This is a genomic window from Flavobacterium tagetis (assembly GCF_016735615.1).
Lineage (GTDB): Bacteria > Bacteroidota > Bacteroidia > Flavobacteriales > Flavobacteriaceae > Flavobacterium > Flavobacterium tagetis.
The window spans coordinates 576,716-634,386 of sequence record NZ_JAERSF010000003.1; the positions used below are offsets into that span (position 1 = coordinate 576,716).

General features: G+C 33.7%; 40 protein-coding genes (2 of these 40 running past the window's edge). 33 read left to right on the forward strand and 7 right to left on the reverse strand.

Features of this window, described 5'->3' with window-relative positions; all coding sequences use genetic code 11:
* Window positions 1–403, forward strand: partial view of a PepSY-associated TM helix domain-containing protein gene (locus JI750_RS16600; RefSeq protein WP_202004503.1) — the 3' end only. Its footprint begins 971 nt before the window's first position; the window shows 403 of its 1,374 coding nt (coding positions 972–1,374); the start codon falls outside the window, past its left edge; the stop codon is at window positions 401–403.
* A gap of 87 nt (window positions 404–490) precedes the next feature.
* Here JI750_RS16600 and JI750_RS16605 read toward each other — a convergent pair whose 3' ends face one another.
* Window positions 491–1,357 (reverse strand): alpha/beta hydrolase, encoded by an 867-nt coding sequence (locus JI750_RS16605; protein ID WP_236673065.1) that lies wholly within the window; start codon window positions 1,355–1,357, stop codon window positions 491–493.
* A 479-nt stretch (window positions 1,358–1,836) separates the two neighbouring features.
* Here JI750_RS16605 and JI750_RS16610 point away from each other — a divergent pair, with 479 nt between their 5' ends.
* From JI750_RS16610 to JI750_RS16650, 9 genes are all read left to right on the forward strand, one after another.
* Complete coding sequence (locus JI750_RS16610) at window positions 1,837–3,303, forward strand: MFS transporter (RefSeq protein WP_202004509.1); 1,467 nt, start codon at window positions 1,837–1,839, stop codon at window positions 3,301–3,303.
* A 47-nt stretch (window positions 3,304–3,350) separates the two neighbouring features.
* Complete coding sequence (locus JI750_RS16615; protein ID WP_202004511.1) at window positions 3,351–4,667, forward strand: MFS transporter; 1,317 nt, start codon at window positions 3,351–3,353, stop codon at window positions 4,665–4,667.
* A 98-nt stretch (window positions 4,668–4,765) separates the two neighbouring features.
* The gene (gene kduI, locus JI750_RS16620) at window positions 4,766–5,605 is read left to right on the forward strand and encodes a 5-dehydro-4-deoxy-D-glucuronate isomerase (RefSeq protein WP_202004514.1); all 840 of its coding nucleotides are present in this window, start codon (window positions 4,766–4,768) and stop codon (window positions 5,603–5,605) included.
* Between the two features lies 1 nt (window position 5,606).
* On the forward strand, window positions 5,607–6,398 hold the full coding sequence (locus tag JI750_RS16625) for a gluconate 5-dehydrogenase (protein WP_202004517.1): 792 nt from the start codon (window positions 5,607–5,609) through the stop codon (window positions 6,396–6,398).
* A 24-nt stretch (window positions 6,399–6,422) separates the two neighbouring features.
* Window positions 6,423–7,823: a glucuronate isomerase gene (gene uxaC / locus JI750_RS16630; RefSeq protein ID WP_202004520.1), complete on the forward strand. Its 1,401-nt coding sequence runs from the start codon at window positions 6,423–6,425 to the stop codon at window positions 7,821–7,823.
* Window positions 7,824–7,922: 99 nt separating this feature from the next.
* Entirely contained in the window at window positions 7,923–8,945 is a 1,023-nt protein-coding gene (locus tag JI750_RS16635) for a sugar kinase (protein ID WP_202004523.1), read from the forward strand.
* A 13-nt stretch (window positions 8,946–8,958) separates the two neighbouring features.
* Entirely contained in the window at window positions 8,959–9,627 is a 669-nt protein-coding gene (locus JI750_RS16640) for a bifunctional 4-hydroxy-2-oxoglutarate aldolase/2-dehydro-3-deoxy-phosphogluconate aldolase (RefSeq protein ID WP_202004538.1), read from the forward strand.
* Between the two features lie 221 nt (window positions 9,628–9,848).
* Window positions 9,849–11,294, forward strand: coding sequence for a tagaturonate reductase (locus JI750_RS16645; protein WP_202004541.1), 1,446 nt, complete (start codon window positions 9,849–9,851; stop codon window positions 11,292–11,294).
* A gap of 38 nt (window positions 11,295–11,332) precedes the next feature.
* The gene (locus tag JI750_RS16650) at window positions 11,333–12,955 is read left to right on the forward strand and encodes a UxaA family hydrolase (protein ID WP_202004545.1); all 1,623 of its coding nucleotides are present in this window, start codon (window positions 11,333–11,335) and stop codon (window positions 12,953–12,955) included.
* A gap of 304 nt (window positions 12,956–13,259) precedes the next feature.
* Here JI750_RS16650 and JI750_RS16655 read toward each other — a convergent pair whose 3' ends face one another.
* A complete protein-coding gene (locus JI750_RS16655; RefSeq protein ID WP_202004548.1) occupies window positions 13,260–14,288 on the reverse strand; it encodes a LacI family DNA-binding transcriptional regulator in 1,029 nt (342 codons plus the stop codon).
* 288 nt (window positions 14,289–14,576) lie between these two features.
* Between JI750_RS16655 and JI750_RS16660 the strand changes: the two genes are divergently transcribed.
* From JI750_RS16660 to JI750_RS16745, 18 genes are all read left to right on the forward strand, one after another.
* Window positions 14,577–16,013 (forward strand): glycoside hydrolase family 28 protein, encoded by a 1,437-nt coding sequence (locus tag JI750_RS16660; protein ID WP_202004552.1) that lies wholly within the window; start codon window positions 14,577–14,579, stop codon window positions 16,011–16,013.
* A gap of 30 nt (window positions 16,014–16,043) precedes the next feature.
* Entirely contained in the window at window positions 16,044–19,172 is a 3,129-nt protein-coding gene (locus tag JI750_RS16665) for a SusC/RagA family TonB-linked outer membrane protein (RefSeq protein ID WP_202004555.1), read from the forward strand.
* A 13-nt stretch (window positions 19,173–19,185) separates the two neighbouring features.
* Window positions 19,186–20,859 carry a RagB/SusD family nutrient uptake outer membrane protein gene (locus JI750_RS16670; RefSeq protein ID WP_202004558.1) on the forward strand — a complete coding sequence of 558 codons (1,674 nt, stop codon included), beginning with the start codon at window positions 19,186–19,188 and terminating at the stop codon, window positions 20,857–20,859.
* A gap of 100 nt (window positions 20,860–20,959) precedes the next feature.
* The gene (locus JI750_RS16675) at window positions 20,960–21,898 is read left to right on the forward strand and encodes an alpha/beta hydrolase (RefSeq protein WP_202004560.1); all 939 of its coding nucleotides are present in this window, start codon (window positions 20,960–20,962) and stop codon (window positions 21,896–21,898) included.
* Window positions 21,899–21,911: 13 nt separating this feature from the next.
* On the forward strand, window positions 21,912–22,877 hold the full coding sequence (locus JI750_RS16680) for a DUF4861 family protein (protein ID WP_202004563.1): 966 nt from the start codon (window positions 21,912–21,914) through the stop codon (window positions 22,875–22,877).
* A gap of 4 nt (window positions 22,878–22,881) precedes the next feature.
* Complete coding sequence (locus JI750_RS16685; protein ID WP_202004566.1) at window positions 22,882–24,102, forward strand: glycoside hydrolase family 88/105 protein; 1,221 nt, start codon at window positions 22,882–22,884, stop codon at window positions 24,100–24,102.
* A gap of 22 nt (window positions 24,103–24,124) precedes the next feature.
* Entirely contained in the window at window positions 24,125–25,348 is a 1,224-nt protein-coding gene (locus JI750_RS16690; protein WP_202004569.1) for a glycoside hydrolase family 88/105 protein, read from the forward strand.
* 148 nt (window positions 25,349–25,496) lie between these two features.
* Window positions 25,497–27,086, forward strand: a complete 1,590-nt coding sequence (locus tag JI750_RS16695) for a glycoside hydrolase family 43 protein (RefSeq protein WP_202004572.1) — start codon at window positions 25,497–25,499, stop codon at window positions 27,084–27,086.
* Window positions 27,087–27,326: 240 nt separating this feature from the next.
* Entirely contained in the window at window positions 27,327–29,333 is a 2,007-nt protein-coding gene (pelA, locus tag JI750_RS16700) for a pectate lyase (RefSeq protein ID WP_202004575.1), read from the forward strand.
* Between the two features lie 12 nt (window positions 29,334–29,345).
* Window positions 29,346–30,701 (forward strand): glycoside hydrolase family 28 protein, encoded by a 1,356-nt coding sequence (locus JI750_RS16705; RefSeq protein WP_202004578.1) that lies wholly within the window; start codon window positions 29,346–29,348, stop codon window positions 30,699–30,701.
* Between the two features lie 64 nt (window positions 30,702–30,765).
* Window positions 30,766–31,512, forward strand: a complete 747-nt coding sequence (locus JI750_RS16710) for a rhamnogalacturonan acetylesterase (protein ID WP_202004581.1) — start codon at window positions 30,766–30,768, stop codon at window positions 31,510–31,512.
* A 493-nt stretch (window positions 31,513–32,005) separates the two neighbouring features.
* Window positions 32,006–34,426, forward strand: a complete 2,421-nt coding sequence (locus JI750_RS16715) for a phage tail-like protein (protein ID WP_202004584.1) — start codon at window positions 32,006–32,008, stop codon at window positions 34,424–34,426.
* Between the two features lie 330 nt (window positions 34,427–34,756).
* The gene (locus tag JI750_RS16720) at window positions 34,757–38,050 is read left to right on the forward strand and encodes a phage tail-like protein (RefSeq protein ID WP_202004587.1); all 3,294 of its coding nucleotides are present in this window, start codon (window positions 34,757–34,759) and stop codon (window positions 38,048–38,050) included.
* A gap of 90 nt (window positions 38,051–38,140) precedes the next feature.
* The gene (locus JI750_RS16725; RefSeq protein WP_202004589.1) at window positions 38,141–40,537 is read left to right on the forward strand and encodes a phage tail-like protein; all 2,397 of its coding nucleotides are present in this window, start codon (window positions 38,141–38,143) and stop codon (window positions 40,535–40,537) included.
* A gap of 78 nt (window positions 40,538–40,615) precedes the next feature.
* Window positions 40,616–42,025, forward strand: a complete 1,410-nt coding sequence (locus JI750_RS16730) for a thioredoxin-like domain-containing protein (RefSeq protein ID WP_202004592.1) — start codon at window positions 40,616–40,618, stop codon at window positions 42,023–42,025.
* A 402-nt stretch (window positions 42,026–42,427) separates the two neighbouring features.
* Window positions 42,428–43,642, forward strand: coding sequence for a T9SS type B sorting domain-containing protein (locus JI750_RS22225; protein WP_202004595.1), 1,215 nt, complete (start codon window positions 42,428–42,430; stop codon window positions 43,640–43,642).
* A gap of 20 nt (window positions 43,643–43,662) precedes the next feature.
* On the forward strand, window positions 43,663–44,580 hold the full coding sequence (locus JI750_RS16740) for a PorP/SprF family type IX secretion system membrane protein (RefSeq protein ID WP_202004598.1): 918 nt from the start codon (window positions 43,663–43,665) through the stop codon (window positions 44,578–44,580).
* A 22-nt stretch (window positions 44,581–44,602) separates the two neighbouring features.
* On the forward strand, window positions 44,603–46,579 hold the full coding sequence (locus JI750_RS16745; RefSeq protein ID WP_202004601.1) for an OmpA family protein: 1,977 nt from the start codon (window positions 44,603–44,605) through the stop codon (window positions 46,577–46,579).
* A gap of 116 nt (window positions 46,580–46,695) precedes the next feature.
* On the opposite strand, the gene JI750_RS16750 is transcribed toward JI750_RS16745, so the two are convergent.
* The 4 genes from JI750_RS16750 to JI750_RS16765 all read right to left on the reverse strand — a co-directional run bounded on the left by JI750_RS16750 (window position 46,696) and on the right by JI750_RS16765 (window position 51,572).
* Window positions 46,696–47,706 (reverse strand): helix-turn-helix domain-containing protein, encoded by a 1,011-nt coding sequence (locus tag JI750_RS16750; protein WP_202004604.1) that lies wholly within the window; start codon window positions 47,704–47,706, stop codon window positions 46,696–46,698.
* 32 nt (window positions 47,707–47,738) lie between these two features.
* Window positions 47,739–48,719, reverse strand: coding sequence for a helix-turn-helix domain-containing protein (locus JI750_RS16755; protein ID WP_202004607.1), 981 nt, complete (start codon window positions 48,717–48,719; stop codon window positions 47,739–47,741).
* A gap of 435 nt (window positions 48,720–49,154) precedes the next feature.
* Window positions 49,155–50,474, reverse strand: coding sequence for a sigma-54-dependent transcriptional regulator (locus JI750_RS16760; RefSeq protein ID WP_202004610.1), 1,320 nt, complete (start codon window positions 50,472–50,474; stop codon window positions 49,155–49,157).
* 6 nt (window positions 50,475–50,480) lie between these two features.
* Window positions 50,481–51,572, reverse strand: a complete 1,092-nt coding sequence (locus tag JI750_RS16765; RefSeq protein WP_202004613.1) for a sensor histidine kinase — start codon at window positions 51,570–51,572, stop codon at window positions 50,481–50,483.
* A 419-nt stretch (window positions 51,573–51,991) separates the two neighbouring features.
* Here JI750_RS16765 and JI750_RS22230 point away from each other — a divergent pair, with 419 nt between their 5' ends.
* The 4 genes from JI750_RS22230 to JI750_RS16785 all read left to right on the forward strand — a co-directional run bounded on the left by JI750_RS22230 (window position 51,992) and on the right by JI750_RS16785 (window position 55,105).
* Entirely contained in the window at window positions 51,992–52,468 is a 477-nt protein-coding gene (locus JI750_RS22230; RefSeq protein WP_369410036.1) for a YcxB family protein, read from the forward strand.
* Window positions 52,469–52,569: 101 nt separating this feature from the next.
* A complete protein-coding gene (locus tag JI750_RS16775) occupies window positions 52,570–53,007 on the forward strand; it encodes a hypothetical protein (protein WP_202004619.1) in 438 nt (145 codons plus the stop codon).
* A gap of 195 nt (window positions 53,008–53,202) precedes the next feature.
* Window positions 53,203–54,492: a DUF4861 family protein gene (locus tag JI750_RS16780; RefSeq protein ID WP_202004621.1), complete on the forward strand. Its 1,290-nt coding sequence runs from the start codon at window positions 53,203–53,205 to the stop codon at window positions 54,490–54,492.
* A gap of 436 nt (window positions 54,493–54,928) precedes the next feature.
* A complete protein-coding gene (locus JI750_RS16785) occupies window positions 54,929–55,105 on the forward strand; it encodes a BF3379 family histone-like protein (protein ID WP_008467640.1) in 177 nt (58 codons plus the stop codon).
* Between the two features lie 125 nt (window positions 55,106–55,230).
* Here the strand turns inward: JI750_RS16785 and JI750_RS16790 are convergent, their stop codons facing one another.
* Window positions 55,231–56,271, reverse strand: coding sequence for a GntR family transcriptional regulator (locus JI750_RS16790; protein WP_202005221.1), 1,041 nt, complete (start codon window positions 56,269–56,271; stop codon window positions 55,231–55,233).
* Between the two features lie 387 nt (window positions 56,272–56,658).
* Between JI750_RS16790 and rhaT the strand changes: the two genes are divergently transcribed.
* On the forward strand, window positions 56,659–57,671 hold the 5' portion of the coding sequence (rhaT, locus tag JI750_RS16795; RefSeq protein ID WP_202004625.1) for an L-rhamnose/proton symporter RhaT. The gene runs 37 nt beyond the window's last position; 1,013 of the gene's 1,050 nt are visible here — the first part of the coding sequence; it begins with the start codon at window positions 56,659–56,661; the stop codon falls past the right edge of the window.

A 57,671-nucleotide genomic window follows, 5' to 3' on the forward strand; every position in this document is an offset into this window, starting at 1 on the left:
AATCAGTATTCCAGCGAAACCTGCAGATCCGATTGGTGCTTTTGTTTACAAGCAAAGACACACCTTTTACAATATGGACCGCTATAGTTTTGATCAGCAGAGTTTAAAAGAAATCTCGATTAAAACACCATTTTCAGGAAAATATGTAGAGGCAAATATTCCAGACAAGATCAGACGTATGAATTATGATATTCACGTAGGAAGTGTTCTTGGGCTTACAGGAAAAATTATTGCGTTTTTGGCGAGCTTAATTTCTGCCAGTTTGCCTATTACTGGATTTATTATTTGGTGGGGAAAACAGAAATTTGGAAAAAAGAAACCTGCTGCAAAAACTAAAGTGGCGACTAAAGCAATTCCTGTTTCTAAATTGAAAAATACAGCAGAACAAGAAGTTACTGCTTAGACATATAAAATTGGTTTTTTATAATTCCTTTTTGTTTTTTTTTTTTTTGATAAAAGGCAAAACTTGTAAAAGTTTTGCCTTTCTTTTTTAATTATAACCATTTGATTTTAGCCATTCAGCACAATCTCTTGTCCAGAATTTGCTCGTATCAGCAACACCTAATCCAAATCCGTGGCCGCCTTTTTCATAAATATGTAACTCTGCTGTAACTCCGTTTTTCTTTAGCGCTAAATAGTAATTAATACTGTTTTCTGGAATAACCACAGTATCATCTGTCGCATGAATTAAGAATGTAGGAGGTGTTTTAGAAGTTACTCTCTTTTCGTTTGAATAAGAATCTATTAACTCTTTTGAAGGATTATTTCCAAGCAAATTGGTTTGAGAGCCTTTATGTGTGATTTCGTTTTCCATTGAAATTACAGGATAGATCAACAGTGAAAAATCAGGACGTGCACTCACTTTATATGCCGATTCATAAACTTTATCGTCGTAATGTGTAGAAGCAGTTGAAGCGAGATGACCACCGGCAGAAAAGCCTAGAATTCCTATTTTATTAGGATCAATATTCCATTCCGAAGCATTTTGTCTTACGTAACGAATTGCTTCTTGAGCATCTTGCAATGGCCCAACGTTTTTGTTTTTCATTGTTAAATCGGTTGGCATTCGATATTTCAATACAAAAGCTGTAATTCCTAAACTATTAAACCATTCTGCCACTTTTGTTCCTTCTTTGTCAAATGCTAAATGGGTGTAACCTCCTCCTGGACAAATTACAACAGCGGTTTGATTTGGTTTTGATTCTTTTGGAATAAAAATACTTAATGTCGGCACAGAAACCTGACTTGTGCTTTGCATCTTCCCATCTTTTAACTCTGGTTTTTCTTTGTAATTAGATGCTTTTATTTCATCTGGAATTTTATCCCATAATGGGATTACTTGATTTTGTGCACTCATAGAAAATAGTCCTGAAAAAAGAAGAAAACTCAATGTAATTCCTCTTGAAAATTTTGTTTTTGTAGTTTTCAATTTAATTTATAATTATTTGGTTTGTAATAGTATATGTTTTTTGGTTCAAAAATACAACCGATGGCCTAAATTAATCAGAGCTGACAAAAATTACTTTTTTTAATTGTAAATTTCAGGACAATATTACCCCAAAAAAGGATGAATTTCACCCATTGGCTTTTAACAAATATATTGTTTAATGTGTAATTTTGAATTCTTTTTTTTAAGTAATATGTTTATTTAATAGGCTAAAATAATTTTTTACACAATATTATTTGGATTGTACAGATTAAAAACTATATTTGTGCAATCGATTACATTATTTTTCTTTTAAGGTGTTAATTTATTGATTTTAATATTTTTAGAAAGCAGTAAATATAGGCTTTTAAGATTACCAAAAATTACAAAAACTATAATACCCACTTACTATGAATCAAACCGAAACTGTTGCAGTAAATCAAAGTGTCAAAACCACAGGAAAATACCGTTGGAGTATTTGTGCATTGTTATTTTTTGCAACAACCATTAATTACCTGGATCGACAAGTGCTTTCCTTAACTTGGAGTGATTTTATTGCACCAGAATTTCACTGGACCAATAACGACTACGGAAATATTACCGCTTTATTTTCTATTTTCTATGCAGTGTCATTATTGTTTGCTGGACGATTTGTAGATTGGTTAGATACTAAAAAAGGATTTCTTTGGGCAATCGGAATCTGGTCTGTAGGAGCTTGTCTTCACGCTTTTTGCGGAATTGCTACTTCAGGAATTATTGCAGGTGAATGGTTTGTAAGTTTTCATGGTTCAAAAGAAATAATCAGTACAATAAGCGATACAGCATTGGTAATCAATGTCAGTGTGGCTTTATTTATTTTTGCCCGTTTCGTTTTAGCAGTTGGAGAAGCTGGAAACTTCCCGGCAGCGATTAAAACAACAGCAGAATATTTTCCTAAAAAAGACAGAGCTTTTGCAACGAGTATTTTTAACGCAGGTGCTACAGTTGGAGCTTTAGCGGCGCCAATTACAATTCCGTTTATTGCAAAATCTTTTGGATGGGAAATGTCTTTTATCATCATTGGAGCTTTAGGTTTTGTTTGGATGGGATTCTGGATGTTTATGTACGATAAGCCAGAAAAACATTCGAAAGTTACACCAGAAGAATTGGCTTATATTCAGCAAGATGATATTGAAGACAGCAAAATAGGTTTTAAGCCAGAAGCTAAAGGAAAAGTATCTTTAGCAGATTGTTTTAAATACAAACAAACTTGGGCTTTTGCATTTGGTAAATTCATGACAGATGGTGTTTGGTGGTTCTTCTTATTCTGGACTCCAGCGTATTTAAGCTCGGTTTACGGAATGGATTCTACAGAAGCGGCATTGCCATTATTTGTGCTTTACATGATTACATTATTGTCAATTATTGGAGGTTGGCTTCCAACGTATTTCGTAGAGAAAAAAGGAATGAATCCGTACGAAGGAAGAATGAGAGCAATGTTGATTTTTGCATTTTTCCCATTATTAGCCTTAATCGCACAGCCTTTAGGATATATTAGTTACTGGGTTCCGGTAATTATTATTGGAATTGCGGGTGCGGCGCACCAATCTTGGTCAGCAAATATTTTTACAACAGTAGGAGATATGTTCCCTAAAAAAGCTATTGCAACCATTACAGGAATTGGAGGTTTAGCAGGTGGAGTTGGTTCAACATTGATCAATAAAGGATCTGGAGTATTGTTTGATTATGCAAAAGATAACAATATGGCTTTTATGGGATTTAAAGGAATTGAGGCTGGATATTTTATCATATTTTCTATTTGCGCAGTTTGTTATTTAACAGGCTGGATTGTAATGAAAACATTGGTTCCAAAATACAGTCCGATTACAGATCTCTAAAGAGATTTCTCAAAAACTAACTAACCAACCTAAACCACAACCACATCATGAACCAAGCTAATGCAGCAATAGGAAAATACCGTTGGACTATTTGCAGTTTAGTTTTTTTTGCTACAACTGTCAATTATCTGGATAGAAATGTAATAAGTTACCTTAGGCCTTTTTTGGCAGAAGCGTTTCACTGGACTCCCGAACAGGAGGTTATAGATTACTCGAATATCGAACTGGCATTTAAAATTGCATATGCGCTCGGAATGCTGGTTGCTGGAGGAATTATCGATAAGTTAGGAACTAAGTTGGGTTACGCCATTGCAACAGGATTATGGAGTTTGGCCGCAATTGGACACGCATTGGCTACAGGAACAGGCGGTTTTTTAATTGCTCGAGTGTTTTTAGGAGTTACAGAAGCAGGAAACTTTCCAGCAGCAATTAAAGCGACAGCAGAATGGTTTCCGCAGAAAGAAAGAGCTCTTGCAACAGGGATTTTTAATTCTGGAAGTAATATTGGTGCTATAATCGTACCTTTAACTGTTCCTCATATTGCAGAAAAGTATGGATGGCAATGGGCATTTATCATAACAGGAATTGTAGGGTTTATTTGGCTTGCTTTATGGTTTTTGTTGTATGAAGTTCCTCAAAAGCAAAAACGTTTATCTAAAGCAGAATTAGAATACATTACTTCTGATCAAGTAGAGGAAGTAGTAGAAGAGTCAAAAGAAAAGGTTTCTTGGGTAAAACTATTATCATTTCGTCAGACTTGGGCTTTTGCAATTGGTAAATTATTGACAGATCCAGTTTGGTGGTTTTATTTGTTCTGGTTACCAGACTTTTTGATGAAGCAATATAAGCTTAATGCGACAGAAATTATCTGGCCTAGCGCATTAGTTTATATGATTGGAAGTATTGGAAGCATTGGTGGAGGATGGCTTCCTTTGAAATTGATAAATAACAATTGGCCTGCCTACAAAGCTCGTAAAACAAGTATGCTGCTTTATGCTTTTGCTGTATTGCCGGTTTTATTCGCTCAGCAATTAGGAACTATAAATATCTGGTTTGCAATTTTGGTAATCGGATTGGCTGTTTCTGCGCATCAGGCGTGGAGTGCCAATATCTTTACAACAGTATCTGATATGTTTCCTAAAAAAGCAACAGCATCTGTTACCGGATTAGGAGGAATGTTTGGAGCGCTCGGCGGAATTTTGCTGACATTGCTGGTTCAGAAAAACATGTTTGTTTACTATACTAAACTTGGAAAAGTAGAAACTGGTTATTTTATTATGTTCTGTATTTGTGGAGCTTCATATTTATTGGCTTGGCTAATAATGCATATTCTAGTTCCACGAATGAAAAAAGTCGAATTATAAAGAAAAATGAACAGAATTGAAATATTTTTTTCGTTTCAATTATGCTATTTAAATATAAAAATATAATTTTGTGCAATCGATTACATTAATTTAAAATTATGACAAAATATAGTTCAAGATACGCGTCAAGCCCCGAAGCTGTAAAAAAATATGACACACAGCAATTGAGAGAAGAATTCTTAATTGATGACTTAATGCAGGAAGATGAAGTTGTATTGGTTTATTCGCATTACGACAGATACATTGCAGGTTCTGCAGTTCCTGTAAAAAGTGATTTAGCTTTAGAAACGATCGATCCTTTAAAAGCGCCTTATTTTTTAGAGCGTAGAGAATTAGGAATCATCAATGTTGGTGGAAGCGGTTCTGTTGTCGTAGAAGGAACAACTTATGAGTTAGGTTTTAAAGATGCTTTGTACATCGGAGCTGGAAATAAAGAAGTGGTTTTTAAAAGTGATGACAAAAGCAATCCTGCTAAATTCTATTTAAACTCTGCACCAGCACATACCACTTATCCTACTAAGAAAGTAAGTTTAGCTGAAGCTAATAAATTACAATTGGGAACAATGGAAACGGCAAATCACCGTACCGTAAACCAAATGATTATTGGAAGCGTAGTAACAACTTGCCAATTGCAAATGGGAATGACAGAATTGAAACCAGGAAGTGTTTGGAATACCATGCCGGCTCACGTTCACGATCGTAGAATGGAGGTATATTTTTATTTAGATATTCCACAAGATCAGGCAGTTTGCCACTTTATGGGACAGCCACAGGAAACAAGACATATCTGGATGAACAATCATCAGGCAGTTATTTCTCCGCCTTGGTCTATTCACTCTGGTTCTGGAACCAGCAATTATACTTTTATCTGGGGAATGGCTGGCGAAAACTTAGATTACGGAGATATGGATGTTTGTAAAATCACTGATTTAAGATAAGATGACAAATTTGTTTGATATAAAAGGAAAAGTTGCCCTTATCACAGGAAGTACACACGGACTTGGAATGGCAATGGCAAAAGGATTAGGTCAGGCGGGTGCTACAATTGTGGTAAACGGAAATTCTTCTCAGGAAAAAATTGATCATGCTGTAGCAGAATTAAAAAGTGAAGGAATTAATGCAGTAGGATACAAATTTAATGTAACAGAAGAGCAAGAAGTAAAAGCTGCTGTTGCGAAAATTGAAAGCGAAGTTGGACCAATTGATATCTTGATTAATAATGCTGGAATTATTAAAAGAATTCCGCTTCTAGATATGGAAGTTTCAGATTTCAGAGAAGTGGTTGATATTGATCTTGTAAGTCCGTTTATCGTTTCTAAGCATGTTGCCAAAGGAATGATTGAAAGAAGACAAGGAAAAATAATCAACATTTGCTCTATGATGAGTGAATTGGGTAGAAATACAGTTTCTGCTTATGCTGCTGCAAAAGGTGGTTTGAAAATGCTGACTAAAAATATGGCAACAGAATGGGCAAAATACAATGTTCAGATTAACGGAATCGGTCCTGGATATTTTGCAACAGAACAAACCAAACCAATTAGAGTTGACGGGCATCCGTTTAACGATTTTATCATCAGCAGAACTCCGGCTGCAAAATGGGGAGATCCAAGCGATTTGGCTGGAGCGGCGATATTTTTATCATCAAAAGCGAGTGATTTTGTAAACGGTCACATTTTATATGTAGATGGTGGAATTTTAGCAACAATCGGAAAACCTTCAAACGAAGAATAATTTTCAAATTATATTTTAAAAGACATGAGCCAGAAATTCATACACGATAATTTTTTATTAGAAAATAAATATGCTGAAGAGTTATATCACAATTACTCTAAAAATCAGCCTATTATAGATTACCACAATCACTTAAATCCGCAGTTTATTGCAGAAGACAAAATCTTTGACAATATCACGCAAGTTTGGATTAATGGTGATCACTACAAATGGCGTGCAATGCGTACTTTGGGAATCAACGAGCAGTTTGTAACAGGAAATGGTTCAGATAAAGATAAATTCTTAAACTGGGGAAAAACGGTTCCGTACACAATGCGTAATCCGTTGTACCATTGGACACATTTAGAATTGGCTCGTTATTTTGATATATATGATTTATTGAATGAAAAGTCGGCTGAGAAAATCTATATCGAAACTTCTGAGAAAATAAATTCTCAGGCGTACAGCACACAAAATCTTCTTAAAAAAGTAAACGCTGAATTGGTTTGTACTACAGAAGATCCAATTGATTCTTTAGAATTTCACCAAAAATTCGCAAACAATTCGACTGGAATCAAGATGAGTACGGCTTTCAGACCTGATAAAGCCATCTTAATTGCTAACGATGGTTATAATGCATATCTGGACACATTAGGGGATGTGTCCGGTATTGCAATTAACACGTATGCTGATTTACAGTCTGCTTTAAGAAAAAGAATCGAATTCTTTAATGCAAACGGATGTAAATTAAGTGATCACGGATTAAATCAAATTGATTTTGAGAACTTTACAGAAAGTGAAGTAAATGCTATTTTCAAAAAGAAAAGAGAAAATGGCGAATTGTCTCCAGAAGAAGTCCTAAAATTCCATAGTGCCATTTTAGTTTTCTTATCAGAAACTTATCATGAGTTTGGATGGGTTCAGCAGTTTCACTTAGGTGCGTTGCGTAACAATAACGCACGTATGCATAGAATCTTAGGTCCAGATACAGGATGGGATTCTATTGGAGATTATCCGCAAGCGCAAAAATTATCTGCTTTCTTAAATGCTTTAGACAGTAAAGATAAATTGACTAAAACGATTATCTATAACCTAAATCCTGCTGATAACGAAGTTATGGCAACAATGATTGGAAATTTCAACGACGGAAGCGTTCGCGGAAAAGTACAATTTGGTTCTGGATGGTGGTTCTTAGATCAGAAAGATGGAATGACAAAACAATTGAATGCGCTTTCAAACATGGGCTTAATTAGCTGTTTTGTTGGAATGTTGACAGATTCTAGAAGTTTCTTATCGTTCCCTAGACACGAATATTTTAGACGTATTTTATGTAACCTTTTGGGAGACGAAATCAAACGTGGGGAACTTCCAAATGATATGGAATGGATTGGGAAATTAGTTTCAGATATTTCATACAACAATGCTAAAGAATATTTTAAGTTTTAAATAAAGTCTAACCGCAAGGTTCGCAAAGATTTACGCAAGGCTCGCTAAATGAAATCCTTTTTAATCATTGTAATCTGTGGCAAAAAAAATATATAACTAATGAGTAGAGTAGTTGCATTTGGAGAAATCATGCTGCGTTTATCGACAGAAAGACATTTGCGTTTTTCGCAATCTACGGCATTTGGCGCCACGTATGGAGGTGGAGAATTTAACGTATGTGTTTCTTTGGCAAATTATGGTGTAAATGCTGAATTTGTTACCAGATTACCTGAAAACGAAATTGGTTTTTCTGCATTAAAAGAAATCAGAAAAATGAATATCGAGTCTAAAAACATTGTTTATGGAGGGGAACGTTTAGGAATATATTTCTTAGAAACTGGAGCAGGAACTCGCGGAAGTAATGTAGTTTACGATCGTGCTCACAGTGCTATGTCAACTATAGAAAAAGGACAAGTTGATTGGGAAAAAGTTCTAGAAGGAGCCGAATGGTTTCATTGGAGCGGAATTACACCAGCTATTTCTCAAAGTGCAGCAGAAGCTTGTTTAGAAGCCATTAAAGTGGCTCATAAAAAAGGAATTAAAATCTCATGCGATTTAAACTATAGATCAAAACTTTGGCAATATGGTAAAACGCCTAGCGAAGTTATGCCTGAAATGCTAAAATACAGTAACGTAATTTTAGGAGATATTGATACAGCGTATTTTATGTTGGGAATTCCAAAAGTAAATCCAAATTATCAGGATGAGAAATCGCTTCCAGCAGTATACGATAAATTGTTTGAATTGATTCCGAATCTGCAGATTGCTGCAACAACTTTACGCTATTCTGTAAGTGCTTCACACCAAAGAATTGGTGGGATTTTATACGATGGAAAAGCAATTTACAGCGCAAAAGTAAAAGAAGTTACGCCAGTTGTGGATCGTGTAGGAAGTGGAGATGCTTTTATGGGCGGATTAATTTATGGATTATTAGAATATCAGAATAATAACCAGAGAGCATTAGATTTTGCAGTTGCAGCTTGTTGCTTAAAACATACAATTGCAGGTGATTACAACTTGGTTACATTAAAAGAAGTTGAAAATATGATTGATGGTGATGGTTCTGCATTAGTATCAAGATAATTTTAAATAAAAAATGGCAAAATATTCAAGAATAGAGGTTGCGCAAACAATGAAGGATAATGGTATGGTTCCGTTGTTTTTTCATTCTGATATCGAATTGAGTAAAAAAGTATTAAAAGCGTGTTACGACGGAGGTTCCAGATTAATGGAATTTACAAGCAGAGGTGATTTTGCACATGAAGTTTTTGGAGCTTTAAACAAATATGCTTTAGCAGAACTTCCTGGAATGATCTTAGGAGTTGGTTCTATTACAGATGCAGCTTCAGCTTCATTGTACATGAGTTTGGGAGCAAATTTTATTGTAACTCCAGTTTTTAGAGAAGATATAGCTATAGCTTGTAATCGCAGAAAAGTATTGTGGTCGCCAGGTTGCGGAACTTTGACAGAAATTGCAAGAGCTGAAGAATTAGGTTGCGAAATCGTAAAATTATTTCCAGCTGATACTTATGGACCAGAATTCATTAAAGCGATAAAAGGTCCGTGCCCGTGGACAAACATTATGCCGACAGGCGGAGTTTACCCAACGGTTGAAAGTTTGAGTTCATGGCTGAATGCTGGAGCAACTTGTGTTGGTTTAGGTTCGCAATTAATTTCAAAAGATATTTTAGATAATAAAGATTTCGACGGACTAACCACAAAAGTGAAACAAGTTCTTGACATTATAAAAGATATAAGAAAATAAGATTAAGGGGTAATCATGCCAAACTCCTTATTTTATAAGTTTTTTTTAGATTTTTAGAGATTGTAATTGAACATTACGCTTGAAAAATTTAGCTAGCCATTCCTCACAGCCGGCTTTATTTTACTCAATCGGGTGTAATGTTTCATTTACAATTTAAAAGGCAGAAATGAAGAAATAAGGTTTATAGATGGTTATTTATAACGCATTAAAGAAAATTTAAAATGAAAAAATTAAATAGAATAAATACAGGATTAGAAAAGTTACAGCCAATTAAGGTAGTTCAGTTTGGAGAAGGTAACTTTTTAAGAGCCTTTGTTGATTATGCTTTTGACAAACTGAATAAAGAAGTTGATTTTAATGCCGGTATTGCTGTAGTTCAACCTTTGAAAGACGGTATGGTAAATATGATTAACGATCAGGATGGTCTTTATACCTTGTTTATGAACGGAATTAAAAAAGGTGAAAAGATACAAGATATTGTGTTAATTAATAATATTGTAAAAACTATAAACCCATATACTGAATTTACAAATTATTTGGCTTTAGCCAAAGAAGAAGAACTTCAGTTTATTGTTTCTAATACTACAGAAGCTGGAATTGAATTTATTGAAAGTGATACTCCAGACATGCAGCCACCAGTGTCATTTCCTGCAAAATTGACGGTTTTATTATATGAAAGATTTAAACATTTTAATGGAGATGCCTCTAAAGGAGTTACAATAATTCCTTGTGAATTAATTGATTATAATTCTGAGACGCTTAAAAAATATATTTTGCAATATGTTGATTTATGGAAATTAGAGGACGCATTTAAAACCTGGGTATCAGATGCTTGTACATATCATAGTACTTTGGTTGACAGAATTGTTCCTGGATATCCAAGAGCTGAAATTGAAGAATACAATAATAAATTAGATTATCAGGACAATTTAATTGTTGCAGCTGAACCTTTTTTCCTTTGGGCTATTGAAGGTGGAGATGATCTAAAAGCAAAATTGCCTTTTCACAAAACAGATTTGAATGTAAAAATCGTTGATGATATACGTCCTTTTAAAATGATTAAAGTTCGTATTTTAAACGGTGCGCATACGGCAATGGTTCCTTTTTCACTTTTGCATGGTAATAAATTAGTAATGGAAACTGTTGACGGAGAATTTACAGGGAAATTTGTAAATAGCGTTATTAGTGAAATTAGTGAAACTCTTGATATGGACAAAAACGAAATTACGGCCTATTCTGAGGAAGTAATGGACAGATTTAAAAATCCATTTATCAAACATGCACTTGCTGATATTGCATTAAATTCTGTATCGAAATTCAAAGTAAGAGTTTTGCCTAGTTTATTAGGATACTATAATGCTAACAAAAAATTGCCTGTTAATTTGACTTTTTCATTAGCGAGCTTAATTCGTTTCTACAAAGGAACTTGGAATGGTCAAAGTTTACCGGTTAAAGATGGTGAAGATATTACTACATTCTTTAACGGACTTTGGAAATCTGATGATTACGAAAAAATTGCTCGTTTAACATTACAAAACAAAGGTTTCTGGGATCAGGATTTAACTGAAATTCCAGGGTTGACAAAAGCAATTACAATTGCATTAGAAGAAATTGATTCAAACGGAATTGAAGCTGGTTTTGCTAAGTTTCAAGAAAGAATAAAATAAAAAAACACAACAAAAAGAACAAAGAACAAAGGTTAATTATGGCAACGCAGAAAAAATTAATAAAAGTACACCCAACCGACAATGTTGCGGTTGCTTTGGTGGATCTTACTGCAGGCGAAGTGATTGATTTTGAAGGACAATCAATTACCGTAGAGTCTGATGTAAAAATGAAACATAAGATTGCAATGGTTCCTTTTAATGTAGGGGACAGAATCATTATGTATGGTGTTTTGGTTGGAAAAGCAAGCGCCAGAATCGAAAAAGGCGGATTGCTTTCTACAGCAAACGTAAAACACGAAAGTGATAAAGTTACTGGTAAAACAGAAACTATTGGCTGGAATGCGCCAAATGTTGATAAATGGAAAGACAGAACGTGGCAGGGCTATCATAGAGAAGATGGACAGGTTGGAACAGAAAATGTATGGTTATTTTTTCCATTGGTTTTTTGTGAAAACAGAAACATCGAAATCTTAAAAGATATTTTTGAGAAAGAATTGATGAAACCAAAAGAGAACGATTATCAGTTATTGTTGCGTTCTTTAGTGAAATCAGAAACGGGTGGAGCAGGAAATCAAGAAGCTTCAAACGATGCTAATTTATTCAATAATATTGAAGTAAAATTCATCACGCACCAAGGTGGTTGCGGTGGAATTCGTCAGGATTCTCATAGTTTGGCTAAGCTTTTGGCTGGTTATGTAAACAATCCAAATGTGGCTGGAGCAACGGTTTTGAGTTTAGGATGCCAGAATCTTCAAATTTCAATCTTCAAAGAAGCTTTAGATGCGATTAATCCAAACAGTAAAAAGCCTGTTTTGATTTACGATCAGCAATCTATTGGAACAATTGAAACGATGTTAAGCAGTGTGGTAAAAGACACTTTTGAAGCAATTAAAAAAGCAAACGAAATTAAGAGAGAACCAGCTCCATTATCTAAATTAAGGATTGGTTTAGAGTGCGGTGGATCTGACGGATTTTCTGGAATTTCTGCAAACCCAACATTGGGAGTGTTATCGGATCATTTAGTTGCTTTGGGAGGAACTACAATTCTTTCTGAATTCCCTGAATTATGTGGAGTAGAACAAGAATTGGTAAATCGTTGTATAGATGATAAGGATGGAAAACGTTTCTTAGACTTAATGAAATGGTACGAAAAAACAGTTGTTGATGCAGGTTCAGGATTTGATATGAATCCGTCTCCAGGAAACATCAAAGACGGTTTGATTACTGATGCTATGAAATCGGCTGGTGCTGCTAAAAAAGGTGGAACATCGCCAATTACTGGTGTTTACGATTATGGAGAATATATTAACGAACCAGGTTTTACATTGTTATGTACGCCAGGAAATGACGTAGAATGTACAACGGCTATGGTTGGTTCTGGAGCCAATATGGTATTGTTTACAACAGGTTTAGGAACTCCAACAGGAAATCCAATTGCGCCAGTTGTAAAGATTTCATCAAACACACAATTAGCAAACAAAATGTCTGATATTATCGATATTGATACTGGTGGAATTATCACTGGAGAAAAATCAATTGACGAAATGGCTGACGAAATGCTTGAGTTTATTATTGATGTTGCCAGCGGTAACATTAAAACAAAAGCAGCTATTTTAAATCAGAACGATTTTATTCCTTGGAAAAGAGGGGTTTCATTGTAGTTTTTTAGGTACAAAGTTGCAGAGATGCAAAGTGACAAAGGTTTATAGAGAAGACGCACAATATGGTGCGTCTTTTTTTTTGAGAAAGCTTCAGAGAAGCAAAATATTTATAGATAAAAATTAGTCATCGAGAATAAAGCTCCAGAGGAGCGACATATTTTTTTGCAATCTAAATATATGTCGCTCCTCTGGAGCTTTATGTTGTAACCGGTTAATCTTTTCCTATAAATATTTCGCTTCTCCGAAGCTTCCATAAAAAAAGCCCATTCTAAAATGAGCTTATATAACTTATATGGTGAAAAAATTAAAAATTAGTCCTTGTAGAAGATTTACGAATGTGTAATTCTGGCGCAAGGACAACCTTTTTTTCAATTTTAATGGTATCTGTTTTGTCTACTTGTTCTAAGAAAACGCGAGCAGACATTCTTCCCATTTCAAGCGGCGATTGATCTACAGAAGTAATAGATAATTCCATAAATTTAGTAAAAGGTTCGTTACTGAAACCAGCAACACAAAACTCACTTGGAATACTAATATTTCGCTCTTTTAACTCTTGAATTGCTCCCAATGCGGCAAAATCACTCGAAGAAAAAATAGCATCAGGTGGGGTCTGTAATTGCAAAAGTTTATCAACGGCATCTTTACCTGCATCTACGCTACTTTTGGTAAAAATAACATATTCTTCATTAAAAGGAAGTCCGTTGTCCAATAAGGCTTGTTTGTATCCTAAAAACCTGTTTTTGAAAATATCTAACGATTGGTCTCCAGAGAAATGAGCAATGTTTCTGCAACCTTCATCAATTAAATGCTTTGTGGCTAAATAACCGCCTTTAAAGTCATTAATGGTTACAGAACTTACACCATCTATGTGCTTGCTTCTATCAAAAAATATCAGCGGTACATTTTTCTCCAATACATTTCTGAAAGCACTGTCATTTTCGTCTGAAATACCAGTTACAGACATCATGATTCCGTCAACCTGCGCATCTACAAGCGTATGTAGATTTTCGTTTTCCCTTTTAATGCTTTCGTGAGTCTGACAGATAATAACCTGATAACCGTGCGGATAAAGTTCTTCTTCGATTCCTCGAATAACCGATGCGAAAAAATTACTGTCAATACGCGGCACAATAACTCCGATATTATTACTTCGGCCACTTTTTAAAGCTAGCGCCAGTTTATTTTGCTTGTAGTTCATCGCAGCAGCAGTCTTGATAACCAACTCACGCGTCGCTTCCTTTATTTTAGGATTATTGTTTAATGCTCTGGAAACTGTTGCTGCTGTGATATTTAGTTTTTCAGCAATATCGTAAATAGTTACTTTTTCACTCATTCAAAAAAAGTTTATCGAATTATTTTTAAACAAAAGTACATTTTTTTTTATTACGCAATAAATATTGTTATCGATTACCATAATTTAAAACTCAAACGTTTTAGGTTTTACAATGATAATAAATTATCTAAATTTTTGCATTAAATGTAATTAAAATTTGTAATAAAAATTAAATATATAATTTTTTTCTAAATTAATTTGGTGTCTCAGAACTATTTTTCTACTTTCGTGTAATCGATTACATAAAACTTGATGTTTTTGATAGTAAAACAAGAAAAATCTGTGCAAATGATTACAAATAAGATAGTCGCAACAAAAAAGATTCTTTTTTTAGCCTTTATAGGGCTTTTAGTGGCATCATGTGCAAGAAAATCTTCTTCTGTTTCTTCAGATCCATGGAAAACAATGGATTTGGTTATAAAAAGCATTCCGCAAGTACATTTTTCAGATAAAGTATATAACATCAACGATTTTGGAGCTGTTGCCGATGGAAAAACGTTAAACACTTTGGCGTTTCAAAAAGCTATAAAAGAATGTGCAGCAAATGGTGGAGGACAGGTTTTAGTTCCGAACGGAAAATATTTAACAGGAGCCATTCATTTAGAAAGTAATGTCAATCTGCATTTAGAGGATGACGCTGAGATTCTTTTTAGTTTAAATCCGAAAGATTATCCTATCGTTCATACTTCTTGGGAAGGTACAGAAGTGATGAATTACTCTCCGCTTATTTATGCAAAAAACAAAACAAATATTGCGGTTACAGGAAAAGGTACTTTAAATGGTCAAGCCGACAGCACAAACTGGTGGATTTGGTCTGGTGGAAAAAATTACGGATGGAAAAAAGGTATTCCGTCTCAAAATGATCCGACAAATCGTGAAGTTTTGGTCGATATGGCAGAAAAAGGAGTTCCGGTATCAGAAAGAGTTTTTGGAGAAGGGCGTTACTTAAGACCTAATTTCATCGAATTTTTCGAATGCAATACTGCTTTAGTAAAAGACATTAAAATCATCAATTCTCCATTTTGGATTTTACATCCTATAAAAACAAACAACATGATTATTGACGGTGTAACGGTTAACAGTCATGGTCCGAACAATGATGGTTGCGATCCAGAATATTCGCAAAATATCGTAATCAGAAACTGCACTTTTAATACAGGCGATGATTGTATTGCAATTAAAGCAGGTCGTGACGGAGACGGAAGAAGAGTAGCAATACCAAGTAAAAACATTATTGTGCAAAATTGTAAAATGATTGATGGCCACGGAGGTGTCGTAATTGGAAGCGAAATTTCGGCAGGAGTAAATAATGTTTTTGTAGAAAATTGTGTCATGGACAGTCCAAATTTGGATCGCGCCATTCGCATCAAAACCAATTCAAAAAGAGGCGGAATCATTGAGAATATCTATGTTCGAAACCTTGAAGTAGGAACAGTAAAAGAATGTGTTTTAAAACTAAACATGTTTTACAATGTGTACGGATCTCAAACAGGAAACTTTATTCCAGTAATCAGAAATGTAAGCTTAGAGAATGTAACTGTAAAAAACGGTGGAAAATACAGTGTTTGGGCAGAAGGTTATGCAGCATCTCCAGTGGAGAATATCACACTAAAAAATGTAAAAATCCAGAAAGTAGATTCTGTTTATTTATTAAAAAATGTAAAAAACATAAATTTTATAAATACCTATATCAATGAGAAAAAAGTAGAATCTATTACTAACTAAACACTATCAATTAACCAAACTTTAAACCACATGAGTATTAAACAATTATCTGAGAAAAAAGATAAGTACTTTGTATTTTTCTTTTTCCTGAATTTTTTACTGTGCAGCTCTATATATGCGCAGTCAACCACAATTGAAGGGAAGATTACCGACGCTACTGGTATGTCACTGCCAGGGGTAAACATTAATGAAAAGGGAACTAAAAATGGAACTTCGACAGATTTTGAAGGAAGTTTCAAAATTAATGTATCAAACAGTAAAGCAACTTTAATAATTAGCTATTTAGGATTTCAGACACAAGAAGTAAATGTTGCTGGAAAAACTAAAATCAATGTAAGTTTAGCAGAACAATCAAACGCATTAACAGAAGTTGTTGTGGTAGGATACGGATCTGTAAAAAAGACAGATCTTACAGGTTCTGTAAGTACAATTAGTGCTGCTACTATCACAGAAAGAAATACAATCAATCCTTTGGAGGCAATTCAAGGTAGTACGCCTGGGGTTCAGATTTCGTCTTCATCAGGACGTGCGGGAGATGGATTTAAAGTAGTAATTAGAGGAAATAATTCCCTAATTGCAGACTCCAATAACCCAAGTGTGGTTGGTTCTTCGCCTTTATACGTTGTAGATGGTGTACCAATGGATGGAATTGATTTCTTAAATCCGCAGGATATTGCCAGAATGGACGTTTTAAAAGATGCTTCTTCTGCTGCAATCTACGGTTCTAGAGGATCAAACGGGGTTATTATCGTTACAACAAAAAGCGGGACGAGCGCAAAAGCAGGAATCAGTGTAACTTTTGACACTTCTTATGGAAATAAAATTGCGACTAGATTGCCAAAAATGATGACTGGAGAAGAGTGGTGGAAATTCCATCAAGTTGCTTACATGAGTGCAACGCCTCTTACACAAACGCCAGCTCAATTAGCATCTTTAGCTGGAAACCAAAGTCCATTATTGGTTTCTCGTGCTAACAGCGGTTACAATTTTGACTGGTATGATGCTGTATTGAAATCAGGAATGACAGAGAATAATTATTTAAATATTTCTGGACGTTCAGATTCTGGTTTAAGTTATAACTTAGGATTCGGAATCCAAAGTGATCGTGGTCTTATTGAAAATGATGCTACAGATAAATACTCTTTTAAATTAGGGTTAAATCATAAAATAAACGACAAATTTTCTACAGGAGTAAACGTTACAATCGCAAGATTAGATAACCAATTAGGAAGTGATTTGGCAATGCAAGATGCATTTAGATTAAGTCCGCTTATGTCTCCATGGGCAGTTGATGCGCAAGGAAATGAGAAAGTGGGAACTTTATTTTTCTTGCCTGGAAAATTAACGTACCCTGATGGTTCTTGGGCAATTAACAAAACGTCTACAGTCAACCCTTTAATGGAGATTGCAAATTCTTCTCAAACAGAAAAAACATGGCAAACTGTAGGAAACGCGTATTTCCAATATCAGCCACTAAAATGGCTTTCGTTTAAAACAACATTTGCTGCAGGAATTATGGATACTCAAAATTCTAAAGCTTACACTGCACAAACAAATGCAGGGGTAACCTTAAACGGAAAAAACTCAGCAGCTTTAGAAAACATAAACAACTTCAATTATACTTGGGATAATCAAATCGATTTGAAACATACTTTCAATGAAATTCACGATGTAAGTGTTTTATTATTGCAAAGTTTGTATTCAAATACAGATGAAAACTCTTATATGTATTCTAATAATCAGCCTTTTGATGTTGGAACAGATAATATGGGTTCTGGTGCGCAAACGAGTTATGTAATAAGATCGGCTTTTGCGAAAAATACCTTAAACTCTTATGCAGTACGTTTAAACTATGCTTTTAAAGATAAATATTTGATTACTGCTTCTTCAAGATGGGATGGTTCGTCTGTTTTATCTGAAGGTAACAAATGGGAAAGTTTCCCATCATTAGCCTTAGGATGGAAACTTAGTAAAGAATCATTTTTAGCAAACAGCTCAGTTGTTTCAGATTTGAAATTACGTGCTAGTATTGGTTACACAGGAAACGATAACGTAGCTCCTTATACATCTCAAGCACTTTTAAACCAACAGACATTCTATGCGCAAGGTTCAAATGTTATTCCAGGTTGGCAGTCAGAAAATTTGGCAAATCCAAATTTGACTTGGGAGAAAACAAGAGAATACAACTTAGGTCTTGATTTTGGATTCTTAAAAAATAGAATTTCGGGTACAATTGATGTTTACGATAGATTATCAGATAATTTGATCTACAAACAGCAATTGCCATCAGAAACAGGTTGGAAAAATACGTTTGCAAATGTTGGATCTGTTAGCAATAAAGGTATAGAAGCTTTATTGACTACAAAAAACATTAAGTCTGGAAAAGTAACTTGGGAAACGACTTTTACTTTTACTAAAAACGTAAATAAATTAGAGTCAATTTACAATCAGGACAAAGTAAGTGATATTGGAAACAAATTGATACTTGGTGCTCCATTAAATCCAAATTACAATTATGTTTATGATGGAGTTTGGCAAGAGAGCGAAGCGGCTCAGGCAGCATCTTACGGAATGGCTCCTGGACAAGCAAGACCAAAAGATTTAAACGGAGATGGTAAATTTAATCAAGATGATAGAACGGTAATTGGAAATCCAAATCCAGAATGGCAAGGAAGTTTATATTCTAAATTAGTTGTCGGACAATTTGATTTTAATTTTTCTGTCTTAACAAGCCAAGGGCAAACTGTTTTAAGTACTTTCCACCAAAACTTTGCCGATGTAAGCGATAGAGGACGTCAAAAAATAGCAATGGATTACTTTATTCCAACAAATGGTACAGGAATCGAGGCTAATGCAAATAATACAAACCCAAGACCAGGACCTGTTGCAACAGGTGCAGGAGCCTATTGGTCTTCTCTTTTTGGGTATTATAGAGATGTTTCTTACGTGAAAATCAAAAATATATCTTTAGGTTACACTTTAGATTCTGAATTATTGAAAAAACTAAAAATTTCTAATTTCAGAATTTATGTGAATGTTCTAGATCCATTTGTGTTTACAGATTTTGATGGTTACGATCCAGAATGGGCAGCTTCTCCTTTTGGAGTAAACCGTCCAGCGGCAGTAACTACACAATTAGGATTAAGTGTTAAATTTTAATAAAGATATTCAAATGAAAAAAATATTAGTAATGATAGGAATAATCGCTGCAGCTGTAAGTTCTTGCAGTGATTATATTGAAGAAGATAGCCGCTCATTTGTACCGGCAGACGCAACATATAAAACAGCATCTGGATTCCAGTTATTGGTCAACACAAATTATGCTTGGCTGAAAGGAATTTATGGCGGAAACCCATGGCTTTTTGAAGCAGGAACCGATATGTATGCTGAAGGAAGAACTCCAGAACCAGCAGGATTAAGCCAGTATACACTTTTAATTCCTTCGTCAGACAACGTAGCCGATTTATATACTTCTTGTTATCAGCAGATTCAAGCGGTAAATAAGACTGTATATTACTCTACAATTACAGAACAGACACCAAATTTAAACACACTTGTTGGTGAGGCACGTTATTTAAGAGCAAATGCTTATTTCTTATTAGTGCAGACTTATGGTGGTGTGCCGATTGTTTTGGATAATATTACTACTCCAGTTTTATCTTTTACAAGAAATACTGCTGAGGAAGTGTACACACAAATTATTGCAGATTTAGATTTTGCTTTGGCGAATGTTGGAACTTCGGCTTATGGTACTACAGGAAGAGTAAATAAAAGAGCAGTAAACGATTTGTTGGCAAAAGTGTATTTAACAAGAGGATATGAAACTTTCGGAAAAGCAGATGATTTCTCTAAAGCAGCAGCTTACGCCGATGCAGCAATTGCAGGTCAAACTTTAGCAATTGCATTCGACCAGCTATTTAAACCAGGAAATGATCTAAATGCAGAAACGATTTTTTCTGTACAATACGATAAAGCCTCTACAAGTACAGATCCGACAAAATTGGGTAACAACCAGTTTTACTATTTCAGTTCTTATTTAGGAGGAGCAGAAACAGGAGCTCCATTAAGAAGTTACAATTTATGTCCTACAGATTATGCTTTAGGCTTATATGAAAAGGGGGATGCTAGATGGAATGCTACTTTCATGACCGAAATTTTAGAAGGACCAGAAACAACAAATGGGGTTACAAAAACTATTTTATACTATCCGTACTACAGAAGTTCAAATCCATCTTCTTTAAAAATTAGACATTTTTACGAGCCAAAATGGTTTACAGCGGCAGATAAAGCGGCTTATATGACAACTAATGCTTCTAGATTAGCTTCGACATTTGTATATCACCCTTGGGGAGAATATTCTGCAGCTCATACGCTAATTAAAAACTTAGACTGTTATACTATTCCAGTTAAGAAATTTGACGATCCAGATCCAACTACTCCATCAAGTACAGGGCCTGTAAGTACAAGAGATATTATTGTTTCTAGACTTGGAGAAACGTACTTAGTTGCAGCAGAAGCTTATTTAAAAGCAGGAAATCCAGGAACAGGATTAGCTCGTTTAAATGAAGTAAGAAGAAGAGCAGGCGTTGCCAATGCAACTGCAGCTCAGTTTAATATCGACTATATCTTAGACGAAAGAGGACGCGAACTATTAGGAGAATACAAACGCTGGTTCGACTTAAAACGTACAGGAACTTTAGTGGCAAGAGCTTCAGCTCATAATTATAAAATTAAAGAAGCAAATTTTGTTGGTATAGACGGAAAACTTAAAATTTTAAGACCAATTCCACAATCAGCTTTAGATTTGAATCAGAATAAAGATTTTCCTCAAAATCCTGGTTATTAGTAATTTGTTAGTTTTTTGAGAACTATGTTTTTTGAAGTAGTTAAAAAGGGGTTTGACTATAGGTCAAACTCCTTTCTTAACTAAAAAGTAAAGAGTAGAAATGCGAAAATTTAAATTAATCTTAGCGTTGTTTTTTAATGTGATTGTAATGCAAAGCCAGCAATACAAAACAGATACGTCGTATACCATTAAAAGTACTTATGCTAAATTAATTAAGAAATATCCATTTATTACAATCCCAGAAGTAAAACCAAATTCAGATGTTAAAGAAACATTCGATTTGGTTTACAATAAAGAACACGATCGCGTTTTGCATTTTGATGCTTTTATCAGTACTAAAAAGAAAAAAAATCCAGCTGTAATTATGATTCATGGCGGAGGATGGAGATCGGGCAATAAAAACCAAATGCAGTTTATAGGAAGAGAAATTGCCGCAAAAGGCTATTCTTGTTTTGCTATCGAGTATAGATTATCGCTAGAAGCAAAATATCCAACAGGAGTTATTGATGTAAAGAATGCAATAAAATTTATCAAAGAGAATGCGAACAAATTTAATGTAGATCCAAACAAAATTGCGGTTTTAGGCTGTTCTTCGGGAGGGCAAATGGCAGCTTTGATTGGTACTACAAACAATGAACCTTTTTTTGAAGATAAAAATTTTAAAAGCAGAGCATCGTCAAAAGTCAATGCTATAATTGATGTTGATGGTGTTTTGGCATTCAAACATCCAGAATCGTCAGAAGGAGATATGGCGGCATTTTGGCTAGGAGGAAAATCGGATGAGATTCCTGAAAATTGGAAAAATGCTTCGGCACTCACTCATACAGATAAAAATACACCGCCCGTGTTATATATCTGCAGCAGCATTCCGAGATTTCATGCAGGAAGAGACGATATGATTCAGATTTTAAATCAATATAAAATTTATAATGAAGTGCAGACCATTCCAGATTCGCCTCATTCATTTTGGTTTTATAACCCTTGGTTTACACAGACTATTTCGTACAGCGTACGATTTTTAGATACAATTTTTAAATAATATTAGAATACAAATGAAAGCAAAAATCACCACAGCAGTTTTATTTTTAGTAGGCTTAACAGCCGTAAATGCGCAGAAATATGATATTAAAACCAATAAAACGTATGCCGAAATATCTGCAAAAACAGACGGAAAATGGGAGGGAAGGAAGTATAAAGGCGGTACTGTGTTTAAAAATGTGGACCGATTAAAGCTGGCTCCGGAACATACGGATCATTCTTTTGATATTCGCTACGAGGGGCCAGGTTGGGAAAACAATAGAATTGGATACCGTTTGTATTTAGACTGGAGAAATGCTATTGATATCTTTGGAAAAAAGACATCAGAAAATATTCTTCCAAAAGTTGGACAGGACGGTTTCGATTCGTATCATGAAATGAGCGATTGGGGAGCAGATATTTTAAAAGCAGGAAAAGGAATCGGAATTGGTTCTATTGACCGTTATTTAAACAACGAAAAATTACACTTCCGTGAAGTTGATTCAACCATTGCGACAGTAGCTAATAAGTCGAACGAATCTACAGTAAAAGTAAATTACTATGGATGGAAAACAGCTTCAGATAAAATTGATTTTATTTCAGAATTGACTATAAAACCAGATCAATTGTATACTCAACATACAATTAAAGCATCACAGGCAATCAAAGGAATTTGTACAGGAATTGTAAAGACAAAAACGGGTGAATTGCTTAAAAAAGAAAGCAAAAATAAAAAATGGGCGTATTTGGCAACTTACGGAGAACAATCTTTGGTTCCAGATAAGTTAGGAATGGCAATTTTTTATGAAATTAGTACTATCGAAAATATTGCAGATACAGACTTGGATTATCTTTTAGTTTTTAAACCAACAACAAAAGCGGTTACTTTTTACCTTTTAGGAGCTTGGGAACAAGAGGTAAACGGAATTAAAACAAAAGAAGAATTTGCTCAATATTTAGATAAACAATTAGAAGTACTGAATAAAAAAGGCAAAATGTAATTTTATGTGTAAATCTCTTTCAACAAAGTTCATCCTCGGAAATATTCTGGTTTTAATTCTGATTTTTGGAAATAAAATTAGTGCACAAAATCAAGCTGAAGTATCAGACAATGTTATTCCGTATGACTTAAAATGGTCAGAACGAACAGCACTTTCTATTTTAAGCAAGTATCCGAATGCATGGCAGTTGGATGGAAATGACAAACCAAAATGGGATTATAAAATGGGTTTTGTATTGTCTGGTTTTGAAAAATTGTATCAGAAGACTAACAATAAAAAATACCTAAACTATATCAAAGAATATGTCGATGGAATGATTGACAGTACAGGAAATATCAAAAAATATGATATTAAAGAATACAATATCGATTGTTTGAATCCTGGGAAACTGCTGTTTAATTTATACGATGTTACAAAAGATTCGCGCTATCTGCAGATTATCGGAAAACTTAGAAATCAGTTAGAAAGTCAGCCAAGAACACCAAGCGGAGGATTTTGGCACAAACAGATTTATCCGAACCAAATGTGGATTGACGGTTTGTATATGGCAGAACCTTTTTACGCGCAGTTTACGGTTAAGTACGAAAAAGGAAAAAGCTTAGATGATATTGCTAAGCAGTTTGAATTGGTTCAAAAACATATTGTAGACCCAAAAACAGGTTTGGTTTATCAAGCTTGGGACGAAAGTAAAGAGATTGCGTGGGCAGATAAACAGACAGGAACTTCGCCAACAATCTGGGGTAGGGGAATTGGCTGGTACATGGTTGCTTTGGTTGAAACATTAGATTATTTCCCAAAATCGCATCCAAAATATAAAGTTTTGGTAGAGTACTTGAATCAGATTGCAAAAAATGTGAATCAGTTCAAAAGTGAAAATGGGTTATGGTATCAAGTTGCCGATAAACCAGAATTGTATGGAAATTACGTAGAACCATCTGCTTCTGGAATGATTATTTATGCTTTTGCAAAAGGAGCCAATAAAGGCTATTTAGCGTCAAGCTATAAGTCAATAGCCAAAAAATCATTTGACAGCTTTGTAAAAGAATTTGTGAAAATAGATAAAAAAGGAGAAGTCAATATATTGAATGTTTCATCAAATGTAGGTTTGGGAGGAAAGCCATTCCGTGATGGAACGAACAATTATTATTTGTCTTCTAAAACAAAAGAAAATGGTGCAATAGGCCTTGGGGCATTTTTATTAGCATCAATTGAATTAGAAAAATAGTTGAATTTAAATATATGTTGAAATGAAAAATAGTAGAAAGCACAATTACTTCATGTCGGCTCTAATGGTCTTTGTTATGACTATTACGAGCTGTAAAGTAACCTCACAGGAACCTGCAAAAGATATCGTAATTGGAAAGAATGCAAAATGGTCTGATAAAATGGCCTTAACGTTGATGAAACGTCATCCAGAAGCATACATGATTGACGATGCCAAAAAGCCAAAGTGGGATTATGTTCATGCTTTAGTATTGCATTCGATCGAAGAATTATACAAAAAAAATCCAGATCCGAGATATAAAGCTTACATCAGAGGTTATGTAGATAATTTAGTTCAAGCTGACGGAAGCATTAATACATACGAATTCGATAAATACAATATTGATTTAGTATTGCCAGGGCGTCTGCTTTTTAATGTATATGATTATTCAAAAGAAGATAAATATTTAAAAGCGTTACAATTAATTCGCAAACAACTTACAGAACAGCCAAGAACTCAAAGCGGTGGATTCTGGCACAAACAAATCTATCCAAACCAAATGTGGTTAGATGGTTTATATATGGGCGAACCATTCTATGCAGAATACACTGCTAGATTTGAAAATGGAAAAAGTTTTGACGATATCGCAAAACAATTTGAAGTGATTCAGCTTAAAGCAACAGATCCTAAAACTGGATTATTGTACCATGGTTGGGACGAAAGCAAACAAATGCCTTGGGCAAATAAAGAAACAGGAAACTCTCCAAACTTCTGGTCTAGATCTTTAGGGTGGTATGTAATGGCTTTGGTTGATGTTTTAGATTATATGCCAAAAGATCATCCAAAAAGAAAAGAATTAATTAAGTATTTAAACAATGCTTCTGAAGCGATACTTAAATTTCAGGATAGTAAATCTGGCTTGTGGTATCAAGTTACAGATAAAGGCGGAGAAAAAGACAATTATTTAGAAGCTTCTGGATCTGCAATGTTTGCGTATGCTTATGCAAAAGGAGCAAACAAAGGATATTTGCCAGCTAAATTTAAAAAAGCAGCCAACAAAGCTTTTGACGGATTAACAACAATTTTAATCAAAAAAGTAGATGAAGATGGCGGAATTACTTTAACAAACTGCTGTCAAGTAGCAGGTTTAGGAGGAAACCCATACCGTGACGGTTCTTATGAATATTACGTAAACGAAAGAAAAAAAGACAACGATCCTAAAGCAACAGGACCTTTTATTTTGGCAGCTATTGAGTTAAACAGATAATTTTTAGAAGTTATGAGTTATGAATGCTCTGCTTTGTCTTGCTGAGCGGAGTCGAAGCATCGCAAAGAAACTCCACAAAGAAAAGCAAATTTAAGACCCGACAGGTTTTTAAAACCTGTCGGGTTTAAATAAAAAGTATAGTTTAAAAATGAAAAATATAAAAATCATCCTATTCCTTTTCTGTATTATTCCTTTTCAAAAGAATACAGCACAAGTCTGGATACCAGATAACGGAGACGGAACATACACCAATCCTGTTATTCATGCCGATTACTCAGATCCAGATGTTGTTCGCGTAGGCGATGATTATTATATGACAGCTTCATCTTTTAACTGTATTCCGGGTTTACCAATCTTACATTCAAAAGACTTGGTAAACTGGAAAATTATCGGACATGCTTTGGTAAAACAGCCACCGTTTGAAACGTACGATAGAGTACAGCACGGAAACGGAGTTTGGGCGCCAAGCATTACGTTTAATAAAAACGAATTTTATATTTATTATCCAGATCCCGATTTCGGAATTTATATGATAAAAGCAAAAAAAGCAGAAGGCCCTTGGTCTGAACCGCTTTTGGTTAAAGCAGGAAAAGGATTGATCGATCCTAGTCCGCTTTGGGATACCGATGGGAAAGCTTATTTGACTCATGCTTTTGCAGGAAGTCGCGCGCAGATTAAAAGTCTGTTAGTCGTATGTACGATGAATCCAGAAGGAACAGTTGTGAACAATGACGAAGTTATGGTTATTGACGGACATAAGGGCGAAGAAACCATTGAGGGGCCAAAATTTTACAAGCGAAATGGATATTACTACATTTTTGCTCCAGCTGGCGGAGTTCCAACAGGATGGCAGACGGTTTTAAGATCGAAAAATGTTTTCGGGCCTTATGAAAAAAAGAAGGTTCTAGAACAAGGTTCGACCAAAATAAATGGTCCGCATCAAGGTGCTTGGGTTACGACACAGACAGGAGAAGACTGGTTTTTTCATTTTCAAGATAAAGAAGCCTATGGACGCATTGTTCATCTCCAGCCAATGAAATGGGTAAACGATTGGCCAGTTATGGGAGAAGATTTTGATAAAAACGGAATTGGTGAGCCAGTAACAACTTACAGAAAGCCAAATGTCGTTAAAAAATATCAGATAGAAGTTCCAGCAACTTCAGATGAGTTTAACGAACCTAAATTAGGATTGCAATGGCAATGGCAGGCTAATAAACAAACCAATTTTGGATTTCCGACTAGTTTAGGATATCTGAATCTATTTTGTAACACTAGTACTTCGAACATCTTCAATGCACCTAATTTGTTACTACAAAAATTCCCAGCAGAAGAATTTACAGCTACAGCAAAATTGACTTTTAATTCGAGACTTAAAGGCGAATCAACAGGTTTGATTGTAATGGGATTAGATTACAGTTTTCTGTGTTTTAAAAATATCGATGGAAAATTATACCTAAACCAGAAAACGGGAACTTTTGACAAAACGGTTTCAGAAACAGGAACAAAACCAATTTTAATAGAAAACAATACCATTTACCTTAGAGTTCAAATTAAGAAAGACGGAATGTGTAGTTTCTTTTACAGTTTAGATGATAAAAATTATCAGTCTATCGGAAATGAGTTCAAATCTAGAGAAGGAAGATGGATTGGTGCCAAAGTTGGACTTTTCGCTTTGGGCGAAGAAATAAAAAATGATTCTGGAAATGTAGAGGTAGATTGGTTTAGAATCACGAAATAAAAAAGTGCAAAAAAGGAGAAAAAAGGAAATTTTTTATTTTTTTTCAAAAAAGTGGCTTCTATAATTTGATTGTGCTGTATTAAATTTAAAAAGCAATATCAAAACACATTTTATAAGAAAAAGATTTCTTAAATATGTGTTCAAATGATTTTTCTTACAGTATGGTTGAAAATGAGCTAATTTTTCACTTTTAGAAGACAAAAATAGTTCCTTACAATAAAAGCATTAAAAAACGATTAAATGATGCAATTAAAAAAAACAGCTTTAATGCTTATTCTATTTTTAAGCATTGGAATTCATGCTCAAACCACTTATAAAAGATGGCCTGACATTATTCGTAAGAGTGATGCCGCTTGGTTTACAACAGCAGATGCAAAAAGAATAGCCGAAAATGTACTGCTCTACCAAAGAGACATTGGAGGCTGGCCAAAAAATATTCAGATGCAAGATGAGTTGACTGAAAAGCAGAAAAAAGATTTAATTGCACTCAAAAAAACTGCCGTAGAAACGACAACAGACAACGGAGCAACGTGTCAGGAAATGCTGTTTATGTCTAGAATGTATGCGCAGGTAAAAGACGAGCGTTATCGAGAATCTTTCTTAAAAGGTTTAAATTATCTACTAGAAGCGCAATATGCAAATGGCGGTTGGCCGCAGTTTTATCCGTTAAAAAAAGGCTATTATACGCACATTACCTACAATGACGATTCGATGGTGAATATTATGAATGTCATAAAAGCCGTAGCAGACGAATCGGATTATTACAGCATTAAACCATCAAAAGAAGTTGTAGAAAAATGCAAAAAAGCATTTGATAAAGGAATCGACTGCATTTTAAAAACACAATACAAACAAAATGGAGTTTTAACGGCATGGTGCGCACAGCATGATGAAATTACGTTGGCTCCTGCAAATGCTAGAGCTTTTGAGTTGGCTTCGTTAAGCGGTTACGAATCAGCAAAAATTGTATTGCTTTTAATGTCAGTTAATAAACCTTCAAGAGAAATTGTAACAGCCGTAAGAAGTGCTGTGGAGTGGTTTGAAAAAACAAAAATCACTAATTTAGAAGAAAAAAGAGTCTTAAATGACGCTGGAAAAATCGTAGACAAAAAAATGATTCCAACAGCAAATGCTAAACCCATTTGGGCAAGGTTTATGGATTTGGAAACCAATGAGCCTTTCTTTTGCGATCGCGACGGAATCAAGAAAAAATCATTAGATCAAATTGGATCTGAAAGAAGAAATGGGTACTCTTGGTATTCAGATGCACCGCAGGAAGTTTTGAAAAAATTTCCGGATTGGGCAGTTAAAAACGGCACTAAAGTAGGCGCTTCCGAAAAGAAAAATGTAAACTATATTACTGTAGCGCAAGACGGTTCTGGAGATTACACAAAAATACAAGATGCTGTTTATGCGACTCCAGCTTTTCCGTATGAGAAAGTGACAATCTTTGTAAAAAACGGAACATATAACGAGAAAGTCCGAATTCCAGAATGGAATACCAATGTTGTTTTGCAAGGAGAAAGCAAAGAAAACACCATTATTACATTTGATGATAATTTTTCGAAAATTGCTCTGGGAAGAAACAGTACTTTTTATACCTACACACTTTTGGTTGAAGCAGACGATTTTTCGGCATCAAACCTAACTATTAAAAATACTTCAGGAGAACGCGGACAGGCTATTGCATTGTCAGTTACAGCAAATCGCGTCAAAATAACAAACTGTAATCTTTTAGGAAATCAGGATACTTTGTATTTATCAGGAAAAGAAGCCAAACAGTATTTTAAAGACTGTTATATTGAGGGCACAACCGATTTTATATTTGGTGGCGCAACAGCTTTATTTGAAAACTGTACTATTCACAGTATCAAAAGTTCATATATCACAGCAGCCTCAACGCCAGAAGGAACGCAGTTTGGATTCGTTTTTAAAAACTGTAAACTCACGGCAAATCCAGAAGCTAAAGACGTTTATTTAGGAAGACCATGGCGTATTTATGCGAAAACCGTTTTTATAAACTGCGAAATGGGCTCTCAAATTAAACCTGAAGGTTGGGAAAATTGGTCAAAACCAGAAGCAGAAAAAAATACCTTTTACGCCGAATATAATTGCAAAGGTGAAGGATTTCAGCCAACAAAAAGAGTGAAGTGGTCACATCAGCTTACCAAAAAAGAAGCAGTGCAATATTCTATAGAGAATATTCTTAGAGATAAGATTACAAATTGGTATTCTCCTTTAAAATAAAAAATGAATTTCATGAATTTCAAATATCTATTTATAATGCTCTTTTCGTGGGCTTCATTTGCTCAGAATAGTGATTTTCCGTCAGCAAAAGTCGATTCTATTGTAAAAAACATAAAACTTCCAGAAATTCCTTCTTTTCAAATCAATGTAACGAAATTAGGAGCAAAAGGAGATTTTGTTTCAGACAATAAAAAGGCTTTTGATAAAGCGATGGCATTATGCAAAAAGAACAACGGCGGAACTATTATTGTCCCAAAAGGAACTTATAAAATTAACGGACCGATTCATTTTGTAAGCAATGTAAATCTTAAGATAGAAAAAGGCGCAAAAATAAAATTCAGTGATAATCCGAAAGATTACTTGCCATTGGTTTTAACAAGTTGGGAAGGAACAATGCTCTATAATTACAGTCCGCTTATTTATGCTAACAACTGCACCAATATTGCCATTTCTGGTGAAGGAACTATTGATGGAGAAGGTGGAAAGATTTGGAAAACCTTTAAAGCAAAAGAAAAGGAAGGTAAAAATCGAAGCCGTGACATGAACCATAACAATACTCCATTGAGAGAAAGAAAATTTGGAGAAGGCTACTTTTTGAGACCGCAGATGATTCAATTTTTAAACTGCAAGAATATTTTGGTCGAAAATATCAGAATCGAAAATTCGCCATTCTGGTGTCTGCATCTTTTAAAATCAGAAAGTATAACTATTCGTGGCATAAGCTATAAATCACTGAATCATAATAATGACGGAATCGATCCAGAATATGCAAAAGATGTTTTAATTGAAAATGTAACTTTTGACAATGGAGACGACAATGTTGCCATAAAAGCGGGAAGAGACCATGAAGGAAGAGCTAATACAGCGACGCCAAGCCAAAATATTATCATTAGAAATTGTAATTTTAAAGGACTGCACGGAGTCGTAATTGGCAGCGAAATGTCAGCTGGAGTTCAGAATGTTTTTGTAGAAAACTGTAAAACTGTGGGTTATTTAAAAAGAGGAATTTATTTGAAAACCAACGCAGATCGCGGGGGATATATTAAAAATATATTTGTTAGAAATATTGAATTAGATCAAGTTGAGGACTGTTTGTACATTACAGCAAATTATCATGGAGAGGGGAAAGGTTATCAGTCTGATATATCGAATGTATATTTTTCAAATATTACTTGTAACAAAGCTTCAGAATCGGGAATTGTCATTCAAGGATTTCCAGACAAGAAAATCAAAAATATTTCTTTAAAAAATATAGAGATCAAATCGGTAAAAAATGCATTATCAAACGAAAATGCAGAAAATGTTTTAATGACAGATGTATTCATAGGTCAGAGGGCAGGAGTTCCTACAGCAGTTTCGAAACCTTAGTTTGAGGCAAAGGGCTAAGACTGATAATCTAAATAACTATCGGCTAAAAAGAAAAAACTTAAAAATGAAAAAATATATTTTAATAACATTTCTGATCACATCGTTTTGCTTTGCACAAAAAACATCAGTGTATTGTATTGGAGACTCTACGATGGCTAATAAAAAAGATCCCGATCGTAACCCAGAACATGGATGGGCGCAGGTATTACAGCCATTTTTTAACGATAATATTTTAATAATAAATAAAGCCGTAAATGGCAGAAGCACCAGAAGCTTTATTGACGAAAAGCGTTGGGATTCTATTTATAAACAATTAAAAAAAGGTGATTATGTTTTAATAGAATTTGGACATAATGATCAAAAAATAGAAGACCCAAGTCGTTATACAAATCCGCATACTGCGTACAGATATAATTTAATAAAATTTGTAAAAGAAAGCAGAGAGAAAGGAGCAATACCTATTTTGCTTACCTCTATTTCTAGACGAAATTTTAATGAGAAAGGAGTTTTAGTTCCCACTCATGGTGATTATCCTTTGGAAACTCGTTTAGTTGCACAAGAATATAAGGTGCCTCTAATTGATTTGGAATATTATACAGAATTATTAGAACAATCGTATGGACCTGATAAATCAAGAGAACTGCACTTACACTTTAAAGCAGGAGAGAACCCTTATTACGATAAAGACAAAGCCGACGATACTCACCTATCTTTAAAAGGAGCTACCGAAATTGCTCAAATTGTAGTTGCACAAATTAAGCTTTTACAAGCTCCCTCTTTGGAAAGATTAAAAAAACAGATTAAAAATTAAACGATTTTAATAGCTTTAAATATATTTTATACGATATAGAATAAGAAGAAGAAAATATAATATTATGAGAGAAGGGGAAGCACAATGCTTTCCCTTTTTTTATGTGTATTAATTACAGATAATTTTTATAAGAATCTTAATTTTTCTTTATCTGAGATGCATTAATTTAATTGAGTTTGGATTAAGATATTTAAAATATACCCTAATCTACAATTTTAAAAACTTTTACTGGTAATTTTTCCTGATGCTTAGAAAGAACTTTGCGCTTTCAAAATCAGTGTTTTTGTAAAGGGTTCTAAAATTTCAAAAATGTGATTGTTTTTTTATAATCACATATTTCAAGTACTGAGTTCAATTTTAGAATTAGTAAAGTTCATAATAAAACATTCTTATCATTAATTAAAGATAAAATTTTTATTGGAATTGAAATGTTGATTTTAATGATGTATATAAAAAAGAAAATGATTATCAACACATTAAATTAATTAATAAAATGAAAAATAAACTACTTCCTTTAATTTTTGTACTAGGTTGTTATTCTGCTTACTCTCAAGTAGGTATTGGAAAATTAAATCCTAATCCTTCTGCTCAGTTAGAGGTATTTGCTGATGATAAGGGTATGTTAATTCCGAGAGTAAAACTAACAGGAACTACAGATGCTACTACTATTGTAAAAGGAAATGTGGAAAGCTTGCTAGTTTTTAACACAGAAAGTATTTCAGATGTTGTTCCAGGATACTACTACTGGTATAATAATAAATGGAATAGATTTACTGTTTCTGGTGAATCAGCAGGTATTATATCAGGACAGGGAGTTCCAGGTAATAAAGGAGAAGCTGGTTATCCTGGTGACAGTGTAGCGATGTATATAGATAGTGAAACTGGAAAAGTTTATATCCGAGATCCTAAAGATCCAGACAAATGGATTCCATTAACAAGTAAAAATGGAATCGATGGAATCCCTGGAGTTGACGGAGCGCCAGGAACAGATGGTGCCATTACAACTCTGGATGCCATCGTAAAAGATCCTGAAGGTAATATCTATGCTTATGTTGGAGAAGATAAAACGGTTGCGGGACGCGATGCGGAATGGGCTTCTAAATCTCCAAACTGGGTTAAGATCAACGGACTTGACGGAAGAGACGGAAAAGACGGCGTTATTGGCGGAAAAGGAGCTCCAGGAGCGAAAGGCGAAGCAGGCTATCCAGGAGATAATGTTGCAATGTATATTGATAATGAGACGGGAACCGTTTATGTTCGCGATCCTAAAGATCCGGACAAATGGATTCCATTGACAGGAAAAAATGGAATCGATGGAATTCCAGGAGTTGACGGAGCGCCAGGAACGGCTGGTTCAATCACGACTCTTGATGCAATCGTAAAAGATCCAAACGGCGATATCTACGCTTATGTTGGAGAAGATAAAACAGTTGCTGGACGCGATGCGGAATGGGCTTCTAAATCTCCAAACTGGGTTAAGATCAATGGTCTTAACGGTAAAGACGGAATCACAGGTGCAAATGGAGAGCCAGGAGCAGCAGGTTCAATCACTACTTTGGATGCGATTGTAAAATCACCAAGTGGAGACATCTACGCTTATGTTGGAACAGATAAAACAGTTGCAGGTCGTGATGCGGAATGGGCCGCTAAATCTCCAAACTGGGTTAAGATCAACGGTATGAATGGGGCTGACGGTATTGCAGGGGCTACAGGAGCGCCAGGTACGGCTGGTTCAATCACGACTCTTGACGCAATCGTAAAAGATCCAAACGGCGATATCTATGCTTATGTTGGAACAGATAAGACAGTCGCAGGACGTGATGCGGAATGGGCCGCTAAATCTCCAAACTGGGTTAAGATCAACGGTATGAATGGGGCTGATGGTATTGCAGGGGCTACAGGAGCGCCAGGTACGGCTGGTTCAATCACGACTCTTGACGCAATTGTAAAAGATCCAAATGGAATTATTTATGCTTATGTTGGAACAGATAAGACAGTTGCAGGACGTGATGCGGAATGGGCTGCTAAATCTCCAAACTGGGTTCCATTAAACGGTAAAAACGGAATTGATGGCAAAAATGGTATTTCGGGAGGTAACGGAGCTCCGGGAACTGCAGGCGCACCAGCTATTGACGATACGGTTCAGATGTATATAGACTATAGCACTGGGACAGTTTATGTAAGAGATCCGCAAGATAATACGAAATGGGTTCCTGCAAACAAAGAAACATTGACATCACTGGTTTTTGATGAAGCAAGCAATAAGCTAACGTATACAAATGAAAATTCTGTGGCGAATGTAATTGATTTAGGTGAAGCAATCGCGGCGGGAGAGACCAAGACAACTTTGTCTCATAATGCTACGACAAACAAGTTGACTTATGTAGGCGAGGGGGAAACAGATATAATTAACTTGGCAGATATTACAACGACCACTCCTGATACAGTTTTGGAAGTTACAGGCACAGGAGCAACGTTCAAGGCTGCTACAGTAAACATTGTTCCTTCAGCAGTAGTCGGAGATGTATTGACTACATCTGAAACAGGTGTTGTGGCATGGAAGGCTCCGGTAAAAACAAATGTTATGGCTATTAAAGTAATTGCTGATGACTATACTTTGACGGATGATGATTATACTATTATTGCTGATGGACTGACGAAGAATATTACTATTAATCTGCCAGATCCTACAGTTAATAAAGGGCGAATGCTAGTAATAAATCAATTTGATTCAGTTAAAGAAGATGGGATTACGCCTTTGGTTGTTAATTTTAACTACAATTTAAAATATTCAGGAAAAGCGAGTTATTCTTATTTAACTGCTAGTATGTTTGCAGGGGTAACATCAGGAAGTTTAAAAGTCACTTTACAATCTGATGGTGTAAACTGGTATGTAATCACATACACAATGTAAGCTTTTTATATTGATTATAATAATGATTTTTAAAGAAGGGAATCCAAAGGGATTCTCTTCTTTTTTTATTAAACATTTTAGATGTTATTTTTTCAAGAGCGAATGCTTGGAAATTAAATTTATTACAAGATTTAAGAATGTCTTAAACTGTAAGTTTTAAAACTTTTCAGGGTAAATATAAATATGTATTACTCTGACCTTTGTTGCTTGAAATGAATTGTTTGAGTCAGCATGCTGTTTTAAGATATTAATTGAATTTAAATTAGATTTTATATGGCAAAGTTGATAAGAGTTTAAAAAAAATTAATAAACCATTAATGATTAAATCATATGAAGAATAAATTACTTCCTTTACTTTTTGTCATAGGTAGTTATTCTGCCTACTCTCAAGTTGTGATAGGAAAGAAAGAGGTTACGCCTTCTGCTCAACTAGAGGTTTTTGCAAGCGACAAAGGGATGCTGATTCCTAATGTTGAGTTAACGAGCACTGTTGATAGGACTACCATTAAGAATGGCAATGTGAATAGCTTATTAGTTTTTAACACAAAAACTATTGCTGATGTTGTTCCGGGTTATTACTATTGGTATAATAATAGGTGGAATAAATTTATTATTTCAGGAGAATCCAACGGTATTGCTACTGGTACAGGTATTCCTGGTAATAAAGGGGAAGCTGGGTATCCAGGTGAAAATGTGTCTTTGTATACAGATAAAGCAACAGGAACTGTTTATGTGCAGAATGCAGACGGTACATGGGCATCAATAAACGGTAAAAATGGATTAGACGGCAGAAACGGTATTGTAGGAGGAAACGGGGTTCCGGGAGCTCCAGGTACACCTGCTGTAGATAGTACTGTTCAAATGTATATTGATTACAATACTGGAACTGTTTATGTAAGAGATCCAAAGGATCCAAATAAATGGATTACAGTAAGTGGTCTTGATGGTATTGCTGGAGCTACAGGAGTGCCAGGAACGGCCGGTTCAATTACGACTCTTGACGCAATCGTAAAAGATCCAAACGGTAATATCTACGCTTATGTTGGAGACAATAAAACGGTTGCAGGACGCGATGCGGAGTGGGCTGCTAAATCTCCAAATTGGGTTAAGATTAATGGCTTAGATGGAAGAGATGGAAAAGACGGTGTTATTGGTGGAAAAGGAGTACCAGGAGCAAAAGGCGAAGCAGGTTATCCTGGTGACAGTGTAGCAATGTACATTGATAATGAGACGGGAACCGTTTATGTTCGCGATCCTAAAAATCCAGATAAATGGATTCCATTGACAGGAAAAAATGGAATCGATGGAATCCCTGGAGTTGACGGAGCGCCAGGAACAGATGGAGCCATTACGACTCTGGATGCCATCGTAAAAGATCCAAATGGAAATATTTACGCTTACGTAGGAGATGACAATACAGTTGCAGGACGTGCTAAAGCCTATAAGGACAAGTCAACCGACTGGGTAAAAATCAACGGATTGAACGGTAAGGACGGTATTTCCGGAGCAACGGGAGAGAAAGGTGTAGACGGAAAAATCACGACTCTTGATGCGATCATCAAATACGGTGCAGATATTTACGCTTACGTCGGTACAGCAGATACTCCTGAAGCCCGTACGATAGAATGGAATAACGGTTCAGCGAACTGGGTAAAAATCAATGGCATTAATGGTATCGATGGTAAAAACGGTATCAATGGTGGAAACGGAGCTCCTGGAGCACCGGGCACACCTGCTTTAGATCCTACTGTAGAAATGTATATTGATTATACAACCGGAACAGTATACGTTAAAGATCCTGAAAATCCTGGACAATGGGTTCCAATAAACGGTAAAGATGGCATTGAAGGAATTAAGGGGGTACCGGGAGAACCGGGAACAGATGGAGCCATTACGACTCTGGATGCCATCGTAAAAGATCCAAATGGAAATATTTACGCTTACGTAGGAGATGACAATACAGTTGCAGGACGTGCTAAAGCCTATAAGGACAAGTCAACCGACTGGGTAAAAATCAACGGATTGAACGGTAAGGACGGTATTACTGGAGCAACGGGAGAGAAAGGTGTAGACGGAAAAATCACGACTCTTGATGCCATCGTCAAATACGGTACAGATATTTACGCTTATGTCGGTACAGCGGATACTCCTGAAGGGCGTACTGCAGAATGGAATAACGGTTCGACAAACTGGGTAAAAATCAACGGATTGAACGGTAAGAACGGTATTACCGGAGCAACGGGAGAGAAAGGTGTAGACGGAAAAATCACGACTCTTGATGCGATCATCAAATACGGTACAGATATTTACGCTTATGTCGGTACAGCGGATACTCCTGAAGGGCGTACTGCAGAATGGAATAACGGTTCGACAAACTGGGTAAAAATCAACGGATTGAACGGTAAGAACGGTATTACCGGAGCAACGGGAGAGAAAGGTGTAGACGGAAAAATCACGACTCTTGATGCGATCATCAAATACGGTACAGATATTTACGCTTATGTCGGTACAGCGGATACTCCTGAAGCCCGTACGACAGAATGGAATAACGGTTCGACAAACTGGGTAAAAATCAACGGATTGAACGGTAAGGACGGTATTTCCGGAGCAACGGGAGAGAAAGGTGTAGACGGAAAAATAACGACTCTTGATGCGATCATCAAATACGGTACAGATATTTATGCTTACGTCGGTACAGCAGATACTCCTGAAGCCCGTACGATAGAATGGAATAACGGTTCAGCGAACTGGGTAAAAATCAATGGCATTAATGGTATCGATGGTAAAAACGGTATCAATGGAGGAAACGGAGCTCCTGGAGCACCGGGCACACCTGCTTTAGATCCTACTGTTCAGATGTATATAGATTATAGCACTGGGACAGTTTACGTAAGAGATCCGCAAGATAATACGAAATGGGTTCCTGCAAACAAAGAAACACTGACATCATTGGTTTTTGATGAAGCAAGCAATAAGCTAACATATACAAATGAAAATTCTGTAGCGAATGTAATTGATTTAGGTGAAGCAATCGCGGCGGGAGAGACCAAGACAACTTTAGCTCATAATGCAACTGCAAACACATTGACTTATGTAGGCGAGGGATCAACAGAGATAATTAACTTGGCAGACATTACAACGACCACTCCTGATACAGTTTTGGAAGTTACAGGCACAGGAGCAACGTTCAAGGCTGCTACAGTAAACATTGTTCCTTCAGCAGTAGTCGGAGATGTACTGACGACATCTGAAACAGGTGTTGTGGCATGGAAGGCTACAGTTAAACCAAATGTTTTAGGAATTGTGGCAACTTCTGATGATTATACAGTAAAAGCTGATGATTATACAATTATTGCAAATAAATTGACAAAAGATATTACTATTAAACTTCCTAATGCGGCAGATAACAAAGGTAGAATTATTGTTATTAATCAACATAATGTTGTTATACCTAATACGGATACTGCAGTACAGGTTAAGTTTGATGTCAATGTAATTTATTCAGATACCGATCAATATCCATACATCGCAGCAAGTTTATTTGGTGGGGTAAGTAAAGGAAGTGCAAAAATCACTTTACAATCTGATGGTGAAAATTGGTATGTAATTACCTATACAATGTAATTCATTTCTAAAGTTATTAAGTTTCGGTCATGTTTACAATGACCGAAACTTAATATCCTTAATTTATATAAAAACAATAAAAAAATAATAATGAAAAAAATAGTTTTTACTTTAATAATGGTTTTTACTTTGATGCAGACATTTGCACAAGGCAATGATCCAGTTGTTATTGGAGGTGCTCAAAAGGGAGATGCTAATGCAACTGTTGAAATTCTTTCAAAAAATGGTACAAAAGGTTTTATGCCTCCACGTTTAACGCAGGTGCAGATAAATGCTTTACAGGCATCATTAAAAGCAGAGAATAATGGCTTAAGTGTTTACAATACAGATGAAAAATGTCTTCAATCCTGGAAAGGTGATGCATGGACAGAATGCAATCCCGTGCAGATAGCTAAATTCGATGTCGATTGTGCTTCAAGTGGTATAAAAGGAATTTACTATAAAGATGTTCCAGTAACTAATAATGAGTATTTGGAGCTTTCAGTAGTAGTAAAGAAGGCAGGTGCATATACTTTTGTAGCTGAAACTCAAAATGGAGTGCGTTTCTTTCTATCGTCTGTTATTAGCACAGCAAGTCCAGCTCCTCAAATTATAAAAATTCCAGCTTTTGGAACACCAACAACAACAGGGACTTTTAATTATAATATTGTTGATCAGTCTGGTGTTACGGTATGTTCTTCATTTCCTGTAACTGTGACAGAAAATAATGCTGTATTTACAATTGATTGTAATAATACGCAGGTTGTTGGCAAATTTGAGGAAGGCAAAGAAGTTACAGGTTCCGATATGATCATTTTAAATCTTAATGTCACAAAAGCAGGTAACTATACCTTTAAAACAGTTGCACAAAACGGTCTTTCATTTTTTGCTTCTGGTACTTTAGCATATCCAGGTTTTAATCAGGTAAATCTTCGTCCTGTTATTGGTAGTATTCCAACTTGGAAAGCACCTGATGGGGTTATTACATTTGATATTCTTGATAAAGAAGATGTTTCTTTAGGCTGTGCTGTAAAAGTTCCGGTAACAAGTACAAAAGCAGAAGTAACTGTTGACTGTAATGCAGGAGTTGAAGTTGATGGTTTATTAATTGCAGGCCAATCTAGTACAGGTCAGAATAAAATTACTATAACAACTAATGTTACTAAAGTAGGACCTTGGAAAGTTGAAACCAATTTGATTAATGGATTGAAATTTGCCGGATCTGGAATATTTACTGAAACGGGTTCAAGTGAAGATAATGAAATGATTTTGTATGCTGATGGTACACCTACAGCGGTGGGTGATCAAATGTATACGATAACAGACAAGCTTTCAAATGCAACAATTTGTTCAAATGTTAAGGTGGTTGTTTCTCCTAATGAAGCTGTATTTACGTTAGGCAGCTGTAGTGCGCCTTCGCAAAGTGGAACATGGAAATCTAATGCTGCATTGGTTGGTGCAACAGCAACAGTAAATATGGTTGCTTCTCAAGCAGGACCATACAATCTGTCTGCTAGTGGATCTGGTATGACACTTACTGCGAGCGGGAATGCTTCGGCGGGAACGAATCCAATAATATTTAAAGCTAGCGGAACTCCAGAAGCAAGCGGATTGATTAGTCTTGATATAAAAAATAGTAAAGATGAAACAGTATGTACGATAACGATAAATGTTATAGCGAGTAAAGGTGCAAAAGATAATCCTGCTACTAGTTGTGCAGATATTTTAAGTGATATTCCTACTGCTAAGGATGGTGAATATTGGATCAAGCCAGCAACAGGTTATGCAGGTCAGGCAATCAAAACTTTTTGCGATATGACTAATGGTGGTTTAACATTAGTTTGGTCATTTACAGAACAAACAGCACTTACGACTTACCAGACTGTGAATCAAGGAAATATAAACGGAGATTATTTTAGATTTAATGTAGATCAGCCTAAAAATGCTGATAATTACACATCTGAGACTATTAATTACGAAAATTTCCGTTTACCAAGAGCAGTAATGCGTGGTCTTAGTCCGGAAAATCAATTATACTTTAAGGTTCGTATTGCATCAGGAGTAGCGGCTGCAAAAGATGTAAATGATGCTAATGCTTTGGCGAATTATGCTATATTTCCTACAGTTTATAATAATTTAGATATCAGATATGATAGTTGTACTGAACGTAACTGGATAGGAACAGGTAAAATTTTAGGTACTGCTTTTGGAACAGGTGCAAATAATGTAGCTTATTATGGCACTAAGACTAGTGGTGTTTATATGCAACCTTATCATAGTGGTGGTTATGCATTCCATATTAATTGGGATGGTGGATCTACTGTTAGCGGTGCAGGAAACCCTAATTATTTTGGTTGGTTTGGTGAAGGTGGTCAGGAAGTAAATGGTCACTTCTACAATTGTAAAACTGGCAATGCAGCTTGTTCAGGTAATACTACTGGCTCATCAGGTGTAATGGTTAGTAACCCTACAACTGGAGGAAGATTATTGCAATATTTCATGAAATAAAAAATCAAAATATAATTACAAAGAAAGAGATCTCCCATAAGAGATCTCTTTTTTGTAATTTGGTAAAAAATAAGATTAATGAGAAAGCAACATTTTATAAGAGTAATTGTTTTAATTATGTGCATAACTTCGATAGCTACAAAATCGTATAGTCAATCAGCTATTGTTGTTAAAAACGCTTATATCAAAAAAGGAGATGCTTCTTATTTGTACGGTTTTAGAGATAGTAAAAGAATTGAGATAGATACAGCTTATGCCGTTGTAGCGGGAAAAATAAGCATAGCTACCAAAGAAGCATTAAAACCTGGAATGTATTTTATAAGCACTCCATCAATTATTGAAAAAGAACCAATTCAGATACTTTTATCCCAAGAGCAAAAAGAACAAATTAATATAGAGTGCGAAGAGAGTAGTGATAAAATAAAGGTTGATAAAAATGTAGAAGGGGATGTTTATAGAGCTTACATTGAAGCTGCAAGACAGTATTTTATGCAGCAGGATAATTACAGAGTACAGTTACGCTCTGTGTCAACTGAAAAGGAAAAAGAATTACTCCTAAAAAAAGTGACTGATGCCCAGCAGCAATTTTACAATTTTGGAGTACAGACTGCAAAAGGTTATCCAGAGACATTACTGGCGTCCATAATAAATTGCAATAATATACCACCAAATCCTGACGATAAATTTAAAAGCTACTTAGAGCATACGTCATCCATACAATATAAAACGGCAACTGATTTTATTAGGAAAAACTATTGGTCAGGAGTTGATTTTAAAGATACGCTTTTGTTAAATACCCCATTTTTAGCTGACAAAACGGAAAATTACACGCGACAGTTTAATCCGGATGATTCAAATACTGTTGGAATTGTTGTTGAATTATTAGAAAAAAGTAAAGTAAATCCGCAATTATTTCAGATCATTTCTGATGCAATGTTTCAGATTTACAATAAACCAGGATCTGATTATTATAATAATGATGTTACTATTGCCATTCTTAATAAAAGTTTGGAGCAAACTTTTATTCCAGATTGGAAAAAGCTTTCGATCCGTGAGCAGATTAAAATAATTCAAAAAAATAAAATAGGAACAATTGCCAATAACATTACACTAAAAGATTCTAGTGGCAAATCGCATGTGCTGAAAGAATCAAAAGCAACCTATATTTTATTGTATTTTTATGATCCTGAGTGTCATTCTTGTGCAAAAGCGACTCCAATAGTAAAAGATTGGGCAGGAAAACAGAAAAATCTTAAAATATGGTCTGTTTATATAGAACAAGACAAAGCAAAATGGGAAAAGTATAACAATGAAAATAGTTCGCCAGAAAACTGGTTGAATTTATGGGATGAAAATAGAGAGGATAAATTGACAGAAAAGTATTGGATTGATGGTATTCCAGCAATGTATTTATTAGATAAAGATAAAAAAGTATTGTTAAAGAATGCTAGTTTTAATCAATTAGCGAATTATTTTTCTAACGAATGATAAAAAAAATAAACATATAAATTTTCAAAAAAAAGGTTGTCTTAGAAAAGACAACTTTTTTTTTGAAAAACTAGCTAACTGTTTTACTGAAAAGAATGTTATAGCCTGCTACTAGTATTTAAAAATAAATTAAAACATTTTAAATATTTAATATACAGATCACTTTTATCTTCCCTTATAAAAAGGGATAAATGGTAAAATTAATCTTATTCTGATACATCAAAAACTTTTAAGGGATATCGAGCTTTTATTATTGCTTTAGTTTTGCTTCTCAATTAATGTGCAGTTTGTATATAATTAAAATAGTTATTTATGGAAAATAATTACTTACATAAAATAGAAAAAAGATCATTTTCTATTTTATTAAATAGTAAGCGTCAAAGCGGTTTTATAGCTCTAATAGTGAGTTTAATTAGTTGTCATGAAATAAAAGCTCAATTGGTTAATGAAACAGATTTAAAATTAGATAAAGACGCAGTAATGGCGATTTATATGGATTATGAAAATACTCCAAAGGGGAATTTTATAAATGATGGTCAATTGTATATTTTTCAAAATTGGAAAAATGATGGTATAGTCACTTATACAGATAGTAAGGATGGTTTTACTTTTTTTACTGGTTTTGAGGATCAATTTATAGAAGGAACTCAAATTTCTAATTTCAAGAATGTATCTTTTAAAAATACATCTTCCTTAATTCCATTTCATTTAGGTGGAAAAATTCTTATAGGCGGTAATTCTATATTTGATAAAGGCGTAATTCTGGCAAGTGATTACGGTGGTTTGGTGATTTTTAAAGATAAAGCAACACATACATTAACAAGTGATTTGAGTTTTGTTGATGGGCAAGTGCAAAAAATCGGAAGTGGATCATTTGAATTTCCTGTTGGAGCAGGAAATTATTTCAGACCATCTTATCATAGTGTAGGTACAGGTGATGGGATGATTTATACTACACAGTATTTAAATAAAAATTCGAGCAGTCTTCATACTCATGATAAGAGGGATGAAAAACTACAAAAAATCAATGGTAATGAATACTGGGAAGTAACTCAAAACAAAGGAGCTGATAAAATCATTCTGAGTTTGTCAATGGACAGTAGAACTACTCCATCAGAATTTTTTAATTCAAGTGATGATTATGATGTGGTAATAGCACGATGGGATGCGGATTCAGACAAATGGATCAGTGAAGGGGGAGATGTAAGCGATCCGCTGGCAGGGAAACCATATGAAAAATTGTTGACCGCACAAGTTAGTGGTTATGGAATATTTACAACAGCTTTGGTTAAAAAAGTACCGCCAATTCCAGAAGATGTAAAAATATACAATGCGATCTCACCAAATGATGATGGTTTAAATGACAGTTTCCTAATTGAAGGGATTAAAAATTTCCCAGATAATCAATTAGAGATTTTTAATAGATGGGGAGTAAAAGTTTATGAAACTAAATCATATAACGAAAGTGATAATATGTTTAAAGGATATTCAGATGGTCGTGCTACAATTAAGCGAGGAGATAAACTTCCAACTGGAACATATTTCTATGTGTTGAAATACAATACAGATAAACGTACGATAGAACGAACAGGTTATTTGTATATCAATAATCAATAATTAATAAGGAACTAGAACAAATGAAAAAGATTTCATACATATTAATATTGTTGTTAATGGGGGTTTTCGAAGTCTCGGCGCAACAACAATCACAGTATACACAATACATGTATAATACTATGACAATAAACCCAGGATATACAGGAACACGTGGTTTACCGAGTATCTTTGGATTATATAGAACTCAATGGGTAGGACTTGACGGAGCTCCTACCACTGCAAATTTTTCTATAGAATCACCAATTACTGAAAACGGGCAAGGTTTAGGATTGTCTGTGATTAATGATCAAATAGGATTTACAAAAGAAACCACTGTAACAGCAAGCTATGCTTACCCAGTTCGGCTTTCGGCTGATGTGCACTTATCTTTAGGGGTTAGTGCTTCAGGAAATTTTGCACAAATAGATTATACTAAAGCTACAATTCAAGATGTTAATGATCCTTATCTTACAGGTGTTTTAACAAAAAATTCTCCAAATTTTGGAGCAGGGGCATATTTCCACTCTTCAAAATGGTATGCAGGGTTATCTGTACCAATGATTTTGGAAACAAAATTTTATGATGATGTTAAAGTATCTGTCGCTTCTCAAAAAATGCATTTTTATGCGATGGGAGGTTATGTTTTTGATCTGAATGACAACTTGAAGTTTAAGCCAGCAGTAATGGCAAAAATGGTTAGTGGGGCACCTTTGGCGGTTGATATATCTGCAAACTTTTTATTTAGTGAGATGTTCACACTAGGGGCGGCATATAGATTGGACGCTGCGGTAAGTGCTATGGCTGGTTTTCAGGTTTCACCAGGTCTAAATATTGGGTATGCCTATGATTATGATACTCAAAAAATTGGAAACTATAATTCAGGGTCTCATGAAATTTTTCTTCGATTTGATCTTTTTTCTACGAGTAAATACAGACTGGTTACGCCAAGATTCTTTTAACAACTATAAACTAGGATAAAAAATGATTTCTAAAAAGATAAAAACTGCACTGGTTTTACTTTGTATTTGTTTAGTGCAAATAGGAGGTCTTAAAGCACAGGATAAAAAAATTGAGAGAGCAAAAGAATTCTATGATAAATTTGCTTTTGTTGAAGCAGCTAAATTATATAAAAAACTGGTAGATAAAGGAAATACTTCTCTTGAAGTATATACAAAATTAGGTAACAGCTATTATTTTAATGGACAATATTCTGATGCAGCAGAGTCATACTCTAAAGTTTTTAATTCAGGACAGAATGCAGAACCAGAATTTTATTTTAGATATGCTCAAGCATTAAATAATACTAAGAGATATAATGAAGCAAGTGTAGTAATGAAAAAATACTACACTATGACTAATAAAAAAGATCTTAGCGAAAACTGGCAAGAAGAAAAGTTAATGGCTAATATTCAAAAACAATCAGGGCGCTATGATTTTAAACCAGTTAGTATTAATACTCCAGTTTCTGATTTTGGGACAGCATTTAATCAAAATGAAAAAATTGTTTATGCGTCAGCAAAGGATACGGGAGTCATCTTTAAACGTAAACATAGCTGGAATGAAAAGTCATTCATGAAACTGTATTCGGCTGATATTACTGCGAATGGAGACTTGGAAAATTCAACACTATTAAAAGGGGAGGTAAATACCAAATACCATCAAAGTAGTCCGGCTATTACGAAGGATGGTAAGTACATGTATTTTACTAGAAACAACTTTTCTGATGGAAAATTAGGAATTGATAAAAATAAAACAACTTTCTTGAAAATTTATGTTGCAGAAAATGTAAAAGGAGAATGGAAAAACGTAAAAGAATTAGCTTTTCCGATAAATAGCGATGGCTTTTCATCTGCGCATCCGGCATTAAGCTCTGATGAGTCTCAGTTATTTTTCGTTTCAGATCGTAATAACAGTTTTGGAAATTCAGATTTGTATGTTGTTAGTCTAAAGAAAGGAAATATCATCGGAAACGATGTGACAAAATTGGGAGATGAAATTAATACTCCAGGTAGAGAAACATATCCTTATGTAGACAATAAAGGGATCCTATACTTTTCTTCCGATGGACATCCTGGACTTGGAGGACTTGATGTTTTTGCCGCAATAAAAGACAGTGATGGAAAATATCATGTAGTAAATGCAGGCGATGGTGTAAACACAAGTGCAGATGATTTTGCATATTCTATTAATGACGCAAAAAAAGGTTATTTTTCTTCAAATAGAAGTGATAATGATGATATATATAGCTTCACAGAGAACAGACCAATAGATTTTAATTTTGAAATACGACCTACAATTTCGGGAGTTGTTTCAGAAAATGGTATTCCAGTTCCTAATGCTGACATTGAAGTATTTAACTTAAACAATGAAAGTATTGGAAAAACTAAAACTGACAATGATGGAAATTACAAGATTCTAGTAGAGCCATTTCAAAGTGTAAAAGTTGTGTATAGTAAACCTGGTTATGCTAACAAAACTATTGAAGTTCCACCTTTAAAAGCACTTGAGAAAAAAGAACTTAATATTGACGTAACTAAAGAACTGGAGGTTATTGTTGAAGGACAGAAAGTCAAAATTAACGAAGGCGATGATTTAGCTAAAAAATTGAAACTGAATCCAATTTATTTTGATTTAAATGGTTATAATATTAGACAATCATCTAAAAAAGAATTAGATAAAGTGGTGGCAGTAATGAAAGATCATACTAATATTACGATAAAAGTTAATTCTTATACAGATAGTAGAGGTAGAGATGAATACAATATGAAACTTTCCGGAAATAGAGCAAAATCAACAGTAGACTATATTATTAATGCTGGTATCGCTAAAGAAAGATTAAGTGGTGAAGGCTTTGGTGAAACTAGTTTATTGAACAATTGTTCAAATGGAGTTAAATGTTCAGAACAAGAACATGAATTAAATAGACGATCAGAGTTTATAATCAGTTTTGGTAAATAGAAGTTATTTTTTCATTAAGAAGCTGCTGAATAATTATCAGCAGCTTTTTTTGTAAAGAAGGTTTTAGATATTTGATTTTTTGCTTTATGAATGGTTAATAAATAAAAAAAGTGACTTTAAGTCACTTTTTTTATTTGATATTTTTTGACAAAATCATCAGTAGGTTTTCTTTTTAGAACTTCAAAATATTTAGTACAGAAATAGCTAAGCTTGGTATAATTAAGTTCATACATAACGGTTGTCAATGTAGTGTATTCTCCGCTTCTCAAAAGTTTTTGAGCAAGTTTTATTTTTTCTTTTATAAACAAATTTTTTGGAGTATTGTCAAAATGTTTTTTGAAAAGGCTTTTATATTTAGATTCTGACATACCAGCCATTCCAGATAAAAAAGTTAATGAAGGAAACGGACCATATAAGTTATTGGTTAGATAATTTTTAGTTTTTTCTAGAGCTTCGCTTTCAACCTCTGTGATTTGAGCATCTTTATCTTCAGACATGTAAAATTTATTAAAAAAATTGCCTAGGACTTTTAATGAAATTCCTTTTATGAACGAATCATAAGAAAGATCGCTGACGGATTTGTTTTGGAGTGACCTAATTAGTAATATGCTGTTACTATCAATATTTCCATAATGATAAAAGACTTTTTTATTACTTGTTTCATTATGGTTAAAGGTGGTCTCCCTCTTTTTGAATTTTTGAATAAAATCGTGGAGTAATTTTTTATCAATAAGCAATCTTAGAGCAATAGCCCTTTCATTTATGGTTGGTTTAAATGTACTCTCTATTTGATTATCAAGTATCGCTAAATCCAATCGATTAAAAGCACCAATTTCATAATCAATCTCATTAATTTTAATTAGATTGATATGTTCGCTCAAATCAAAATGAAAAATATATAATTCATTTTCTGATTTTTGTCTTGTTAATTTAAAAGGAGCAGTTGTGGTTAAATCAGCATAAACAACAGAGATGCCTTCCATTACTTGAGTGAAATAAAAAAAGCCTTTTCCAATATCGTCAGGTACAATAATAAGTTTATCATCTATTACTTTTGTATTTAATTGTTTTACTAAATCATATTGCCATTCTGGCGTTAAACTGTAATAATGCGTAACTTTTCTCATAGACTTGTTTCTAATGGTTTATTGATACTGCTTTACAATTGTTTATAAAATGCTTTAGGTGATAACCCAAAATGTTCCTTAAATTTTGAAGCGAAATAAGAATTATTGGTAAAGTTTAGCTGATCTGAAATTTGTGAAATCGTCAGTTGTTTATTTTCAATAAGTTCTTTGGCCAGCAATAACTTATTTTCCATGAAAAAGACATTTGCCGTATTTCCAGTTATTTTCTTGAATAGAGCTTTGAATTTCGATTCAGACATATTAGACATTTTAGCCATTTGTGTTATACTAGGAAAATGATCTTTAATATGTTCAATTAAATACATTTGGATTGCGATAATATGTTCTAAATCTGTTTTGTTAACTGTTTGGATAATAATTTTTCTGGTAGCTATTTTTTTTAAGTAATTTGAAATTAGTAAGTGAACAGTGCCTTTTAAGTGTAGATTGAAAATTGATCCGCCAACTTGTAGTTTTCTCAAATCGTTTATTATATGAAAACTTTCGTTGCTCATTCTGTCAAAACGGATCATCGTATTTTCTTTTGGGTCAAGTATTGAATCAATATTTTGAATGACAATATTATTTTTTTGAGTGAAGGTTTTTATCATTTTCTTTTTAATAAAGATACATAAGGCAAAAGTTTTACTTCCTTTTCTTACATTGTACTCCGATTCCAATGATCCGTCAATGACAGCTAGATTATAATTCCATCTGCCAACATTGTAAACATGAAAATCAGTTTTGACAGAGGCTTCTCCTTCTGTTAGATTATAATAAAAACCAACAAAATCCTGATTTAAATTCTGCTGTATTAATTGGAAATTTCTTTGGTATTCTACATTTATATAATAGGCTACGATGCCATCGCCACAGTCTAAAAAATACCTGATTCCTGATTGAGAGTCTTCTGGCAGTAGGATAAAATTTCCTTCAATTTTTCCTCCAATTTGTGCAGCATAATGCTCTACCCAAGAAAGATCTGCATCGTAATAATGTTTAATTATTTTCATGGAAATGTGGATTTTGTATTATAAAGTTAAGTTATTTTTACTAAACTGATAATATTTTTGTTTGTAAGTTGTTGATTTTTAGTTTTGTGTAGGTTATTGTGCTTTGAGATGGGATTTGGAAAAAGGATGCAAACTTTCAATGGCTATAATGTGGGGTATAAAGACACATAAATTGGACGCTCCTTGAAGACGAAAAGAAACTCAATTGAAAATAGATGACTTTTAAATTTTTTAAAAGACAGAAATGACCATTCTTTAAGAAGTGCTTTCATTTGTTTAATTTTGATTTATTTTAATACTTTTTTGACTTTTAAAGGCAAATTATATGCCTTTATTTTTATATTGTTGTAAATCAATTAATTAAATTGAGATTCTTTTTTTAGACTAAAATTGAGTAAGTAATTTATGGCCTAATGGGGAAAAAGTACCCTTTTTTTAGAGAATTTTCTGATTTAGAGTTTTGCGGTCAATTTGCAAAATTTGGGCAGCTTTTGTTTTATTATGATTGACAGATGCTAAAACTTTTAAGATTTGTTCTTTTTCATATTCTTTTAATGATTTTAGAATTTTAGATGAAGCTGGTATATCATATTTAAGCTTTTCAGGAACCTGATTTAAGTTGATAAGGTCATCACTCATAATTATCATTCTCTGAATAATGTTTTCAAGCTCCCTAATATTACCTGGCCAGTTGTATCGTAACAAAACTTCAATTACTTTTTCACTTATTTTTATTTCTGGCTTACCATACTCGTTAGCATACTTATCAATAAAAGTGTTTATTAATACCGGAAGATCTTCTTTTCGTTCTCTTAAAGGTGTCGTTTTTATATTGGCAACGTTTAGACGATAATATAAGTCTTCTCTAAAGAGATCTTTTGCGACCATGTTTTCTAAATTGCTATTGGTTGCTGATATAATTCTCACATCAATTTTTTCTGGCTTTGTAGCACCAATCCTCAAAATTTCTTTTTCCTGAATAACTCTTAATAGCTTAGTTTGTAGTAATAGAGGAGCATTGCCAATTTCATCTAAAAAAATTGTACCGCCTGAGGCTGCTTGAAATAAGCCTGTTTTAGTTTCTGTGGCTCCTGTAAAGGAGCCTTTTGTGTGGCCAAAAAGCTCTGATTCAGCTAAGGTTTCAGGAATCCCACCACAATTTACAACGATAAAAGGTTGGGATGCTATATTGCTTGTAAAGTGAATGGCTCTAGCTATAAGTTCTTTACCGGTTCCGCTTTCGCCCTCTATAAGTACAGTAGCTTTAGTGTCTTTTATGCGTTCAATTATTTTAATAATATTTTTTGTATGTACAGATTTTCCGACTATATTATTATATAGGATATCATTTTTAGAATTCTGGAAATCATTAGAAATGACATAATTCTTTACCAGAGAACTTCTAATTGATTTATAAAGCTCGTCACTTGTAAATGGTTTTGTTAAATAATCTAATGCGCCAGATTTGATTGCAGAAACGACATTGGGAACAGAAGGGATGCCAGATATTACTAGTTTTGGTATCGCTGGATAATGTTCATCGGTATATTTTAATAATTCCAAACCATTAATTTCAGGCATATCAAGGTCAGTTATCAATAGGTCTATATGGGCCGTTTTTAGAACTTCTATTGCTTCATTTACAGAAGAAGCTTTAAACGTACGATAATTAAAAGTTTTTAATTGTCTCTGAATAAGATCTAACATTTCATTATTATCGTCTACAACTAATATATTTTCTTTTTTTGAATTCATTTTACTTTAAGTTAATGGGATTCTGATTATAAAAATCGATCCTTTTGGAAAATTGTCTTGTAAAATAATCTCACCATTATGATTTTTAATTATTCCGTTAACAACACTTAAACCTAATCCGCAGCCATAATTAACTGGTTTGGTTGTAAAAAAAGGTTCAAATATTTTTTCTTTAATAGTATCTGGAATGCCAGTTCCCTGATCTTCAATTTTTAGATATAAATTGTTGTCATCGTGATCTACAATAATTTTAATGATACTTTTTTCTTGGGATGCAAAAATGGCATTTATGAGCAGATTAAAAAGAACTTGCGTGATTTGAACCGAATCTACTTTTGCAACGATATTTTCATCTTTAAAGGTTAATTCAGTTTTAATTTCTTTTTTTTGAAAATTTGATTTTAGAAATGATAATGCAAAAACGATAATTGGTTTTATTTTTTGTAATTCTAATTTCTGAGGCATTTCGTAAGAAAAGAACATTAGTTTTTTGACAATTTCTCTAGAATAGATAACCGAATTTATAACAATCGAAATATCTGAATCAATTTCAGGATCAGTATTTTGCTCTTTTATAAGCTCTGCAAAACCCAAAATATTTCCTAAAGGCGTATTTAATTCATGAGCAATTCCCGCAGTCATTTCTCCAGGTAGAGTAAGGCGTTCCATTCGCTCAATAGTTTTGCGTAGCTGTGCTTTCTGTTCTAGGGTTTGATATTTTTCGATATAATTGCCAACCTCTATTGCAATGATGTTTAATAATTTTTGTTCATCATCGTCAAAATCATTTTGTGAATATTTTTGCAAAGGATAGTGTACTTTAATATGGCCACAATCAATGTTGTTTACTTGTATAAAACTAGATTGAAAAATGCTTTCTCCTATTTGTTCTGATGTAGATAAATGATAGTCTGCAATATGGATTTCGACGATAGTATCTTCGCTATATCTCCAAGCATTTTTTACGTTCATGATAATATCATGTAAAGTCTGTATGTTGATTGAATTAGCTTTTGAAATAATTTTTGAAATCTCGTAAAGACAACTAAGTTCTTTAATTTTTTCTCTTAAATTTTCTTCAGTTGAGAGCGTGTTCATTGTAGGAAAATGTTTTCTTTATTTTGGGTTTTATGGCAAAAGTAAGTAAATAATATTGCTATAAAAACAAAATATGTATTGTAGTTAACTATTTGAAAACAAAATAAATAACTTTTTATTTTGCGTCTTATTCTATTAGTTTTTTGACTTTTAAAGGCAGGTTTGAAAAAAAGTTTTGTTTAATAAAAGGCGATAAAACTCTACATATAATTTTTTATCACAATTAAAAAAAATGAGGTGAAGATTAGGATTAAAAAAAGTCTTATTCTAATAGTTTAAAAGCTTTATTGTCTCAATAAAAAAATGACATAAAATTACTTTTGTTTTCAAAGTTATCTGAAAACAAAAAAAAAATGAATACCACTAATTTTTTATTAGAATTTAAATTGAACTTTTCTGAAATCAGAAAACTAAATAAAATGTATTTTAAATATTTGTTTAGAGAGCGGTTTATATATATATCAATTTTCTTTCCGCTGATTGTAATCTCTTTTGATTTTGCTTCAATCAATGAAGATACAGATCTTTCTGCATGGCTAATTAGAAGTTTAGCTTTAATTATTTTTTTTGTTGCAATCGAGTATTCTTTTATTAATACAATTTCGAAAATAAGTTTTCAGTTGACCAAAAAACTATTAAAATTTGAAAGGTTTCACAGCAAATACAAAATTACATTTACAAGTGAAGAAATTTATGTTCGATCACCATTGGGAGAACTAACACACAAATGGTCAAAAATTGAAAAAGCGATTTTGACTAAAAATTTTCTATTTCTATATGTTAAAGAACGTAACAATTATATTATTTCAATATCTAGAAAAGATTATAATTTTAGAAAGATAGAGGAACTGTTAATTTTTATAGAGAAAAATGCTATACCTATTGTAAAAGTTTAAAGAAACTTAAAATTACCTTATAGTGTTAAATTTCTAACTTATATAGGTAATTGCTTTTTCTTAATCCGTTTAATTTTGTGGTATATTTTAATGAGATGAGAATGCAAAAGGAAAAGATTTTAGTATGTGATAACAGTACAACTTTCTTGAAGATGTTTAAGCGAAAATTTAAAGAAGAGTTTGATTTCTTTGAAGAATCATTATTGAATGAAAGTGAGAAAAAAGAATTTGATCACATAGTTTATGTAATAAATGATAGGAAAGAGTTGCTCAATTTTTTATCACAAAAAAGAAGCGAGTTACATGCTTTGGTTTGTTTGTTTGATATCCAGTTATATAGAAGTGCATCGTTTTTAGAAGAGACATATAATTTCATTTTGTTTGATGAGTCAAAAACAAGAACTGAAATTTTAAAGGAACTAAAGAAATTTTTTAGTAGTAAATTGGATTTTAAGTCAGACAGAAAAACTTTTAAACCTTCAAAAGATTCTCTGAAAAAATTTCAGGAATATTACAGAGCTATGTACTTTTTGATGTAATTTATTTTATTTTTTATATTTTTTAGTGAGTACATTTTGGTTAAAAAATGATGCTTTAAAAGCAGGGTAAATGTTGTTCTTTATCCTGCTTTTTTATTATTTGATTGTACTTTTAAATAAAGTTTTTTATTTTTAAGTGTTATTGTGACAATTAAAACTCTTAAATTGTTCGGAAAAAATAAAGAATAAGAAATAATGAAAAAAAGAGTATCATTTTATCTTCCAATCGCTTTACTTACAGGATTATTAGTTAGCTGTAAAGTTTCTCAAAATGCATCTGAAAAAATAATTGTTTTAAAGAATACTAGTTCTTTGGGACTCTCACAGAAGGCAATTTCTATAAAAAGAGAAAATATTGGAGAAAATAATATAAAAGGAACTTTTCCGATTTTGCTTTTTAAAACAGATACAATTCCGGCACAGACTAATGATTTTAATAGCGATGAAAAATGGGATGAACTTTTTTTTACAGTTGATTTTTTACCAAATGAAGAAAAAAAACTTCAATTAAAATGGTCGGATGCAAATCCTAAGTTTACGGTAAAAACAAGTGTTCGTTTTGGAAAAAGAGAAGGGAAAAATTTGCCTGTTCATCCAGATACACAGGAAGTCTTAATGGCAGATCAAGTTCATAAGAAGCTTGGATACCAAAAATACCAGACAGATGGACCCACTTGGGAAAATGATAAAGTTGGTTTCAGACATTATTTAGACGGAAGAAATTCTAAGGATGTTTTTGGAAAAAAACTCCCAGGAATAACTCCTGAAAACGTTGGCATAAATAGCAAGGGCGCGGTCGAAGATAATTATCATGTAATGTACGACTGGGGTAGAGATATTTTTCCGGTTGGAAATTCTGTAGGTTTAGGTGGTTACGCATTGTTGATTGACAATAAAATAAACCGACTTGGAATTTTAGGAAATGATACTATCAATAATGTCGAAAAAACTACTTTTAAAATTGTGGCAGAAGGACCAGTAAATTCTGTTTTAAGCTACCATTATCAGAACTGGAAAGCTTCTGAAAATCTGTATCAGGTTCAGGAAACAACTTCGATTTGGCCAGGAATATATGGTTATAAAAACACGGTTTCAATAGACGGGATAAAAGGAAAAGAAACTTTTCTTGCCGCAATTTCTAATTTAAATAATAAAAACCCGTTGCAGGTTATTGAGGCTGGAGATTGGATTTGCTTAATTCAGCATGATTATTTGACTTATGAGCGCCAATGGATTTTAGGAACAGCAATTTTAGTTCCTGCAAATATTTACCAAGGTTATATTGAAGCGCCTAAAACTGGACAGTTAACAGACTCGTATTTGGCAAAATTAAGGGTTGATAATAAAAAAGAAATCAGCTATTATGCAATTGCAGCTTGGGAATTGAGTGCAGATAAAGGTTTTAATGACTCAGTTTTCTTTACTAATTATGTGACCAATTTGGCCAAACAGCTTTCAGCTAAAGTAAAAATTGAAATAAAGTAAATTAAAAACGGCTAAACTACTATAGAAGTAAAAATGGCTTAGATTGTTGCAATCTTGTGGACAATTCTTTATTCTTTAAATGTAAAATAGCTTAAAAATGTTTGTCCAAATGAGACTTTCATAGCGTAAAATTTTCCTTTTTCGCGTAATTTTTCCGCTTAGGAGTTCGCCGTTTGAAGCATTTCTAGACTTAATTATAGAAAAATTGGTTACTTTTTAAAATGCTTTACAAAAAGCTCTAAAAGTGGTTATAAAATCATATTTGTAAATAAGTTATTGATTATTAATGCGTTGTGTTTGTTAGGCTTTTTGAAAAATAAGAAGTCAAATTATTGTAAAGAAAATGAATGAAAAACTGCATTAAATTTAACAGCAAAATTGTTGTAACTATCACACAAACTTTTATTTTTGTGGCTTAATTTAACAATATATAAGCATGAAAGATTTATTAGTAAAAATCAACGCCGAAATTGAAACATTCAAAGCTGAAGCTGAATCTTTGACTGAAAAAGGAATTAAAGCTGCTGGACCAAGAGCACGTAAATCAACTTTAGAAATTGAAAAACTTTTAAAAGAGTTCAGAAAAGTTTCTATCGAAGAATCAAAAAAATAATACAACTAAGACCTCGTCCAAAAGACGAGGTTTTTTTTTGAAAAAGCACAAAGCACAAAGCACAAAGTATTAAAGTTAGAGTGCAAAGTTTAGACAAAGAAGAGAAAACTTAGAAACTTAGCATCTTAAATTGAATTCCTATCAATAAAATTAAAAGGAACTTTTACTTGACCTTTTTCTTTATTTAAGATCATTCTCGCGGCAGTTTCTCCCATTACATTAAAATCGGTCGACATTACGGTAATGCCAAGTAAGTCTTTTAGAGGAGTGTCGTTATAAGAGATAACGCCGATATCTTTTCCTAAAACAAATTCTTCATCACGAATCTGTTTCACTAAATTCACCAAATCAGATTCTTCGATAGTGATAAATAGATCTCCTTTTTTAAGAATCATATCATCATAAACTTCGCTTAAAATCTCAAAATTGATTTCGTGCTCAACACAGAATTTTCTAAATCCGTGCAAAATTCTTCTAGGATAAGGATAAACCGCTTTATCAGGATATACTAGAATTAAACGCTTGTATTTTGATATTTTAGAAAGACCTTCTTTTAAGGCATTATAAATATCATTTTCAAAATCCTGATAGATCTTAATTACGTTGTCGCCAGTTCCTAGTTTGATATTATCTAAAACGACTAATTTTTCCTGTGGAATTTTTTTAATAGCATCTACAACTTCATCTGTAAAACTTAAGTGTTTTAATTCGTCAGTTTTAAAGTGAGTTGTAATAACATAATAATCGTAAGCACCTTCAAACTTATCTAAGATATTCAAGAATAAAGTCTCATCGCAGTGGTAAATTTGAAGGTCAACATGTGCATTTGCTCCTAAAGTATCAATAAAAGAGCTATAAGTTTTCATTTTATAGGAACTCAATTTATTGGTCAAAAACAAAATATTGACTTTAGATTCCAATTTTGTTCGGGTAATATAGTAGCCTTTTCCTCTAATGGAAGAAATGATTTTCCTTTCTTTTAAAATATTATAAGCCTTTTCAACAGTATCACGAGACATATAAAATTCTTCACTGAAACTATTAATAGAGGGAATTTTTTGATTTATTTTTAAATTTCCGTTGGCGATGTTCTGAAGAATAGAATCTACAATCTGTTTGTATTTCGGAACTCTTGAATCTTCATCTATTTTAATAAGTTTAATCATGTTCATTGTTGGAAGTACGTTTCGTATTTCAACGAAACCCATTTTAATTCTACGGTTTTAAAAAAAATCTCTTATTTGAAGATAAATCTATCACGCAAAATCATTTTGCATATCAAAAAAGAGAATTTAGCAAGGCTTGTAATCTTTTTTTTATGATTTTTAAATTTTAACCCAAATGCGGAATTAATAATTGCGAAATCGATTGCTAAAATAGCCATTTTAAATTTATTTACCCAATAATTAGAAGTGCTTATTTCTAATAATCCTTAGTTTTAACAAAAAATATGAAATCCGTAAAGGATAGTACAGGACAGTTTTCTTTTTGACATTCTCTTATTTTACAAAACCAAATTACTAACAAACTTTACCTAAACCAAAAACAATAATATGGAATCATTATTAGGAATTATTTTTCACTCTATCGGAGGATTTTCTTCAGGTAGTTTTTATATGCCTTTTAAAAAAGTGAAAGATTGGGCTTGGGAAAGCTATTGGCTTGTGGGAGGATTTTTCTCTTGGCTGATTGTTCCGCCAATTGCAGCGTACTTAACGATTCCAAATTTTACAGAAATTATTGCAGCAGCGTCTCCATCTATAAAGTCTTTTACTTTTTTAATGGGATTAATCTGGGGAATTGGTGGTTTAACATACGGTTTAGGCGTTCGTTACTTAGGAATGTCTCTAGGAAATTCAATTACTTTAGGATTCTGCTCTGCATTTGGAGCTTTAGTTCCTTCAATTTATTATGATTTTGTTCCGACAGAAGGTAAGATTTCATTTTCTCATATGATTTCTAATCCGGGAGGTCAACTGGTTTTATTGGGTGTAGTTGTGTATCTAATCGGAATTGCTATTTCTGGAAAAGCAGGAATGCTAAAAGAGAAAGATTTTGCAACTGGTCATGAAGATAAAGACAAAGATTTCAACTTGGTAAAGGGGTTAATCGTAGCTGTGATTTCTGGAATTTTAAGTTCATTCTTTAATTACGGAATCGAAGCTGGAAAATCTATGGCAGAACAAGCTGTAGTAAATGGAGCTAATCCTTTGTTTCAAAACAATGTGACTTATGTTGTTTTGCTTTGGGGAGGATTGACCACCAATTTTATCTGGTGCCTTTATTTGAATTTTAAAAACAAATCAATTAAAAATTATACTGATAAATCTACTCCAATAACTAAAAATGTTTTGTTTTCTGCTCTTGCTGGAACCATGTGGTTTTTACAGTTTTTCTTTTACGGAATGGGCGAAAGCAAACTAGGAAATGGTGCCAGTTCATGGATTTTGCACATGGCAACAATCATTTTAACAGCAAACTTTTGGGGATTTTATTTGAAAGAATGGAAAGGGGTTTCTAAAAAAACAATGAGAACTTTTTTCTGGGGAATTGGGCTTATCATGCT

What these genes read in the sequence shown, in the direction of transcription:
- kduI (WP_202004514.1), top strand. Translation starts at nt 4,766, where the DNA reads ATGACAAAATATAGTTCAAGATACGCGTCAAGCCCCGAAGCTGTAAAA.
- JI750_RS16760 (WP_202004610.1), bottom strand. Translation starts at nt 50,474, where the DNA reads ATGAATTCAAAAAAAGAAAATATATTAGTTGTAGACGATAATAATGAA.
- JI750_RS16655 (WP_202004548.1), bottom strand. Translation starts at nt 14,288, where the DNA reads ATGAGTGAAAAAGTAACTATTTACGATATTGCTGAAAAACTAAATATC.
- JI750_RS16670 (WP_202004558.1), top strand. Translation starts at nt 19,186, where the DNA reads ATGAAAAAAATATTAGTAATGATAGGAATAATCGCTGCAGCTGTAAGT.
- JI750_RS16625 (WP_202004517.1), top strand. Translation starts at nt 5,607, where the DNA reads ATGACAAATTTGTTTGATATAAAAGGAAAAGTTGCCCTTATCACAGGA.
- JI750_RS16610 (WP_202004509.1), top strand. Translation starts at nt 1,837, where the DNA reads ATGAATCAAACCGAAACTGTTGCAGTAAATCAAAGTGTCAAAACCACA.
- JI750_RS16715 (WP_202004584.1), top strand. Translation starts at nt 32,006, where the DNA reads ATGAAAAATAAACTACTTCCTTTAATTTTTGTACTAGGTTGTTATTCT.
- JI750_RS16695 (WP_202004572.1), top strand. Translation starts at nt 25,497, where the DNA reads ATGAAAAATATAAAAATCATCCTATTCCTTTTCTGTATTATTCCTTTT.
- JI750_RS16675 (WP_202004560.1), top strand. Translation starts at nt 20,960, where the DNA reads ATGCGAAAATTTAAATTAATCTTAGCGTTGTTTTTTAATGTGATTGTA.
- JI750_RS16635 (WP_202004523.1), top strand. Translation starts at nt 7,923, where the DNA reads ATGAGTAGAGTAGTTGCATTTGGAGAAATCATGCTGCGTTTATCGACA.
- JI750_RS16705 (WP_202004578.1), top strand. Translation starts at nt 29,346, where the DNA reads ATGAATTTCAAATATCTATTTATAATGCTCTTTTCGTGGGCTTCATTT.
- JI750_RS16740 (WP_202004598.1), top strand. Translation starts at nt 43,663, where the DNA reads ATGAAAAAGATTTCATACATATTAATATTGTTGTTAATGGGGGTTTTC.
- JI750_RS16745 (WP_202004601.1), top strand. Translation starts at nt 44,603, where the DNA reads ATGATTTCTAAAAAGATAAAAACTGCACTGGTTTTACTTTGTATTTGT.
- JI750_RS16785 (WP_008467640.1), top strand. Translation starts at nt 54,929, where the DNA reads ATGAAAGATTTATTAGTAAAAATCAACGCCGAAATTGAAACATTCAAA.
- uxaC (WP_202004520.1), top strand. Translation starts at nt 6,423, where the DNA reads ATGAGCCAGAAATTCATACACGATAATTTTTTATTAGAAAATAAATAT.
- JI750_RS16650 (WP_202004545.1), top strand. Translation starts at nt 11,333, where the DNA reads ATGGCAACGCAGAAAAAATTAATAAAAGTACACCCAACCGACAATGTT.
- JI750_RS16790 (WP_202005221.1), bottom strand. Translation starts at nt 56,271, where the DNA reads ATGATTAAACTTATTAAAATAGATGAAGATTCAAGAGTTCCGAAATAC.
- JI750_RS16710 (WP_202004581.1), top strand. Translation starts at nt 30,766, where the DNA reads ATGAAAAAATATATTTTAATAACATTTCTGATCACATCGTTTTGCTTT.
- JI750_RS16765 (WP_202004613.1), bottom strand. Translation starts at nt 51,572, where the DNA reads ATGAACACGCTCTCAACTGAAGAAAATTTAAGAGAAAAAATTAAAGAA.
- JI750_RS16730 (WP_202004592.1), top strand. Translation starts at nt 40,616, where the DNA reads ATGAGAAAGCAACATTTTATAAGAGTAATTGTTTTAATTATGTGCATA.
- JI750_RS16665 (WP_202004555.1), top strand. Translation starts at nt 16,044, where the DNA reads ATGAGTATTAAACAATTATCTGAGAAAAAAGATAAGTACTTTGTATTT.
- JI750_RS16660 (WP_202004552.1), top strand. Translation starts at nt 14,577, where the DNA reads ATGATTACAAATAAGATAGTCGCAACAAAAAAGATTCTTTTTTTAGCC.
- JI750_RS16780 (WP_202004621.1), top strand. Translation starts at nt 53,203, where the DNA reads ATGAAAAAAAGAGTATCATTTTATCTTCCAATCGCTTTACTTACAGGA.
- JI750_RS16640 (WP_202004538.1), top strand. Translation starts at nt 8,959, where the DNA reads ATGGCAAAATATTCAAGAATAGAGGTTGCGCAAACAATGAAGGATAAT.
- JI750_RS16690 (WP_202004569.1), top strand. Translation starts at nt 24,125, where the DNA reads ATGAAAAATAGTAGAAAGCACAATTACTTCATGTCGGCTCTAATGGTC.
- pelA (WP_202004575.1), top strand. Translation starts at nt 27,327, where the DNA reads ATGATGCAATTAAAAAAAACAGCTTTAATGCTTATTCTATTTTTAAGC.
- JI750_RS16645 (WP_202004541.1), top strand. Translation starts at nt 9,849, where the DNA reads ATGAAAAAATTAAATAGAATAAATACAGGATTAGAAAAGTTACAGCCA.
- JI750_RS22230 (WP_369410036.1), top strand. Translation starts at nt 51,992, where the DNA reads ATGTATTTTAAATATTTGTTTAGAGAGCGGTTTATATATATATCAATT.
- JI750_RS16755 (WP_202004607.1), bottom strand. Translation starts at nt 48,719, where the DNA reads ATGAAAATAATTAAACATTATTACGATGCAGATCTTTCTTGGGTAGAG.
- JI750_RS16615 (WP_202004511.1), top strand. Translation starts at nt 3,351, where the DNA reads ATGAACCAAGCTAATGCAGCAATAGGAAAATACCGTTGGACTATTTGC.
- JI750_RS16680 (WP_202004563.1), top strand. Translation starts at nt 21,912, where the DNA reads ATGAAAGCAAAAATCACCACAGCAGTTTTATTTTTAGTAGGCTTAACA.
- JI750_RS16720 (WP_202004587.1), top strand. Translation starts at nt 34,757, where the DNA reads ATGAAGAATAAATTACTTCCTTTACTTTTTGTCATAGGTAGTTATTCT.
- JI750_RS16775 (WP_202004619.1), top strand. Translation starts at nt 52,570, where the DNA reads ATGCAAAAGGAAAAGATTTTAGTATGTGATAACAGTACAACTTTCTTG.
- JI750_RS16725 (WP_202004589.1), top strand. Translation starts at nt 38,141, where the DNA reads ATGAAAAAAATAGTTTTTACTTTAATAATGGTTTTTACTTTGATGCAG.
- JI750_RS16605 (WP_236673065.1), bottom strand. Translation starts at nt 1,357, where the DNA reads ATGAGTGCACAAAATCAAGTAATCCCATTATGGGATAAAATTCCAGAT.
- JI750_RS16685 (WP_202004566.1), top strand. Translation starts at nt 22,882, where the DNA reads ATGTGTAAATCTCTTTCAACAAAGTTCATCCTCGGAAATATTCTGGTT.
- JI750_RS16750 (WP_202004604.1), bottom strand. Translation starts at nt 47,706, where the DNA reads ATGAGAAAAGTTACGCATTATTACAGTTTAACGCCAGAATGGCAATAT.